The following is a 57,671-nucleotide window of genomic DNA, read 5'->3' on the forward strand; positions in this document are numbered from 1 at the left end:
AAAAGAGCGTCATGCTCAAATTTAACTGAAAAAGGAGACCTTATGAAAGCGGTCAGAATGTCGCAGGCGCTGGGCGTCGTGTTGAGCCTCGCGTTTGTGTCGAGTGTGTACGCCCAGTCCCAATCGAGTACGCCGACGGCGACGGTGGATTCGGCCGCGTCTGCCAAAGCAAGCCAAAACAGCACTAGGAAAGCCGATCGCAAACTCGGATCCGATGTGCGGCATGCTCTGGGGAAGGCCAGAGATATCACTGCGACGAACATCTTCGTGCGCGCACGTGGTGGCGCTGTCACGCTAACGGGAACGGTACGGGACATTGCGCAGATTGATAGAGCCACAGAGGTGGCGAAAAGCGTGCCAGGCGTGACTTCGGTTGTGAATAAGCTGTCTCTGGAAGCGCAGAATTATTAGCTTGTTAGTCGACGCTGCATGAGTGCGCGTGGCGGACTCATGCACGCTTGTTAAAGGCTAAACAGCGCGCGCGCCCTTTCAGCTGACCGAGCGTAATTGCGCGCTGCGTAAGAACGTAGCCTCGAAACTGGGTACACGGCTATCCACGAACGATTCGTTACAGAGGACGCCGCGGACAATTTTGAAATGGAGCAACGTTCTCGGTTCGGTCAAAATCAGCATTCGTCGAACTCGGCACCGAACGTTCGACTTTCGCCACGAGGAATGACTAGAAGTCTACGCAGCAGAACCGAATCCCGATGCGCGACGAGGTTGGCGGGCGTGACTTAGCGACATACCGACCGGCCATCTTCGCTGAACCTTGGAGCAACCGTTGCTGCTGCCGCAGAGGACTTCGTCCAGCTTGGGCACGATGCACGACCCCGGGCGCTGCCATCGCCCCAGCGCAGTGTGTCGGGATCGACGCTCCCTTCAACGTTTGCGTCTCCTCGTGGTCACGAATCCGGCAACGTCGCATAACAGCGCATATCCGTAAATCACTTGTGGAATCGGCGAGTATGCATTGGAGATGCAGCGTGGCAAGGAAGGCTGTAGCGTCCAAGTTGCCGCTGTACCGGCTCGGATTGTCTGGACACGGTTTTGCAACTCAGGCGAGATCTTTGAGGGCGACTTCCGTTAGCCATGTGGAGACGAGAATCAGTATGCGAGCGATTCATTCAATCGCAGAGGCGTTCACATGATAATTTTTGATCGCCAACAGTTGGAGGCCTTTGCTGCCGTAGTGGAGATGCGGCATTTCGGGGAGGCTGCTGCCGTGCTAAATGTCACGCGTGGTGCTGTGTCCCAGCGTCTCAAGGCTCTGGAGGAAGCGCTCGGATCGCCGCTCGTAGTTCGCGAGGGAAATGTTCCGACGCCTGCGGGAGAGGCGCTGTTGCGGCATATCCTTTTGCTTAAGGTACTGGAAGCCGACACCCTGCAGCACATCAGACCGACGCAGACACAGCGGCCGCGCATTGCCATTGCAGTTAATGCCGATTCGTTGGCAACATGGTTTGAGGAAATCGCCTGGGAAATCTCGAAGAGAAATGTTGCTCTGGAACTTATCGTGGACGATCAGGATCACACCCTTCCGTGCTTGTCGCGGGGTGAAGCGATGGGCTGCGTTTCGACCTCAAGCGAACCTCCTACGGGGTTTCTAGCTGAAAGTATCGGTGCTATGGATTACGAATGTGTTGCGAATGTACAGTTCGCCCGGCAGTACTTTCCGCAAGGGCTAGGTTTGCATAATGTTCTTGCTGCGCCGGCTGTCCTCTATAACCGGAAAGATGGGTTGCATGGGCTGTTTCTTGAGCGGCTGCTAGATTTCAAGATAAAAAACTTCGCGGCGCATTACTTCCCCTCCCCGTCAGCGCTGCTGGCCGCAATCGAGAACGGGGTTGGCTACGGTCTGGTGCCTTGTGTTCAGGCACAACCGTCAATTGACCTCGGCAAGCTAGTGAGCTTGGCTCCAGCACACAAAATTTCAGTTGAACTCTATTGGCATCATTGGGAGACCGCGCCATCGAACGCGCAAGCGATCAACGATCTTGTGATTCGCCATGCGCGTCGAGTGCTGATCCAGTCTGCCCAGACCGTCGATCCAGATGCCAAAGAAGATACATAGATCGCGTAGCTATCCTGACGAACTTTGATTCAAGGGCGCTGAGGCACTATCGTCTATACCAGTCGGGGCTTTCGATCGTAACGCTTCGACAAATGCACAGGGCCACGCGAGTATGAGCGGCATCGATTCGGGAAGATGCCCCGCGTGAATCCATAGGACCAGATAGCAGGCCATTGCGATCGTGAATCCAGTCATCATTGACCGCCGTGCCGCGTGCGCCGTCACGTGCCGGCCGAGCAACGTCAAGCCGAGTAGTGGGCCGACTGATGCTAGATAGACGACGTTCAGCATTACCATGGTGTCGATGATGCTTTGTCCACGCGCCGTAACCAAGGTCGCAGCGCAAACGGATAGTACCCGGTTGAGTGCAGATGGATACTGCTGACGGTGCCATAGGGCAACCATCGCATCACTCGTCGCGCGGACAATTGAGCATGCTGAACCGAGAGCAGCCGTGATCAGCGCAGCAATTGCGAAGGCCAAACTGCTGCCGTTGGCATGGCCGAGAACGAGGGTTAGCATGTGTGGAATGATCTGAACCGGATCCGCCACTGCGCGTAGGTGCCATAGCTCTGCGTTGGCGATGACGGCTGAGGCGGGAAGAAACCCCATGGCAAAAACGACTACGGCGGCAAGCAGACATCCAAGACGAGCGCCAATCGGCGTGCTAGAAGCGATCAGAAATTGTTGATAATCGGCGCCACAGATGACGAGCGCGACAACAGATAAGAACGTCATCCCGCTATGATCGAGTGACGGAAGTCTCATTGATTCCAAGAAGTTTGCTGGTGCATGAAGCCATATAGCGAGACCATGTGCCTTGATCAGCGTGTATGCCAAGATCACGTTACATCCCCCGATACAGAGCGCCAGCACGCCGGACAGCCACGACAGTCGAAGAAATGATAGGCCAACAACCAGGCAGTCCACTACAAAGATCGATATGGCATGCGGCACTCCAGACATGGCCAGCACGGATGATGCTCCCCGAATTTGCGCGCTCAAGACGCCCGTCATCCAGATTAGGGATAGAAATGCGACCTGCCGGCTGACCGTTGAACCATATCGCAGATCGAAACGTGTCCAGATGGATTGTCCTGTGGCCCAGAGCTGCGGGGCGATGAGACCCAATGCCAGAAGCCCGATGGCACTCGCGACGGCGTAAAGGCAGGCCGCCATACCCTGTCGCAGTGCGAGCTCGCCCGTTCCCATGAGAAAGCCGATTCCGCAACTGGTAGAAATGAGCAGGCTTGCAACCTGCCAGACAGATAGGTTTCGATTAGCCATGATTCGCTCCCCAACCGGCGACGCTTGACGAAGAGCCCTTCAGATACCCGTGGCACACGAGCGCTCGATCTTTATAGTCACTGAGTTTCATCAGTCGAGCGTGCAATCTTGGCAACTGGTGATAGGGGATCGTGGGGAAGAGATGGTGCGTCAGGTGGTAGCCGTTATGATGGGGATGCAGCAGCACGGACAGCAGTCCGTGGTCCGGGATTTCGCGCGTGAAATTGAAGGTGCCTCCGGGCTTGAGGCCGTAATGGTCGGTCATCTCGCGAAATGTCGTGATGGCATGAAAGACGGTTGCTCTTGCACCGAACCAAAGGACGCAGAACATCAACGCGAAGTGCGGATTGGCTTTGGCGATAGGCAACCCGACCACAATCCACCAGGTAAAAATTGCAAATCGTTGGCAGTGGGTTAGGTTTCCCACGGCGAGATGTCCCATGATGGAACCACGAAATATCGAGAATGTGGCGAGGTGGTACAGATACGCGTGGTACCAATGACCACCTTCAAATACGACCTGCGGTAACAGATCTGGATCACGTTCAGGATGGCCTAGCCAGGCGTGATGATGCGCATGCTGCTCGCGATAGACCGACAGGCTGTTCAGTAGCGGTGGCGCCAGAAGAAAATGCGCAAGTGCGTCATTGGTCTCGCGGTGAGCACTTAGATTTCCGTGACCGGCTTCGTGTAGCAGATTGCCTAGTGCGCGCTGTCGATTCCCTATAACAACAAGTGCGAAGACGCTTGCAGCCCAGCCAATCCGATAGGTCGCCCAAACTGAGAGCGCGATTACCATCCAGTCAACGGTAATGTCAGTAATGACGCGCCAGGTTTGTGGTCTCGGTAGTCGCCACGCTGGATCGCGGTTCAGCATGGCTTGCTTGATTAGGATTCGATCAGCATTGGATGACGATGCATCGTTCAAGTTCATTGTGGCCTCCTTCAGCCGACATGAACTCCCCGCGGTTCGGATTACTAGATGGTTTTATTGATTGAGATGCAATAGTCCGATCATAGGCAACGATTTCCCTTTCGATGGATCGGTTAGGAACGTTGTTGACCGGATAGTTTTTCTAGACACCTGAAAAGGCGAAAGGTAGTGTAAGGTGAAGGCCGTGAATGGCGTCTGATGGAGGAAACGTTGAGCGAGAAAGCCTTGGACAAGCTGTGTGCCGCGATCGCACCGGAGATGGCCGAACCCATCTATGTCTATTGTTCGTTTCCCGATTTCGTTGTGCCCGTGGGGCTGTCGGTACTTTGCACGTTCCGGGAGAGTGAAGGGTTGACTGCGGTGATCGATCTGCAGGATGCCGAGCGCGATGCGATACCGCATACCTTCAAGGCACGCCTCATTACCCTCAAGGTACATTCGAGTCTCGAGGCGGTGGGGTTCCTAGCAGTCGTATCGACGCACTTAGCGTGGGCACGCATCCCATGCAATGCGATCGCCGGCTATCACCACGATCACATTCTGGTCCCTGTCGATCGAGCTGATGCGGCGCTTGCCGTTCTCAGCGGGATACGCAATGTAAACGTGTCCTCGCTCTTTGAATAGGTCCCGGAATTCGCCCTGATTCGATGAGTTTTATTGAAGGGCGGATAGTTAACGTGCCGGAAACGATGCATCCCTTGCCCCGCATGTGCTCATTCCCTAGATTGTCTCTATAGGTCATACATAAGAGCAATCCAGTATCGGGGACATCGCTACCCTCTCTATGCGTTATGCCGGGAGGAAGGGAGGGCATATGTGCCAATCCAGCCACGAGTGTGTTGAGGCAGCCGAGTACGAGACCGGTACCGAACCTGTTGAGCATTGGATAGCGCGCTGTAGCGCCGCCGAGGCTACTGTTACCCGGCTAGCGGCTCGTTTGCGGGGACGCGATCAGCGGATCTTGTTGCTCGAACGCGCACTTGCTCGTACCGTCGCGCTCCACCAGGCGCTCGAAGACAGCCTGGAGCAACGTCTGGAACAGTGCATGGGCTCGCTCGACAGTGCGCACACCTCAGAACCACCTCGTGCAACAACGTCTGGCGAATTGAGCCAGGGTGTCACGGTACATCTTCCTCATTTAACTCGAACGCTTTCGCTGTTGTTTGACGTGATGCGGGAGCACTGGTCACAGTGGGATCCCGAGCGCCCCCCGAAGTCTTCGACTGTGGCTCGCGCCATTGACGCGAAGTTGGGCCTCAAGGGACAGTCGACCGGCGAAGCATCGCGCAGTGCCCAGACGTTTGCGGCCGCGCTACGACCCGATTCTCTCAACGATGCAGATGGCCGCCACCGCTAACCGATGTTTCCGACGGACTGTTCCGACGACATGACGGAATTGCCCGGCAGACCTTCCTGTTGCTTGAATCGGATCTGTGCCGGTCGGATCCATGCAAAGCCAGGAGGGCGAAGGTCATGTCGAATTCAATCAAAATCGCGGGTGCAATCCTGCGCCGCAAACAGGTCGAACAGGTCGTTGGGTTATCGCGTTCGACGATCTACCAGCGCATCAAGGACGGGACGTTTCCCAAGGCGATTTCGTTGGGCGGACGTATGGTCGGCTGGCGTGCGTCTGATATCGAATTGTTCCTGGTCGATCCGGCCGGATATCGGGCACCGCCCGAGCCCGACGGGGAGCGCGGCGATGATTGATGCTTCCCGTACCTCGTTGGAGTCCCGTTTGGATAATTGGGCAAATGCGCCGCGTGGCGCATACGATCCGGTTGATGCGGCGGAAATCGAGGCGGCGTGGATGCGCCTCGATCCACGCCATAAGGACCTGCTGCGCATGGTGTATCTGTGGCACGCCGGTCGTGAGGTAGTCTGTCGTCGCCTCAAGATTCCGCGCCATCCTCGTAGTCGTTATGAGCTGGAATTGGCTTCAGCCAGGCAGGCGCTCGGCCGTGTGCTAGAGAGACCGCAGAAGTAAAATTTTTTTCGGATGCCGCCGGGTAACCTTGGAATCCGGTGGACGGTGGAGCGGAAATTCCGATCATTTTGACGCTTGCACGACCGAAAAATCGCGCCTAAAGTGCAGTCAACAACTTGTTCCGGTCCATGCGCAAACGCAAGACCGAGTACGCGTTAGCGGCCCCGATGTACTGACGTATGTGCGTTGGCGTGGTGGTCGCAATGTGAGCCAAGCCTGCAAACCGAACGGTTGCAGGCTTTTCGTTTTCTGGCGCTGATCCCCCTTGAACCCGCGGCGTGCCTCCCCGGCCCCGCGGGTTTCTTTTTCCGCACATCCGTTTCGGTACCTCGGGGCTTGATGGACTGAATCGATGGAAGGCGGATCATGAAGATGGATCGGATGATTTTCGGGACGCTCGGTTTGCGCAGGATGCGTTGCATCGTGCGGTACTGGTCGATTGCCGTCGCACTGTTCGTCGGCACATCGATCTTTGCACCGGGCCTGGCGCATGCGGACGACTGGGGTTGTCAGGTGATTCTCTGTCTGGCCAACCCCGGCGGCCCCGAACAGTACAGCGAGTGCGTGCCTCCGATCGAGAAGCTGTGGGCCGCGTTGCGTCACGGTGATCCGTTCCCGACCTGCGATTTCGGCGCAGGCAGCTCGCAGGGCACATTTGTAGCCAATACCTTCGCGAGCGGAAGCTATTGCCGGGAGGACCTTCTGTATTGGGGCGGCCCCGAGCAGAGCGAATTGCTCTGTCGTGCCACCGGAGTCATCAACGTCGATATCGACAACCAGTTCTATACCCGCGTCTGGTGGGACGTCAGTGGCCAGGGGCGAATGATTACCGAATTCTATGGTGCGGGCAGCACGCAGGTGCCGTATGACCCGTCACAGTCCGCCGCGCTGTTCCTGCAGCAGACCGGACAGCAAGACAACTTCGGTGGCGGAGGTCGGTGATGCTGCTTGACTACATCGCGCTCGCGCAGCAATGCGCTCCCCAGGTCTCGCCCTCGACGATGGCAGCGATCGTGCGGACTGAGTCAGGCTTTAACCCATATGCGATTGGTGTGGTGCACGGCCGGTTGGTGCGTCAGCCAGCGAACGAAGCCGAGGCCGTGGCGACGGTACGTGCACTGGACGCCGGTGGCTGGAATTTCAGCGTCGGGCTCGCACAGGTGAACCGCGCAAACTGGCCCGCCTATGGATTGAATGAGCAGAGCGCATTCGACCCGTGCCGCAATCTGGCCGCGGGCGCAGCGATCCTGCAGGGTTGTTTCGAGCTGGCGCGGCAGGCGCGAGCGCGTGCTTCGAACGATTCGCAGTCTGCCCTTCGCGCGAGCCTGTCCTGCTATGCCAGCGGTGACTTTTCGACGGGGTATCGGACCGGGTACGTGCAGCGCGTAGTCAGCAACGCCAGTGTCCTGGCGCCTTCATCGGAACCCGTTGTCGTTCCGCCCATTGCCCCGATTCCCGTTGTGCCGGTGGGTTCAGACGTTTCGGACCAGCCGTGGCGATCCCGACCAGAAAGGCAGCCGGTATCGAAGCCGGCAGAACCCTCAACCGAAAATTCCATGGGCAACCCGAACGATAGCGCCGTGGTGTTCTAGCCCGACGATCAGACGATAGCAGATAGATCCAGAGCGGAAAGGAGTTTTTCATGAAATCAGGAGTGCTAAATAGATGGAAGCGTGCCTCAACCGCTTCGAATAGCGTGCGACCGTCACAGCGGGCCGCCCGGTGGGTAACTGCCGGGGCAGCAGCGTTGCTGGTCACGTCACCCGCCTGGGCGCAACTCTCCCAGGTCAATACGTTGCTGACCACGATCCAGACGACGCTGCTCGGTGTCGGCGGCGTGATCTGCTCGATTTCCATTATCTGGGCAGGCTTCCGGATGATGTTCCAGCACGCCCGGTTTGGCGACATCGCGAACGTATTCATCGGTGGGCTGTTCGTCGGCTGCGCGACCGTGATCGCTGGCATGCTGATCCCGACGAGCTGATCCAGGAGCGCCGAACCATGAATTCGCTCAAGGATCCCGTCTTCAAGGGCTGCACGCGTCCCGCGATGCTCTGGGGCGTGCCGCTCGTGCTGTTCCTGATGGTCGGCGGCGGCATGCTGATCCCGGCCATCTGGGCGCTGCTCGCGAGTCCGCCACTGGGTGTCGCGATCCTCTTTCTGATGATCCCCGTATTCGTCGCGATGCGCGTGATCACGCGCCATGACGACCAGCGGCTCGCGCAGTACGTTCTGCGCCTGCGCATGGTGCTGCGCCAGGGCAATCGCCGCTTCTGGGGCGTGCACGCCTATGTGCCCGTCCGCCTGAAGAGGAGGGCGTGACATGCCAGTCGAGCCGCAACTGCTCAGCGTCGCGAACCGGGAAGTGCCGCTTGCCGGCTATATCCCGTACTCGACGCACGTGACCGACCACGTCATCAAGACGCGCGAGGGCGATTACCTGCAGGTCTGGAGGATCGCAGGTATCGCATTCGAAGCGGCCGATCCGGCCCACATCCTTGCCCGACACGAAGGGTTCAACCATTTTGTGCGAGGGCTTGCGGGCGGGCATGTGGCGCTGTGGTCGCATCGACTGCGCCGGCGCGTGTCCGATCACTTTTCGACGCCGTATCGCAATCGGTTCTGTGAGGAGCTGGCGACGCGCTATTACGCGAGCTTCGCGGGCTACCGGATGATGGCCAACGAGCTGTATCTGACGCTCGTCTACCGGCCGAACCGTACCCGCCTCGGTCGCGTGTTCAGCCGCGCTGCGCGCCGTACACGGGACGACATCCGGCGCGATCAGTTCGATGCACTGAAGGTGATGGCCGAGCTTGCCGCCCAGGTCGAATCGAGCCTCAAGCCCTACGACCCGGTCGCGCTCGGTGTCTATACCCACCAAAATCCTCATACACGACGCCCGCGCCGTTTTTCGTCGGCACTGGAACTATTCGGCTATCTGGTCAATGCGGTCTCGGAGCATGAGCCGGTACCGGCCGGTCCGATCCGTGAGGCGCTGCCCACGTCGCGCCTCTTTGTCGGGGCCGAGAAGGTCGAGATCCGGATGCCGGCCGCGACCCGCTTTGCCACGATGCTCGATCTGAAGGATTACCCGGAAGACACCGAGCCGGGGATGCTCAACGGTCTGCTGTACGGCGACTTCGAGTATATCGAGACGCAGAGCTTCACGATCCTCGACAAGCCCAGTGCGAAGGAAGCGCTGGAGCGGCAGCGCAACCAGCTCATCGCGGGCGAGGACGTGGCGGTGTCCCAGGTCGAGGCGATGGATCGGGCGCTCGATGACCTGATCAATGGCGATTTCGTGCTCGGTGAGTATCACTATTCGCTAGCGGTGCTCGGCGACACGCTGGACGAAGTGTCCAGAAGTGTCGCAAAAGCCCGCACGCAACTGGCCGATGCCGGGTTCCAGACGGCGTTGGTCGATCTGGTTGCTGATGCGGCATGGTTTGCGCAGCTACCGGCCAACTGGCGCTACCGGCCACGCGAAGCGAAGCTCACGTCGCGCAATTTCTCCGGTCTGTCGAGCCTGCACAACTTCGCGACCGGCAAGCGCGACGGTAATCCGTGGGGCGAGGCGATCACGATCGTCAAGACGCCCAGCGGCCAGCCGCTCTATCTGAACTTTCACGTCACGCCCGACAAGCAGGACTCGCTCGACGAGAAGGCGCTCGCCAATACCCAGATCATCGGTCGGGCCGGTGCGGGCAAGACGGTGCTTGAACTGTTCCTGCTGGCGATGGCGACGAAGTACGGCATCACGGCTGTGTTGTACGACAAGGACCGAGGCACCGAGATTGCGATCCGGGCAATGGGCGGCACCTATACGGTGTTCCGTCGCGGCGAGCCGACCGGGTTGAACCCGTTCCAGATGGAACCAGGGGAGCCCGTGATCGACTTCTGGGAGCGACTGGTCCGCAAGCTCGTCGATATCGGTGCAGCGCTGTCGGCGAAGGATGAGTTCGATATTTCTCGGGCCGTGCGGGAAGTCGCGCGCATGGACAAGTCCCTGCGGCGGCTCTCGATGGTGCGGCAGCTCCTGCCGAACGTGGGCGAGAACAGCCTGCATGCACGGCTTGCCAAATGGTGCGTGGGCGGGCGGCTCGGCTGGGTGCTCGACAATCCGAGCGATCGCATCGACCTGGCGCATGCGGACCTGTTCGGCTTTGACGATACAGAGCTGCTTGACGACGCAGAGGTTTCGACGCCCGTCACGATGTACCTGCTGCACCGGACCGAGAACCTGATCGACGGCCGGCGTTTCATTTACGTAATGACGGAATTCTGGAAGCGGCTCGGCGATCCAGTCTTCACTGACTTTGCGCTGAACAAGCAGAAGACAATCCGCAAGCAGAATGGGCTCGGGATTTTCGATACGCAGTCGCCGGCCGATGTGCTGCACAGCAAGATCGCGAGTGCACTGGTCGAGCAGAGCGCAACACTTTTCTTTCTGCCCAACCCGCGTGCCGATTATGACGACTACGTGCACGGTTTCAAACTGACCGAGGCCGAATTCAATATCGTGCGCAATCTCGGCGAGAACAGCCGCATGTTCCTCGTCAAGCAGGGGCATCGTTCGGCCATCGGCCGGCTTGATCTCGCGGGCCTCGGCGACGTGCTCGATGTGCTGTCGGGCACGACCGACAACGTGGAACTGCTCGACACGATTCGCGCTCAGGTCGGAGATGCTCCGGAAGACTGGTTGCCCGTGTTCCACGAGCAGCTTGCGAAACGCCGCGCGGCGCAGGCTGGTGAGCGCCACCCGCAACTGCTGGGGCCGGGAGGTGCGCAATGAGCGGCCTATTTACCGCCGTCGGCGGCACCCTCGAAAACGGCATGTCGACCTACGTCACGAGCGTGTCGTCGGCGCTCTCCGGCGCGCTTGTGCCCGTCGTCACCACGGCCCTCACGATCTGGGTCCTTGCCTACGGTCTTGCGGTGGTGCGCGGCGAGGCCCACGAGGCAGTACCGGCTTTTGCCTGGCGAGGACTAAAAGTCGCGATCACGCTCGCATTCGCGCTCAGCGCCGGCCTCTACCAGCAGCAGGTCGTTAGCGCGGTCAACGGGGCCACGTCGGGGCTCGCCCAAACGATCCAGAGCGCGGCGAACACGACGGGCGGCGGCAATCAGGGGTGCGGCTCGGTCAACGGCGGCAGCGTGACGGGGCAGGGAGCAGCGACCAGCATCTACCAGACGCTCGACTGCTACGACCAGCAGATTGATCTCGTGATGGATGCTTATTTCGACAAGGCGACGCATGAAGGATTCAGCACGAGCGGCTTGGCCGCAGCCATTGGCGATTTCCTGTGCGGCCTGGTGGCAGCGCTCGGCGGCTCGATCTTCCTGATCGTTCTCGCGTTCGAAGTGGTGATGGCGCGCGTGCTGCTCGATCTCGTGCTCGGCCTCGGCCCGATCTTCATCGCCTGCGCCGCATTTGCACCGACCGCCCGCTTTTTCGAGGCGTGGACCGCGAAGGTCGCCAATTACGCCTTGCTGCAGATACTCGTTGCCGCTTTCCTCGGCATGGCGCTCACGGCGTTCTCGGCTGATCTCACCGTGCTTCATGCGACGGGCAGCGCGCCCGGCGCCGATGCATCGGCGCTCGTGCAAACCATTTCCGCATCCCTTGATGACGCCGCGGCAGCCGCTGCTGCGATTGGCCTGTTCGCGACCGGCGTGTTCCTTGCGATGGTCGGCTGGCAGTTGCCGTCCGTGGCAGCAGGCCTGTCCGGCGGCGCAACCCTGTCCGGTTTCGGTGCATTCGTGGCGGGCATGGCCTCGCGGCATCTGGTGACCGCGATTGGCCGGGCGATCAGCGGCAACGGGAAGGGACCACGTCCGGGTGGCGAGATTCGGGACCGCACAGGTTCAGGTGGCGGATCAGGTGGTGGATCGGGCAGCGGTGCGATGCCGGCTTATCAGCGCGCCGCGCGCGCGAACCTGGGCCGGCAGGGCGAATGAGGGCGAGGTGATGACCATGAATGGACGATGCAGATGGGTAGGTGCCGCATTGGTATCGGCGGTATCGGCAGCATGGTGCGCTGGCGCTCATGCACAGGGTATCCCGGTCTTTGATGCCCAGAGCGTTGTGCAGGCCATTGCTACGGTGGCTCAGCTTGAGCAGGAAGTGCAGCAGGAAATCCAGATCTATCAGTCGACGGTCGGCACGCGCGGATTCGGTGCGCTCCTGAGCAACCCGGTCGTGTCGAACTCCTTGCCGTCGAACTGGCAGGGCGTCTATACGGCGATCCAGAACGGCGGCTACTCGGGCCTGACGGGCAGCGCCCAGGCTCTGCGCTCGGCCAGCCAGATCTACAACTGCGAAGACCAGACCGGGATCGACCAGCAGGTGTGTCAGCGAGCGCTCAACAAGCCCTTCCAGGACAAGGCGTTTGGCCTGCAGGCGTACCAGACCGAGTTGCAGGAGCTGAACCAGATCCAGAGTCTGGCGCAACAGATCGATGCGACCCAGGACCCGAAGGGCGTTGCCGAGCTGCAGGCGCGCATCCAGGCGGAGACCACGACGGTCGGTAACGAGATGACCAAGCTGCAGCTCTTCCGGATGCTGGCCGAGACGGAAGACAGGCTTGTCGCCGAACAGCAGAGCGAACTGGTGCTGAGCCGGGCGGGCAAGACCAACCGTCTGCAGGACCAGATGGTCCCGGCGTCGTTTGGAAACTGAGGAGGACACCATGTCCACGCTGACTTCCCTGATGCTCTCTGGCTGTCTTGCCTGGAGCCTTGCCGCCTGCAGCAGTGGGCCGCCGAAACCCGTGTTGCCGGACGGCCTGCATCGTGTGCCAGTCAATCGCGTGCCACCCGTACCTGATGTGCCGGCTGCGCCGAACCTGCCCGCTTCCCCGGACGCTGGATACCGGTCATGAGCGCGCCGCACGACTACGGGCGCGTGCTCGACATCGAGGCGTCGCTCACTCACCTGCAGGAACGCTCCGAGCGGCGGGCCTGGCACGTCGCCTATGTAGCGGTCGGCGTGGCCGTGCTCAGTACTGCAGCACTCGTGGTGATGGTGCCGTTCTATCGCGTCGTGCCGCTGCCGATCGAGGTCGATCGCCTGACGGGTGAGTCTCAGGTCATCGACGTGCTCGATGCCCACCATGTGCATACGAAGGAAATCCAGGACAGGCACTGGGTCGAGACCTATGTGCGTGCGCGCGAGCGTTACGACTGGGGCCTGCTGCAGATGGACTACGACAATGTGCTCGCCATGAGCGATGACGTGGTCGCGCGCGATTACCGCGGCACCTACAGCGGTCCCGACGCGCTGGACCGGCAACTGGGGCCCGGCGCTGAGCGGCGCGTTCGCATTCTTTCGATCACGCTGCCGCCAGACGAGCCGGGTCATGCGGTCGTGCATATCGAGCGCACGTCGTTCAGGAACGGCCAAGCCGACGCCGAGCCGACGCAGCGTTTCGTGATCACGCTGGCCTATACCTACCGGCCATCCGTGTTCACGCGCGAGAGCGTGGCCATTGCCAATCCGTTCGGATTCAAGGTCACGGCCTACAGCCGCGATCCCGAATACACGCCGCCGGCTTCTGCGTCGGCGTCTAATGCCGGAGTTACGCCATGAAAACGCTTCTCTCTGGTATCGCACTGGTGAGCCTGTTGTTCTCGGGCGTGGCCCATGCAGTCGACCTCCACGGTTGGGACGACGACTCGCGTGTCCGGCAGGTGATCTATCGCGCGGACGAGGTGGTACGCGTCGAGGCGCAGCGCGGCTTTGCCACGCATATCGCGCTCGATCCGCATGAGCAGATCCAGGTCGTTGCGCCCGGCGACCGCGACGGCTGGCAGGTCGTCGCGAACAAGGGCGATCACGATGTCTACCTGAAGCCGCAGCTCGCCGCGCATGACTCGAACTTGGAGATCCGCACCGACCGGCGCAGCTACAGCTTTGATCTGGTGGTGCTGCCGCTCCAGTCGAAGTTCGGTAACGACCGTGTGATGTACCGCGTGACTTTCGTCTATCCGGACGAATTGGCGACAGAGGCGCACGCGGATTCGGATGCCGCGCTGGTCGAAAAGCGCCTGACGCAACCGCCGGCCGTTCGCAATGCAGGGTACTCGATGCAGATCATGCCGGACTCGGACGACATTGCGCCGACCGCGGCATGGGACGACGGGCGTTTTACGTATCTGCGCATCCCGAACAACCGGCGCATGCCGGCGATCTTCCGGGTGGCAGACGATGGCACGGAGAGCGTGGTCGACAAGCACGTCGACGGCGACACGATTGTCGTCCATGAGGTTGCGAAGCGTTTCGTGCTGCGGCTCGGCAGCGAAGTCGTCGGTATCTGGAACGACGCTTATGACATGGAGGGCTTACCGCCGCGTGATGGTACGACGGTCAGCGGTGTGAAGCGCGTCCTGCGGAGTCACGATGATGAATGACGATACTCCGCGCAATCTGATCGAGCCCGACGATCCATCCGGCGCGCAGCCTGGACGTAACCCGAACGAGGGTGCATCCGCTGCTCGCGGGATGCCGGCGGTAGGCCAATACCGTAGTGCCCGCCCGCGCGCCTGGTGGCTGACCCCGATTGTGATCGTCCTGGTCGTCGGTGCCGGCGCGGTCTGGACCGTGCACGGTTTCCTCGAGCGCCACGATGCCGAGGCGAAGGCGCGGCGTGATTCGGTCGCCGACACGTCGACCCAGGGCCGGGTGTTCAAGGATATTCCTGCGTCCGCGGTCGGTGCGGCATCCGCTCCGGTGCCCGCGAGCGGTGCTGTCCGACCCATTCCGGCTTCGGCAGTGATTGGCGTTACGCACGCCGTGGTGCCCCGCAGCTACTACGACGCGCCCTTGCTGGTCCCAGGCAACGGGCAGGAGACGGCAGCCGGGTTGCCCGGCGTGCTGGAGGCTGGCGGCGTGGCAGGTGTTGCATCGTCGGTGGCCGCAACAGTATCCAGCGGCGCAGGCGCCCCATCTGAGGCAGCGGGGCCGGCCGGTGGCGCGCTTGCCCAGGCGCTGACGCCGACGGCTACGCCCCGTGTGCGTGCCGCGATGCTCGGCAATCGCAGTCTCATTCTCGCGCAGGGCGCCAAGATCGACTGCGTGGGCGACGCGGCGTTCGATTCCACCGAGGCCGGCATTTCGACCTGCACGGTCACGAAGAACGTGTACTCCGATGATGGTCGTGTGGTGCTGATCGAGCGCGGTTCGCAGATCAACAGCCAGTATCGCTCGAACCTGTCGCCAGGCCAGAAGCGCGTATTCGTGCTGTCGGCCCGCATCAAGACCCCGCATGGCGTCACGGTCGAGATCGATTCACCCGCAGCCGACGCGCTCGGCCGGATGGGCATGGACGGTTACGTGGACAACCACTGGGGTCAACGCATTGGCGCGGCGATGCTGCTCGGCATGACCCAGGATGCGATCGGTTATCTGGCGACACGCGGAGGTAACAGCAATGGATCGGTCGTGTACGAGAACACGCAGCAGCAGGGTAACGACATGGCCACGCGCGTACTCGACAGCACGATCAACTTTCCGCCGACGCTGAAGCAGAACCAGGGCGCGGAGTTCACGATAGTCGTCGCGCGCGATCTGGACTTCGGATCGGTCTATGCGTTGCAGCCGGAGAGTGAGCAATGATGCCCCGCACCGATATGCCCGATTCGTCACACGACCCGGTGCTGGCCCGGCTGCCCGACGACGCATCCGTGCGCGAACTGATGCGGCCGTTCGCGCCGCTGCTCGACGATCCCGATGTGACGGAACTGGTGATCAACCGGCCGCAGCGCGTCCTGACCGAGAACCGGCTCGGCTGGCATGGTCACGATTGCCATGATCTCGATTTCGACCGGCTGATGTCCTTTGCGGTGGCCGTGGCCACGCTGACGAACCAGGAGATATCGGCCCAGCATCCGGTCCTGTCCGCGCTGCTGCCGGGGGATGCACGCATCCAGATCGTGGTGCCACCCGTTGTGTCGCCGCGCACGGTCTCGGTCACGATCCGCCGGCCGTCTGCGCGGGAGAAGAGCCTCGACGCCTACCGTGATGAGGGCCTGTTCGACGATACGGTGTGGCATCGGCCGGACGGACTCGATGCGGCGCTGCCGGTATTACGTGCTGAAGACCGCAATCTCGTCCAGTGCCTGGCAGAGCACGATTGGGGCGCCTTCTTCGAGCACGCGGTCACGGGCCAGCTCAATATCGTGGTCGTCGGCAATACAGGTTCGGGCAAGACCAGTTTCATGAAGACACTGTGCCGCTCGATCCCGCCGACCGAGCGGATCGTGACGATCGAGGATGTCCGGGAACTCTTCATCCGGCACATCGAGAATTGCGTTCACCTGCTGTACAGCAAGGGTGGGCACGGCCAGGCGCGCGTGACACCCGCCGACCTGATCGCCAGCACGATGCGGATGCGCCCCGATCGCGTGCTGCTGGCCGAGTTGCGCGGCGCCGAAGCCTACGACTTCCTGAAACTCCTGACGGCGGGGCACGCAGGTTCGATCACGAGCTATCACGCGCCCAATGCTGCGGTCGCGATCGAGCGTTTCGCGCTGATGGCCAAGGAACACCCGGAGGCCGCCGCTTGGGACGATGCTGCGCTCAAGCGCCTGCTGTTCCTTACCATCGATGTCGTCGCGCACATGGAAGCGTGCTCTGTCTTCAATGCAGCAGGCGAGCGGACCGGCAGGCGCTGGGGCGTGACGGAAGTCTGGTTCGATCCTGTGCGCAAGGCGCGCACCGCGTTCGTGTAGGGAGCGGCCATGATCCAGTCGTCTTCTCACCTTCAGCATATGCGGACCGCCGCCGTAACGCTTGCCGTGCTGGCTTGCCTGTTTGGCGGACTGGCGGCATCGCTCTGGCTCGCATCATCGTTCCTGTACGCAAGCCTGCGGATCAATCCGCTGCACGCAGGCCTGTGGAGCTGGCTCGACGCCGTACTTGCCTGGCGGCACGGCCTGATGCCGAACACCGGTCGCAAGCTCGCAGCGGCGGCGCTCTTTGGCGTGCTCCTGTCCTTTGGTGGGCCGGCGTTCGGTCTGCATGCATTGTGGGAGCGCTCGAGCCGACGCCGTCTCTATGGCAGCGCGCGCTTTGCAAGCGAGTCGGAAATCCGCAAGGCGGGGCTGCTATGACGATGCGCGCACACGTTGATACCACACCTGTGATCGTCGTTGGAGTATGGCGCGGGCGCCACCTGCGCTTTACCGGCCAGCAGTTTGTGCTGATGGCTGCGCCCGCCCGTTCGGGTAAGGGCGTCGGCATTGTGATTCCGAATCTACTCAGCTTTCCCGATTCGGTGGTGGTGCTCGACATCAAGCAGGAAAACTACGCCGTCACGGCCGGTTTCCGTCGCGCACACGGGCAGGATGTCTATCTCTTCAACCCGTTTGCCGAAGACGGCCGCACGCATCGCTATAACCCGCTGTCGGCAATCTCGGACGGTCTGTTCCGGGTCGGCGACATTCTCGCAATCGGCTATGCCCTGTATCCACCGGGCGGGCACGACGATTTCTGGAAAGACCAGGCGAGAAATCTGTTCCTCGGCGTCGTGTTGCTGCTGTGCGAATGGCGTGATGCGCGCCGGGCCGGCAAGGGCGAGTCGATTCCCAATTACCCGGTCACGATGGGTGAGGTGCTGCGGCAGTCGTCGGGCAATGGCATGCCGGTGAAGACTTATCTTCAGCGCGCACTGGTTCAGCATCGCGACCTGCTGTCGGGATCGTGCGTCGACGCGATGAACCGTTTCCTGTCGAACGACGACAAGGTGCTGGCCAGTGTGCTGGCGACGTTCAACGCGCCGCTTACGATCTGGGCCAATCCGGTTGTCGATGCGGCGACGAGCGCGAACGATTTCGACCTGCGTGATGTGCGCCGCCGCCGCATGTCGGTCTATATCGGCATCACACCGGACCATCTGTCGGAAGCGGCCCTGCTCGTCAATCTCGTGTTCTCGCAGCTCGTCAACCTGAACACGAAGCAGTTGCCCGAAGCCGATCCCGCACTGAAATTCCAGTGCCTGGTATTGCTCGACGAAATGACCTCGATCGGCAAGATCCAGATCATCGCACGCGCGGTTGCCTACATGGCAGGCTACAACCTGCGCCTGCTTTCGATCGTCCAGTCGATCGCGCAGCTCGAATCGGTGTACGGGCGGGCCGATGCGCGCACCTTCATTACGAACCACGCGATGCAGATCCTCTATGCGCCGCGTGAGCAGAAGGATGCGAACGACTACTCGGAAATGCTCGGCACGTTGACTGACCAGTCGCGCAGCGTAAGCCGGTCGAACGCGATCTTCGGCGGGCGGAGCGGATCGAGCGAGAGTGTGTCCGAGCAGCGCCGGCCGCTCCTGTTGCCGCAGGAACTGAAGGAGCTGGGGCGCGAGAAGGAAATCATTGTGCTCGAGAATACCCGACCGATTCTGGCCGACAAGATCTGCTATTGGCGTGATCCCGAGTTTGCCTCTCGCGTGATGACTGCGCCCGCTGTGCCGGCTATGAACCTGGCTCATTTCAGCGCCGTGGTCGAACGCCGACTGCGCGATCTGCGCCCCGACGAAATCGATCCAGAAGGTGCAGGGCTGATCCATCTACCGCCGGAGTATCTGGAAGTGCTGCAGGCGTGGGATCCCCGTGACCTGCCGCCGAACCTCGTCGATATCAGCGAGGACGAGGCCGTGGCTTATGTGGAGCGGCATTTCGTGCTGCTGGGCATCCCAGCCAGAAAGGTCGAGCGGGTGGGGCGTCGTCTGGGCGCTGACGATCTTGATGTGGCGGAACTCGATTTCGTTGCACCGGCGCAGCGCGCGGCCCGGAACGGCTCGCCCGCCGGCTCGCCAGCGATGGGAGCCATGCAATGACTGCGCCCTATGTAGATGAAGCGAACCGTGCGCGTGCTGCGCTTGCCGTGATTCCAGCCGACGACTACGAGACCTGGGTCGATATGGCGTTCGCGCTCAAACAGGGATTTGGCGACGAAGGTTTCGAGATCTGGGACGCGTGGAGCCGCACAGCAGCCAACTATGACGAGCGCGCGGCCCGGACGACCTGGCGCTCCGTCAGCGAGTCGGGCGGCAAGACGCTCGCCACCCTGTTCTGGCGAGCGCGCGAGCATGGCTTCGATCTCAGGCGCACACATTACCCAGACCGTATGACCGCCGTGCTCGCGCCGTCTCCTGCGGTACTGGCGCAGCGCGAGCATGAGGAAGCGCAGCGCCAGGCACGCCACGCAGCCGTTGCTCGCGAAGCTGTATCGATCTGGCAATGGGCGCGGCCGGTCGGACCAGCGCATCCGTATCTTGCGCGCAAGCACCTCGATCCGATGGAAACGTTGCGCGAACTCGATGCGATGGAACTGCATGCATTGCTCGGTTATGCGCCCGCCAGCGAGGAAAGACCGCTGACTGGGCGCGTGCTGATCGTGCCCGTGTGGAATGGACCGATCTCGACACTGGAGCTGATCGACGAGCAGGGACGGAAGTCGTCACTCGCTGGCGGCGCGAAGAAGGGTGGCTACTGGGTGACGGAGCCAACGCTGGCTCCGGCCAGTGAATCGTCGCTGATCCTGATTGCTGAGGGTATGGCGACGGCATTGTCCGCTGCGCGCGCGACGGACTGGTTTGCGGTGGCGGCGCTCTCAAGCGGGAATCTGGAGGTCGTGGCCCGGAGTATGCGCGAACGGTACCCCGACGCAGATCTGGTCGTCCTGGGAGAACTCGGTAACGGTGAGGCACAGGCCCGGCGGGCAGCAGAAGAAGCACAGGCCCATCTGGTCTGGCCGCAGTTCGCTGCGGACGCGCGCATCGACGGCAAGGTGCCGAACGATTTCAGCGACATGGCGGTGCTGTCGAGCTTCGATGCCGTTGGCGAGCACCTGCGTGCGGTGGTCCGCTCTGTTGTGCGGGCCGATGGCGAGTCGAAGTCGGATGTTCCCACCCCATCCGCCGTGACCGTAGTTGAGGTGGACAAGCGTGAGGAGGACGGAAAAATGGGCAACGTCAAGGAAAAGCTGTTGGGCGACGCAGGAGATAGTCCGCGTCGCCGGTCGTCGAAGCGTGGTGCGCCGAAACAGGGCGGGCCGGATGCGCCGGCAACGGAACCGGCATCCTCCGCTGCGGCGCCGTCGGCCGATTCTTCGGCGGCAGCATCGCCGGCTGCCGATCCTCCGGTGGCTGATGCACCGCGCTTCGCGTCGACGCGCCCGCCGGTCGGCGAGCCCCTGTTTGGCGTTGGTGACGTTCCCAACGAAGTCAGGGCGCTGGCCGAGCATCGGTTCGGCTCACCGCTCAGGATGGGCACGCCGCGCGAGAACGGCGGACCGTATCGCGGCGAGGTGTTCAACACGGAACACTATCTGATCCAGGAGGTCGCGACGCGCAGCGTCGTGTTCCACCGCAAGGACCAGATGACGTTCGTCAATGACCGTCTGACATGGATGAACGAAAACGCCCGGCTGAACGGCTCCGAATTGCAGGTGGGGTATGACGGCAGTCAGGCGAAGGTCTATCCGTGGGACCGTGCGCGCGATCTACTGGATCGCACTGTTGCCTCGTTGAAGAAGTCCGCCCGGGAGCTCAATTTCAGTCCCAACCTGGAGGGCATGCTCGACCAGTTGCAGGCGAGATCCTGGGCACGCGTCCGGGAAGCACGGACTGCGGCGCTGGAGAAATCGAAGGAGCAAGGCGCATCCCGTGAAGCGGGCACAGAACCCGACCGATAACGCACCTCAACGTGGTGCCCACATGAAAAACCATTCCTGAAAGATGCGAGGTGGCGACATGGTGCAGACAACTTCCGCGCAGGAGGCCGATCCGGTCATCAACGTGATCGAGCAGGACGTGCTGGGTAGCAGCGGCGGACCGGCTCCGTCGAACGATCGTCAGGGCACGCTGGATTCGGCCGCGATGGATGCTGTATCCGCCCGGCGTCGGCGCGAGTTTGATACCGCCCGCGCGAGACTGCGCGATCAGGCGATGCGCGACGATCCGGGCACGTCGCGACAGGCCGGTGGCCACGCACCCGCCGACGCGGCGGGCGAGGTGGATCGCGGTCGTGCGCCGATCGACCAGCCGCCGGAACGCGTGCGTAAGCGCTACTTGCGTGCGGGCAACCAGTATTTCCTGAAGGATGCGCCGTATCAACTCGCGTTCGAGGATCTGGGCTCTTACCTCGTTACCGAACACAACCGCCCGGACGTGGTCGAGTCGATGATTGAAATGGCGCATGCCAAATCGTGGCGGCGTATCCGCGTGTCGGGCCACGAGGCATTTCGTAGCGAAGTCTGGTTGCAGGCGACGCTGCTAGGCATCGACGTGAGCGGCTACGAACCGAAGCCTGCCGACTTGGCCCGTCTGGCGGATGCCCGGCAGGCGCGACTGGACAATCGTATCGAGGTCGCGGCGGACGCTGGGGCGACGGCTGTTTCGGGCAAACAAGGCCGCACTGATGTGCGGCCGGCACCTGCGGCAGCTCCGCAGGTTAATGCGGGCACTGCCGTCAACGGAGCCTCGCCTTCCGCACCAGGACAGGATGCTGTATCGCCGCCGCGTTCCCCGGCAGCAGGCCGGAACGCGGCAAACGATGAACCCGATGCTCCGCGACGGTATGTCGGTGAGCTGCGCGATCACGGCAGCGCGCCGTATCTGCACAATCCCGCGCGCAGCGACTCGTATTACGTGGTGTTCCGCGACCCGTCAGGAATCGATCAGGCGGTATGGGGCGTGGATCTTGAGCGCGCCATGCGTGAGTCGGGTGCCGGGATCGGGCAACAGGTGATGCTCGAAAATCTCGGCAAGCGTCTGGTGACCGTGCGGGTGCCGGTCCTTGATGGCGAAGGCAGGGTAATCGGCGAAGAGGATAAGGACGTTTATCGGAATACCTGGCAGGTGGAGGTCACGCAGCGCGACCGGACAGTTTCCCTCTCGCCTGTGCAACCCGCCAGTCCGGCGAATGGCGAGCCGCCGCAACGTGGCACGCCACGCCAGGAAAGCGAACAGACGCTCCATCTAGCCGTACTGATCGCAGCGATGCGCGAGCAGGGCTTTGGCGAACGTTCGATTGCTCGCGTGCAGCAGCGGGCGGCACGCATGCTGGTCGCGTTCGAGACGGAGGGGATTCCTGTCCCGACGCCGAAGGTGTTCGATCCGAAGGCACCATCGGGCCGGGATCGTCGCGGGCGCCCGACACCCGGGCAAGCGCCAGCTCGCGAGATCGACCGGACACCGGTTGAGTCGCCGACGATGTCTCCGTCGCGTTGAGGTGAATCGTGGTTGCGCGCGAGCGGCTGTGTGTCGAACTTGGGGCAGTGAGGTTGCGCTGGGACGACTGGTGCATGCGCCGTGGCTTGACCGCAGGCGAAGGCGTACGACAGTTGATTGCCGCTGCCATCGATGACGACGCTGACGGCCGGCCCGGCGCGTCCGATCCGGGACTGGCGAGGCCAGTCGTTGGAGAGCCGCGCAGTCGCATCGAAATCCGCCTGACCATGACGGAACTGGAGGCTGTCGAGCAGCGTGCATCCGCAATGGGGCTGAGTGGTAACCGCTGGATCGTGTCACTGGTCCGCGCGCAGTTAGCGCGCGAGCCTCAGCTTGGTGAGCATGAGATGCAGGCGCTGTCGGAGTCCAATCGACAACTGGCTGGCATCAGCCGCTTGCTGGGCCAGTTCGCGCGTTCGGGCATGGCCTGGACCGTGCGTGAGAATTGGACGGCCGACTGGCTGGAAATCCGGAGCCGGATTGATGCTCACCTGCGTGCGACTGCGGCCGTCATTCGCACGAGCCTGGACCGATGGAGCCGCTGACATGCCTTACCCGAAAATCTACATCGACGCGATGCTCGTGAACTGGGGTGACCGGCTGTTTCAGGAACCGCTTCGGCATGCCCGTGCCTTGCGCCTCTCGCGCGCAGGCATTCGTGACGAAGCCGCCCGCATGCGCGCCCAGATAGCCCGGACGCTCAGGCGCACTCCGGAAGTGATGGTCAAGATCACCAACAAGGCGGCCAGTGCACAGGGCATGGGCGCTGTGCGTCGGCATTTGCGTTACATCTCCCGTAATGGCAGGGTCGAGCTGGAAGACCAGGACTGTGACCGTATCGCCGGTGTCGATGCGTTACGCGAGCTCACGCAGGCCTGGCAGCTCGGCGGGTGGGGCATCCCGGAGACCAGTACACGTCGCGAAGTGTTCAATATCCTGCTGTCGATGCCACCGGGCACGGATCGTCAGGCCGTGCGTAATGCGGTGCGAGACTTCGCAGCGCTGGAGTTCGGCGATGGGCGTGCGTACGTCTTTGCGGCGCATGACGACGAAGCCCATCCACATGTGCATCTGAGCGTGCAGGTACGTGGCCCGGACGGGCGTCGCCTGAATCCGCGTCACCAGGATCTTCAGCGCTGGCGTGAGCGCTTTGCGGAGCAGCTACGCGAGCATGGTGTCGAGGCGAACGCGACGCCCCGGCGCGCGCGCGGCGCGACGCAGCGCTATCCGAAACCCGCGGTTGTGCACATGATCGCGCGCGGCGAGACGCCGAGCCACTGGGCGCCGTTGCCGACCGATGCACAGCGTGACGCAGGGTGGATAGCGCATGGCGGTGTCTTTGCCGCCTGGCGTGAGATGGCCTATGCGATGGCGAAGTCGCGCACACGTGAGGATCGTGCGATGGCCGTCGAGATGGCGTATTTCGTTGGGGCCATGCCGGTGCAGCGGGACCGGCCTGTTACCGGGCGCACGCGGGACGCAGCGCGTGAGCAGCCGGATCGAACGGCACCGGCGGTGGACGGCCGGTCGGATGGCGCCGAGCCGGATGTCGAACGCTGATATATGGAGGCACTGATGGTCATGCCTATCGTGCCGTGGATCGGTGGCAAGCGTCGTCTGGCCGATGTCCTGATTCCGCGTTTTCCGCCGCATACCTGCTATGTCGAGGTTTTTGCAGGAGCGGCGGCGCTATTCTTCTTGCGGCCGCCGGCAGAGATTGAGGTGCTGAACGACGTCAACGACGATCTCGTCAATCCTTATCGTGTCGTGCAGCACCATCCCGAAGAGTTCACACGCCAGTTCAAATGGGTTTTGAGCAGCCGGCAGGTATTCAAGTGGCTGAACGATACGTTGCCCGAAACGCTCACTGATATTCAGCGTGCCGCGCGTTTCTATTATTTGCAACTGAACTGCTTTGGTGGCCGTGTCGAGGGGCGTACCTTCGGGACAGCTACGACATCGTCGCCTGGTCTCAACTTGATGCGTCTGGAAGAAACGCTGTCGGCGGCGCATCTTCGTCTGTCCGGCGCTTATATCGAAAAGCTCGACTGGCAGGTATGCATCAGCCGATACGATCGACCTCATATATTCTTCTTTCTCGATCCGCCATACTGGCAGACGGAGGGCTATGGGGTGCCGTTTGGTATGGAGCAGTATGAACGGATGGCGAATGTAATGAGAGAAATCAAAGGGCGCGCGATCGTGACCGTGAACGACCATCCGGATATGCGGAAAGTGTTTGCGGAACTGGACTTCGAACGTGTGGAAATCCAGTACACAGTCGGCGGTGCAGGATCTGCGGCGCCGCGTGGAGAGCTGATTATCTATCGCTGGGACAAGGCTAACGATCCGGCCGGCTTGTTCTGATGCCGGGGGAATCAAGCGATAGACCTGTTTCGTTCGCAGCAGGCCGTCAGTTCAAGGTTAGGGCTCACGGATCGGCGAACCATACAGCAGGCCCTGCTTTGAACGTGGCAAAGAGCAGAAAGAGCACGGTGATCAGCAGGATAGGAACACCGTAAATAGCCAGAGGGAAGAACAGCGCGAGCTGGAGAGCCGATCCACCTGCTCCGTGAGGGAGGTCGGTATCCCGGATGTTCTCGTAGATCAGCCACGCGACCGCGACCAACCCCATTCCCATGAGAATGATGCCACCTGATTGCGGGGTGTGGCGCAGGAATGCGGTTCCCCATGCATAGAATCCCCACCACAGGAAATTGATGCCGATGGCTGCAAGCCAGAATCCTCGCTTCGTAAAAAAGCTGTAGCCGAACCGGCGCCGGCAGTGGCGACTAAATAGTTGGATACTTTTGGCAATTCCGACGACAGCGCCGAGGATAAGCGTTAGTTTTAGAGGTTCCACGGAATGTTCTCCCGGGTGTTTGGCCCGATCGGGGCTTTGCTATCGATCAGGAGCAGAGCCTGGCTGCAGGAATCGGTATCGACTGCCTCTTTTAATATAGATGGTCGTGTCACGAATGCAATGCCATGTCATTTTAGTGTTGCGGACATCGTGGTATTGCAGCGAACGACACCTCTACCCGATAAATCGAATGGATGATGAACTTGTTGTGGCTTTGCGAAAGTCACGCGAAAACTTTTTTGCGAGAGTGGCACGAGGTCAATCTCCGCTCGATGGCGTGATGTCCCCATTGACACGCATGCTGATCGAACGGTTTGGCGCCGACGGCGTGGACATGACGTCTGCTTGGAGCTTCACTCCCACGGACTGGATATGCCCATCGTGCGGTCGGACGAAGGCCGATATCGTGCGTCTCAACAGTAAGCAACGGTTGATGTGCCGGTTAGTGGAACATCACGATCACATGAAAGATCTGGTCGAGCGAGAATTCAAGCTCGCGTGCAAAGCTCAGGACGTCGTTGTCGCGGACGAGCGAGCCAAGCGATTCGCTGATCGCGCGTCGCAAATGGTCTCTGCCTATGACAATACTATCGTTTGCGACGACTGCAATGGCGCGGATGCCATGGCGAAGAGCGCTGCGAATACACACAAGAATTTCTCGTACTCGCCACAGGAAATCCGTCAGTTTGTTCGGCCACGACCCAATCAGCCGCATGAGATTGACGGAGACGAAGCTAGGCGAATCTGGAAGAGTCAGACCGAGACGTTCGCGCTGCGCCTTAAGATTGTTAAACGTATAGCGATGATCGCCGCGACCGATGCGCACTGGCACCAGGAAATCCCTCGTATGCAGCGAGCAGAGGAAGTTTATAAGAACGCGGAATCTATCGCGAGTTATAACTATGCGCCGGGGGCTCACTATGAGCTAGCGGGCGATAAATGCCGGCCGCTTTCCGATGTGTTCGATCAATGGCGGCGCGTCGTTCAGCCGAAACCTGGATCGGGTCCCAGCGATAAGGATATTGAATACGTCGCCAAGGTCACTTCTACGAAGTTCTGGAGTCGTGTTCCAGACGATTGGTGCTGCGTGACGTGCAAGAGATCGAAGCGTGAAACTGTTCGGAAGTCGAAAAAGGACTGGACCTTCCTGCTATCTGACCCCGACTTTTATGATCAGCCTTCGGGATACCCGAAGCAGCGTGTAATTGCATGTGGTGAGTGCGGTGCGCTCGCTACTAATCTCGGCAAAGAAGCGAGTCTGACTGCTGGTATATCGTCGGATCAAAATTATGGGCGTTATCTGACGATTTCGGAGCTTGCAAGCATCGTCCGACCACAGGCTTATGGTCGACACAACGTCGATAACGAACGGGTTGATCAGCTTATGGAGAGTCTGGTCACTCGCGTGAGAATGCTAAATGGAGTGCTTGACTGAGTCGTAACCGATCATTGATCGATATCGTTTCGACGTTTTCATCTACTTTGGCCTGAAACGACGCGTTAGTACGTGAGCATTGTTGGTAGGTATGGAAGCCTGACTCGTCACTTCTCCGGGCACTGTTACGCTAACATGTAGCAAGATTCCTAAGGCGCGGTGGTAACCCGAAAGGAGCGGCAAGCCATGTATCTGGCTCAACGCAATATTTCGAATTTCAATAAGCAGCGGACGTGTGCAAAGTTTCAAAGGATGAGCGCGCCGCAGCGTAAAATAATATGTACATTAGCAAGGGGGTTGAACGTGTATTGGCCTGAACCGGCTGAAGGCAGGCAAAAATGCCGCTGACGCTAACGCCGGTGACGCACGGCAAGCTCTGCCACGGCTCCCGTTGGGCGATCGCTGACGAGGACGACCTCGCTCGCAAAGTCGCGTATCTTGCACTCGGTCAGTCGCGCCATGTGGCAGCGATCCTCGCCAAAATCGACAAAAAAGGTCCCGCGACACGTAGCGACACTGCCAAGGCAGCGATCAAGCTCCTCACTGTCCCGGAGGATAAGGACCCGTACCACCGCGACGGCTGGATCTTCCAGGCGATCTCTTGGATCGCCGCCTACCGGAACGACGCTGGGGCCGTCGTGCGGGCGCCACACGCCATCCTTGCCCACAAGGGCTTCGATGGCATGCAGCTCCGACTGGACGTAGCCAACGAAAAGGTTGCCGCCGTCGTCATCTTCGAGGATAAGGCGACAGTGAACCAGCGGTCGACAATCACTGGTGACGTATGGGATGGCATCAGGGCGCTGGAGCGAGGCGAGAGGATGCCCGAGCTTATCCAGGAGACTGGCGCGATCCTGGAGGCGCATCAGCTACGTTTCCCGGAGTTGGACATCGACGCGGCAGTTGAGACCATCTTGTGGAAAGAGGCCCGGCACTATCGCGTCGCCATCACGGCCGACAACTCCCACGATGACGACGGCATGCGCGAGGCGCTCTTCAAGGGCTTCGAAAAGGTAGCGCCCGGCGACCGCAAGCGTCGTCAGGCCGAGACTATGTCCATTCCTGGTTTGCGGAAATGGATGGAACAGTTCGCGGCGAAGGCGATTGGGCAGATCGAAGCGTGGAGGGACGATGTTTGATCCCGTCACAATCAATCTGATCAGCGCCGCGCCGCCGCTGAGCTCGCTTAATCTGGAGGAGTTGCCCCGCCGCTTCACCAACGCGTTCGCGGAGATCGTCGCAGCGCGTGTCCGATTGCGGGGCGCTGCCGATACGGAGGAACGGAGCGAGATCTTGGTTGAACTCCTCGACCAGATGCGCCGACTGGCAGCCACGCAGGAGCTGCTAGTCGCCACGGCGCCAGAGCGTGCTGACCGGGCGGCCGCGGCGTTCGTCGCTGGGACCGCCCACCAGCTCTGTCTGATGGCCGAGATCTCAGAGGGCGACGAGAGGCGTACGCCTTTCATCGACGCCATCCGCGCGGCGCCAGAGATTTGCAGCACCCTGCTGTTCCTAATCGCGGACTCGCAAAGCGATGCAGCCGAGATGGCAAAGCGCTTGGTCCCCGAGGAGGAGGATCGTTCGACTGAAGCACAGCTGATCAAGGCTATCGGCGATCTTGCTGCGGGGCGGCTTGGAGCGATCACCGACAAAGAAGGGGACCAGGACTATGATCGCCCGGCTGATCGAAGCGGGCCGAACCGAGCCGTGGACGCCTTGCTGAGGCGTCTGCACGCAGGCGTGATCCAGCTCGCGCGAGAGTTGCTGACGCGGCCGAAGGACGATCCCGAAGCGGTCGATACTTCCTGGGCGCATGAGATCTTCACCGAGGTCATAGACCTGTGTATCGCACCGATCGAAGGCGTCTTCGATGCCGACGGTCCCAGCGCCGTCAGCGTTTTTCCTGGGCCACTCCACGTCGCGAAGCTGCTGCTCGCCATTTCGGGAGATCTGGCCGCCGCCAGCCTGTGCCGCGTGCCTGCGCCTTCAGGCGTCGACGAGAAGCAATGGTGGAATGTCGTTCGTCGAGCCGCCAGCAAGCGCCCTTATTTGTGGCGTAACCATCGCGCCGCGCTCGATGAGGGGTATCTCACGAAGGGGGTATCCGCAGCGGTCAGCTTCCCGACCGGAGGCGGAAAGTCCACACTTGCCGAACTAAAGATCGCCGCCGCTCTCCTCAGCGGCGGCAAGGCTGTGGTGCTCGCGCCGACTTTAGCGCTCGTCGATCAGACGACGTTCACACTCCAGAATGCGTTCAGGGACTTCAGCGTCTTCGGTGATCTCGATGAGGAGATCACCTTCTCTGACGTAGTCGAGTTGCCGGAGATCATCGTTACTACACCCGAGCGATGTCTGATGCTGCAATCCTTGCAGCCGGAGGCGTTCAAGGATGTAGGGCTGGTGATGTTCGACGAATGTCACCTTCTGCACCCGAGGGAGGCGGATCGGAGCCGTCGCAGCATCGATTCGATGCTTTGCATCCTCAACCTCACGCACTCGGCGCCTGACGCTGACCTCCTGCTGATTTCGGCGATGATGCAGAACGCGGAGGAAATCGCAGGATGGATTGCCGAGTTGACGGGCCGCCCATGCTTGGCGCTCGACCTGGCGTGGAAACCCACTCGGCAGGCGCGCGGATGCGTCGCGTACAGCGCTGACCGGATCGCGGAGCTCGAGAACCTGATTCGCACCGAGCAAGCCGTCGCCAGCACGAAAGGGGTCCCGACTAAGCTGAAGTCGAAGCTCGATGCGCAGCCGCTCGCCTTCTTCTGCCTCCGACAGACCTGGGCGACTCGCAAGCGCAGCGATTATGCGCTGATGGCTTTGCTCGACGAGCCAGTTGCGTTCGCGACGGGCGCGAACAAGCGAACGAAGGACTGGTACCTAACGCCAAACGGCAACAAGGTCGCTGGTGCGATCGCAGCCGCGGCCGCCGAAGATGGCTTGAAAACGCTGACTTTCGTGCAGAGCACCGTTGCCGCCGAGTCCACCGTTCGGCATTTTCGGGAGCTGCTGCCCACGCGCCGCGTTCCGCTCACCGATGAGGAGCGAATGTGGCGCAAGCTCGTAGAGGAGGAACTCGGCGGCCCGCAACATTGCTACCTGAAGCTAGACGCCAAAGGCCGGGTGGAGGGCAGCGCCGCCAGCCACCACGCGCGGCTTATCAAGCATGAGCGTCTCTTGCATGAGTCGCTGTTCAAGCGGCGCGATGGCATCAACGCACTCTTCGCCACGTCGACGCTCGCGCAAGGGATGAACCTTCCAAGCGACATCGTCCTGATTGCGGGAGACAGCCGATGGGACGTCGAAGGCGACAAGATGAAGCAGCTCGACGCCCATGAGCTTCTCAACGCCGCGGGGAGGGCGGGCCGGGCGGGTGAAGGCGGCCAGGGGTTCGTGCTCGTCATACCGAGCAAGATTATCAATATCGACGACGAGAAGAACGACATCACCAGCCACTGGATGACCCTGCAGGGCATTTTCTCTCAATCGGATCAGTGCCTGAAGATCGACGATCCGCTAACAGCTCTGCTCGACCGGATCCATTCCGGGCTGTACGAAGGCAACGAGGAATACCTCCTCGCTCGCCTGCCCGTAGGCGACGGGGAGGCTCCGGACGAGCCGGCCAAGTTAATGATCCGCAGGTCTTTCGCTGCATACCGTAAGCGCCGGGTGGACAAGGTCGCGTGGATCGAAAGTCGCATCACGTCAGCTCTGGCGCGGCGTGCCGAACTCGCCCCGAAGCAGGAGCTTACGTGGCTGGAACGCGTCGCTGCGTCGTCGGGCCTCCCATACAAGATCGTGGCGAGCCTGACATCGCTCGTAGAAACTGGCGCGTTTGCTGGGAACTCTTCGGATTGCATGCAGACGCTATTCGGCTGGATTGAGACGCGTCCCGAATGGCTGCTCCAACTGATCAGACCTAACGACATCGAAGGGCTGTTCGGGACCGACTACCGCGCCGTTGAAGGCGACAGGAAGAAGGCGAAGAAAGCCCTCCCGGTAATCAAAGCACTTCTTGAGGTGTGGATGGCAGGCAAGCCGCTCTGTGATCTCGAGCGAGCTATCGAGACCGCGGAGAAGGATATCAAGACCTGCGAGACGGCACGTCATTTCGCCGTGCGCTTGGCAGCAGATCTTGCTTTTGTGGCTGGCCTTCCTGCCCGGATCTTGGCGGCCAAGGCGCTCGCCGCTAGTGAAGAGCCCATTATCTCGATTACGCTACGCACCTTGAGCGGCGTCGTCCGGAAGGGATGTGCCAGTGCCGAGCTTCTCGCGAACGCGGTTCATCTTAAGGATCGCTCGCGCCCTGCGGCTCGAGCTGCGTTCGCGAAAATTCAGCCTTACATTCAGCCAGGGAGCGAGTACGAAAGCTTCGATGACGTGCTGGCACGAGTGCGTCAGGCGCACACTCTGGCGCTGTTCGACGAGCGTTAGAGCAGCCCTGACCCCGGTGCTGCGACTGCGGTGGAGCCCCTCAATGCATGATGTCGCCCCCAAGAAGCATGTCGAGGTAAGCGACCGTGATCGAGAGCGGGGGCAGCCCTATCGCTGCGCCCGGCGCTCCGCGCGCGGCGGCTCTCTTGCCATAGTCAGATACTGGGCGCAAACATGAATATATTCATGTCGATGATATGCGAAATCTGTGATGCGCGCAGACGATCAACACCGGCGCGGGGGCGGCGAGCGGACGCACGGTCGCGGACGACCACTGGGTTTGAGGGAGGAGCCCTGCAACTGGCACGGCGACTGGGCGTGCCGGCTGCAACAGCAAGCTCGTGGTCGATCGGAGCGCACACGTGCGAACGTACTGGGCGTCGCGGCGCAGCCGGACGAGACTGTCTGACGTCGATGCTAACTTAAGGTAGACCGGCTTTGCGGACGCGCATACGCACATGGTGCCTGAAACCGGCGCAAGCCTATCCTGCCATCCCTTGTTTTCCGTTCGTTTCTGTGACCCAAAGTAAACGCCGTGCGCAGGGGTTTCTGCCTTCGCGTAAACGTCCGATCGATCCCTGGAGAACGGCGTGCGTTGTCGTTGCAAAGACGATGCGGCGTGTCGTTGGCATCCGAGTCAACGCATTGCGTAAGCGACGTCTTGAAGGATGCTCAACCACTGCGCCATGAACTGCTGACCAGTGGCGAACCCGACGTGCCGAATGTGCGTACTCTGGCGCGTTTGGCGTGTGCGAAAAGTGCGAATCGCTCGCAGAGTAAATGCGCTGAGCGATGCGTTTCGCGGGCCGTATAAAGAAACCAAGTCTAGTGCAGGAGCTGTCAACGTATTGCGCAGAGCAGACGAGGACTTGCGTGAGTTGAGGTGCGCGTGACGCACTATCGTGTGAGCGTGGACGTCTCGGTTAAGTGTGGAGCACTGCGAGTAATCTCGGCGTAGAGGGCTGGAATCCGCACGCGCACATGTGATGAGAGAAAAGCCAGAATCCCGCGTCAAGGTGATGGCCTCCAGAGTGAACGGCAGCGCTGCCCCGGGGTTCCTTAACGCGTTGGTGGAGCGTGTCGCGTGCGCACCACATACGCAAAAAAGTGCGTTGTTCTTCTGCTTTCCCGTCACTGCCGGTGTGTTCCTGCATGAGCAAGTCGTGCGCAAAAACCGTGTTGACGCGTGCTCAGGACGTGCGCACGATGGTGTCACAGCGATGCGTAGACGATGTTCAGGAGGGTAACGATGCCTGTTGCGAAGGTCTATACGAAGTCGCAATGGGAGGCGTTTGGTCGCGCGCTCGATGCGCTGCCAGAGAAGCCGGATACAGAACGTGGCGTGACGGTGCGCGATGCGATGAAGGACATGCGCGTGCGCGTGCGGACGGCGCAGGCGAAGGGCTATACGCTGGAGCAGATCGCGGAGCAGGCTCGGCGGCAGGGTCTCGACATCACGGCTGGGACAATTCGCTACGCGCTGCGCTCGACCAGAAAAGACGGTGGAGCCGGTGGTGGTGCGCGGCCTGCGCCGAGTGCACGCGCGACTGGTGCTGAGAAGGTGTTCACGGCGCAATCGCGCGTGCGGGGTGTGACGTCTCCGGCAAAGCATGTTCGCAAGGATGGGGGAGAGACCGAAGCCAGATCGCAATCCAGGCCGGTGCAGGGCGCACTCGGATTTGCGATTCGGCCCGACACCGACGATCTGTAGAGGAGTCGCGATGGATACGACAGTCAATCCCATCTATCTTGTGGGCGGCGGTAAGGGTGGCGTAGGCAAGAGCCTCGTCGCGCTCGCGCTGGTCGATCATCTGCAGCGGCGCGGCGTGAAACCCGTGCTGGTAGAGAACGACACGTCAAACCCCGACGTGATGAAGGCCGTGCAGGGCGAGATTGATTGCGCCGCGTTTGACCTGGACGAAGCGGACGGCTGGATCAATTTCGTGAACTACTGCGACGATCATCGCGACGCAGTGGTGGTGGTCAGCACGGCAGCCCGCAATCAGGATGGCGTCGCCCGCTACGGTGCGACGCTGGCCAGCACGCTGGGCGAGCTTGGCAGGCGGCTGGTCGTGTTCTGGGTGATCAACCGGCAGCGCGACAGTCTGGAACTGCTGCGGCAGTTCGGTGAAACCTTCCCGGACGCGATGACGCACGTCGTGCGCAATGGCCACTACGGCACACCGGACAGGTTCGTGCTGTATCAGGACTCTAAAATCCGCAAGAGTGTCGAGGCGAAGGGCAAGTCGCTCGACTTTCCCGAACTCGCGGATCGCGTGGCGGACGATCTGCGCAGTCAGCGCCTGTCGGTGCACAAGGCGGCGGAGTCGTTGCCCATTGGGCAGCGCGCAGAACTGCTGCGCTGGCGGGCCCTCTATGACGCGATGTTCACCGGGGTGACGGGCAATGCCTGAGCGGCGGGCGCGGCGCGGACGTCCTGTCGATCCGCTCGCCCGGCTCTTTTACGACGTGACCGGCGAGAAGCCGGACGACGCGAGCCTGCTGCGCATGCGCCGGGTGTCGGTGGCCCTGAATTTGCGCGACAACGATGCGCTGTGGTCGGTGCTGGCGGTGCTCGAATACTATGCGCGGCTTTACGAAGCGATGCCGGAGCGCATCCGGCAGGCAGGCAAGGGCAATCTGGACGCAGTGCGCGAGGAGGCGCGTGAGGCAACGGACGCGTTGATGGCGCAGCACCGTGACGCGCTCGCGCGCTGCAAGGCGACAATCGAACTCGCAGAACGCATGGCTGTTGAGCACGAGGCGAGGTATCGCGCGACGCTCGCGGCACTGAATGAACAGGCGTTGGTTGCGCAGGCGGGGCGCGCGGCTGACCGGATTGCGCGCATCGCGGGAAACCGGGTAGTGGGCGCGGTAGCCGTCGCGGCGCGCGAGCACCGGCAGCAACTCGACGCAGCGGTAGCTCTGTTTGAACGGGAGATGAGCGCGGCGGCGGCGCGTGCCGCGGAGGTTGACCAGATAGCCGCGCGACGGATGACGAAGGCGTTCCGCGCACTGGTGGTCGGGGCGCTGATCGTGATCCTGCTCGCGGCGACAGCGGGTGCGCTGGCGGGTCGCTACTCCGGTAGTCACATGGTGCGGGCAGACGGATTGCCGTCTGCCCGCACGGGTCATACTTCCTTGATGTCGCCTTTCATGAACGCGAACGCATCATGAAGCGTGCGCGAGGCCGGCAGTGGTCGGGAAGGGCCACGGCGGCTGCGTGCCGGCTGCGGCGGGAGACACGGTCCCATCACAAGCCGTGTTGTTGATGCCACTGTGATCGCTTCCGGGCTCGGCGGCACCTTCGTCGTCCTCGTGCGTGTCGTCGGAACCATTGCCGGGTTCCGGGCCGTGTCCGTCCTCCCCGGCGTTCCCATCCTCGTCGTCGCGGTCTTCCCAAGACGGCGTGACCGGGATTTCCGTATCGGTGAGGATTTCCGGGAGCCATGCGACCTTCGCCAGACGTAGTTCGGCTGCGGCAGCGGCGTCGGCCTTCTTCATCTTCCCGAGGTCGGCTGCAACCTTGGGCGAAACGGCTGTGGACACGACTTCCCCGATGCGCGCCTTGCTAACATGATCGAAATACGTGACACGGGTCGGTGTCCAGTACCGGGTCATGTCGAGGTTCAGCGCGCCCGCGAGCGCATTGATCGTCTGCGGCTTATCCTCGCTCACGATGCCGTCGAGCAGGGTGCCGGTGCAGAAGGCAAGCAGGTCAAGCAACGTCGTACCGGGATCCTGCTTCGCGAGCCACGGCAACAGGTCGGCGCGTTTCACTGGCAACTCAGCGACCCATCGGGCGCGTTGTGCCTCAATCGTGTTCCATGCGGCGCTGGTGGGCAGGTCGTCCGCCGCGCGCAGCAGGCTGTCATGATTGTTGTCGCCGGATAGCGCCAGATAGTCGCGCGCAGACGTGTAGCCGTAGTGCTCGGGCAGCGCTTGTAGGACGAGATGCCGCAACAGGGCGGCGAGCGCGACGGAGGGCTGCGCGACCATTTCGGCGTGGATGGCGACGGTGCGGTGGGCGGTGAGCCGCTGGCAGAGTTTCGCGCTGTGGACCGGTTTGATCTTCGGTACAGGACCATCTGTTAGGTCCGCAGCCTTCGCCTGTGGTATGCCGGTGACAGTCGCACCCGCCGCGTCCAGCGCCGCACTGTTCTCGCGCCGCACGAGACCGCGCTCGATGAGCAGTTTTCCCTGCGGATCGATGATCACGAACGCACCTGCCTCCGCCATCTGCTGTGTATCCCACGCGAGAGCGCGGCTTTCGAGTGCGACGATCGCGGCGTTGACCCGTTCGATTTCAGCATCGAGGCGGTCGGCTTCCTCATAGGCATTTTCGTCGTCCTCGGACAGTGCCTCCAGCTTCCCGGCCAGTTCATCCTGCTCTGCGGTAAGCGCATCCATTTCGCGCTGCTCGTCGTCGGTCAAGGGGCGCTGGATGGGGCGCAGCTTGCCGTAGCGATTAAGCTCTAGCATGTCACGCTCGACTCGGTTTTCTGTCCAACCCCAACCCTCGGCGCGCACTTCTTCTGCAGCCGCGTCGAGCTTCTGCGCGACGAGACGCTGCAGCAGTTCGGCATCGGCAATGTAGCCCGCATTCCCGTCGTCACTGAAAAGATCACGCCGTACATATCCGCCTGCCGCTTCATAGGTGTCGAGGCCAATGAAACGCACAAGGCGGCTGCGGCTCGCGTCGATTTCGGCCCTCGTGATGGCCTGCCGCAGATAGTTTGGCTGGCGCTGCCATTCATTCGCATCGAACCAGATGTGTTCCTGCGTTTCGTGGTTGTCCGCGAGGGCGAGCGCAGCAAGCTGGTCGAGCGTGATCGCGTCGTCCCGAAGCAGGGACAGCAGCCTTGGGGATACGCTGGCGAGCTTCATGCGCCGTTTGACCGTGAGCGGCGAGGCGGAAAAGAGCGCGGCGATGTAGTCGACGCTTTGCCCTTCCTCGGCCAGCATCCGGTATGCGCGCAGCACGTCGAAGGGATCGAGTCCCTCGCGCTCGGTATTTTCGATCAGTGAAATGGCGAGGGCTTCGCCTTCATTGACGATTCGTACCGGGACCGGGTAGTCGGCGGCGATGTCTTTCTGTTCGAACAGGAGGTCGAGTGCGGCCTCGCGGCGCTGACCGGCGCACACGCCGTATTTGCGCTGCCTGCCGCGCGATCCCTTTATCTCGTGGACGACAAGGTTTTGCAGTAGACCCTTGGCGCGTATATTGGCGGCAAGGCTAGGAATGCCCGACAGGGGTTTCGTGCGCGCATTAAGTGGCGAAGGCCGCAGGGTGGAATACGGGACGGTCACGATGGGCTGCTCGTTACCGAAGTGGGATTCGAGCACGGCCACGGGTTCGGCGGTATCTACCGTCATGGTTTCGGATTGGGCTTGCATGACTGACTCCAGAATGTAAAAAAGAAAGTTCCGGGCCGGACACTATCGGATTTCGTCAGGACTCGACCCGGAGAGGAGTCCTGATGGATGATGAGTAGAAGCGGATTTCTCGACCCTGTCGTTGCTATGCCTTCATCTGGCGCATTGCATCCGCGAGCATCCAGAGGGCGCGGTTGAGCTTCACGTTCTGGTCAATGCCGGTGATGGGACGGGTGGACATCGAGCGCCCCGTGCGCGAACGTCCATGCAGGCCGCCTTTGGTGAGGTTTTCCTGGACGCGGTTAAAGACGGTCCAGAGGTCGTCGCGGCGATCCTCGAAGCGGCGCGGGGCGAGCAACTGGCTGTCGGTAACCGGGGCCGGTGCCTCTGCGTCGGTCGGGTCGTAGCGCAGCGCAAGTGCGGAGCGGGCGAATGCATGCTGTTCGTCGCGGTCGAGCGTGACGGCACACATGCCTTCCTTCTGCTCGCGGATCAGGTCGAAGCCGTCGAGCACGTCGAATGCACCGTTGATCACGTTCTGGACGATGTTGCCCTTGTGCGGGACACGGATATCGGCGACGTTGTCGCCTGCCACCATGCCGTTCTGGCAGACGAAGCGCAGCATGCCAGCGAGCATCTGGTAACTGCTGGTGCCATCGTGCGAGTTCAATAGCACGATTTCGTTGGCTTCCTCGCCGGTAATCTGGTCGGCGTGCCTAAGCCGAAGCATGTGTTTCGTGTACTCGCGACGGTCGTCCTGTCGCACGCGCGTCTGGCAGACCATGAAAGGTTGGAAACCCTCGTTGCGTAGTCCGCGCAGGACGTCGATTGTCGGAATGTAGGTGTAGCGTTCGGAGCGGCTTTCGTGCTTGCCGTCCGCAAAGATGGATGGGGCAACGCGGCGAATCTGGTCATCCGACAAGGGGGAGTCGGCGCGAAGCATCGGGGAGCCGTAACGGAAAGAGGAAGCGAGTTGCATGGCAATCTCCACAGTCAAGGTTGAGGACCTGAACCGGGCGACGGGATGTGACTTGCCGTTGCGGCTGGACACCTCCCGGTGGAACTCGGGGTTGGCTTTGCTGCCGCTAGGCTCCCGGGTTCCCGCCCGTGCGACTGGAGGAGCCGATAGCGGGCAGGCGTCAAGGAAAAAGGCGAGGGAGGGGTGCGGGCAACACGGTCCCTCGCCCCTTGATGCCTGCCCGCTATCGGCTACGGTCGCGGGTCAAGGGCGGGAACCTGGGAGTCGGGTGCATGCCATGCTGCGAGTTGACCGGGCAGTGACTACGCGATGGCCGCGGGTTTGACTGCGGCGCTAGGTATTGAATGCACGGTGGTGGCGAAGCGGGAAGCATCTCGACGTGCCGCCCGCAAGCCAGTTACGGCCACTAATATGCTCTGTTCATCGCGACCTTCGCTGATGCGGGGCGTTGCTCTATCAAGACCGGGGGCGAAACTATGGAATCGCGTCGGTCAGAGCGTGATTTGAGTTAGGGCATTTTCCCAAGTTCGCTTTTTCTTCGCACGGCCCTTCGGGCGCGGACCCATCGGTCGGGTTTATGTGCTATGCATAGATCGGTGGCAGAGCAGGTACTTCTTTCCTTTTTCGCAGCAGATCATCTATCATTTTTGCCACTTACCTCGACTGCGGCACAAGACGAACGAATGCGAATCGAATGGTTTTTCGTAGGGGGCTGCTGCCGTCGGGCCACAAAAGACGAGTCAGCGTCGGTATAACAATATTTCCTCACGGATCGAGGCCGCGGCGAAGGCCGCGGGTTACTGAGCTTATGAGCCTGTACGAACTGGCCATCCTGGGCAGCCCCACGGCTTCCGACCGGCATCGGCTGAGCGCAACTATCGAAGGCATGATCGGTGATTTCGGCATGACGCTCGGTGCCGACGTAGTAATCCACGACGGGGCGTCCATCCCGACCCGTGATGTCCGTGCTGCGTTTGCAGCAGCCTATTTTGGCGGCGCGCCGCTGGGGGATGTCGAACGGGCGCGGGAGATCGTCGCCGCAAGCGCGCCTGTGATTCCGACCGTTTCGCCCGGTCAGCCGTTTGGTGCAGTGATTCCGGACTTCCTCCAGTCGGCGAATGGCCTGACGCGTCGCGACGACGATGCCGAAATGACCGCGCTTGCCTCGGCGTTGCTGGAATGCGTTGGGCTGCTGCGTCGCCAGCGACGGGTATTTGTCAGCTATCGCCGGACCGAGTCGCGGGCGGCGGCCCTGCAACTGCATGACCTGCTGTCATCGCGGGGCTTCGATGTGTTTCTCGACACGCACGACATCCGGCCCGGTGATCCGTTCCAGGATGTGCTCTGGCATCGACTCGTTGACTCGGACGTCATGGTCATGCTCGATACACCCGAGTATTTCGACAGCCGCTGGACCCGTCAGGAAATCGGGCGGGCGAGGGCCAAGGAAATTCAGGTTCTGCGCGTCATCTGGCCTGAGCACGTCCCGACGAAACTCACTGACCTGTCAGAGACCGTGTACCTTGACGTCGGCGATCTCGAAGGGGCTGATGGCCCGATCGCGCATGCAACGGCTGATTCCATCGTATTGCGGATCGAGCGACTGCGCAGTCGCAGCATTGCTTCGCGGTACATGTCGATCACCGGAAAGTTGCGCGCGGATGTCGAAAAGATCGGTGGCTCGATAGAAGCGATCGGCGCGCACCGCGCCATCGCGCTACGCCTGCTTGACGACAGGAAGATCTGGGCCTACCCGATCGTTGGGATTCCCACTGCGGAGACGCTTCATGATGTCGCAGACAAGGCGCAGCGTGCAGCGCAGCGCGAAGCCCCTGTGCTCGTCTATGACCACATCGGGATCCGCGATGCCTGGACTTCGCATCTGCGCTGGCTTGACGAGCATATCCGCGCGGTTCGCGCGATCAAGGTCTCCGAGGCGGGGTGGACACTTGCTGCGTGGGGAGACTGATCATGAACGACGCCATCTTCCTTTCGGCCGGGGTCCCAGATCCGCGCAGGGGACCCGACTATGCGGCGACTGCCGACAGCGTGGCGATCGCTGCTGCCGTCTCGGCGCTCGTGCATGTGGTCCTCGGTCGCCGGGCGCTGGTCTGGGGCGGTCACCCCGCCATCACGCCGATGATCTGGGTCGTCGCGCAGGATATTGGCGTCCAGTACGAGAAGTGGGTCCGGCTTTATCAGTCGAGCTTCTTCAGGGATGAGTTTCCCGAAGAGAACGCGCGATTCCAGAACGTCACGTTCACCGACGCCGTGGAGGCGGACCGTGACAAAAGCCTGCTCCTGATGCGTGAGCGCATGTTTTCCGAGAACCAGTTCAAGGCAGCCGTGTTTATCGGCGGTATGGGCGGGATCGTGGAAGAGTATGAACTGTTCCGGCAACATCAGCCGCACGCCAGCGTGATCCCGGTGCTCTCAACGGGCGGCGCGGCACTGCTGCTGGCTGAACGCATCGGGCACCTGCCGGCGGACTTGTCGAATGATCACGACTATGTCGCGCTGTTCCATCGGCATCTTGACATATCGGTAAAAGAGGAGCGATATCCCACGCCTGACATGCAGCCCGATACGGTGGAGGATCGTTTCTGGACACCTCCCAGGAAGCAGGACTCCTAATGGATGGCATCGACCGTGCGGGAAGTGGCGGCTGATGACAGTCGTCGCGCTGGTCCGGATCAAGTTGACTGTGTTTCGGGGAGCGGCCGATCGCGGCCATTTTATGATCAGATTGAGAACAGTTTTCCAAAATGCAGTCGATCGTGCAAAGCGGTGACGATCGTCGATGTTTGTCATAAGTCTACGGGGGCGGGAAGTGGCAGAACAAAGAAACGTATTTATCAGTCACGTCCATGAGGACGATGCGGGGCTCCAGAAGTTCAAGGATCTGCTGGCCCCAAAAGGTGTTGGCGTCCGGGATTCCTCGATTCACACGGGAAAATTCAACAACGCGACCGACGAGCACTACATCAAGACGCAGATCCTCGCGCCTGCGATCAACTGGGCCGGCGTGTTCGTCTGCTACGTCTCCCCGCTCACGAAGGACAGTGAATGGGTGAACTGGGAGATCGAATATGCGGCCAAGCAGGGGAAGCGTATCGTCGGTGTCTGGGAGCATGGCGAGAAGGAATGCGATCTTCCCGAGGCGTTGAAGCAGTATGCCGATGCGATGGTGGGCTGGAATGGCGATGCCATCATCGATGCGATCAACGGCAAGGACACGTGGGAAAAGCCGGATGGCGGCCCCTGCGATCCGGTCCCCCTCAAGCGGCATCCCTGCTGATGGCCCGCGTTCACTCTTACGTGGTGCGCTACGACAGCGGTTTCGCACCCAATCCCTTCTACGGCTACTGCACCCTCGCCACCTGCAAGCCCTCGATCCGGCGCAGCGCGTCCGTTGGCGACTGGGTGGTTGGCAGCGGCAGCAACGATCGAAGCGTGCGTCGTGGCGGGCATCTGGTGTACGCGATGCGGGTCACGGACACGCTCACATTCGATGAATATGGCGCAGATCCGCGTTTCGGCTCGAAGAAGCCGTTTCGTCACGGGAGCCGCAAGCAAAGTTGTGGCGACAACATCTACTTCAGGGACGGGCCGCAGGCACCTTGGGAACAGCGCGATTCGTTCCACTCGCTGCCCGACGGTTCGCTCAATCCGGATCACGTGTGTAGGGACACAGGTGTAAACCGGGTGCTGGTCAGTGACGACTTTATCTATTTTGGTGGCGAGGGTCCGGCGTTTCCCGAAGACCTGAAAGACCAGCAAGGTCGCCTGCTGTGCAAGTCGGGGATTGGCCTGACGACGTTCGACGATCCATTGCTGGTCGCCGGCCTTGAACAGTGGATTCGCAGTCTGGGGGCGACGGGGTATCAGGGAGCGCCGTTCGAATGGTTAACGCTTCGCAGGTGATCGATGAAGAAGGAAGGTACCCTATTGCTGTCCGACTACGCGGCGCAGATTGCACCCACGGACGTTCTTGGCCGGAGCGATTTCAGCCCTGTGCTCCAAGGGCTGTATGGCGAGGTCGGCGGGATCATGACGACGGCCAAGAAGCACGTGCGCGAGCAATCCGCCTTCCCGGGTTTCCGCAAGGCGGCGGAAGAAGAATTCGGCGATACCCTGTGGTATCTGGCTGCCATCTGCCGACGTCTCGACGTCCCGCTTGAAGAAGTGTTCGCCGAGGCGGCGAATCACGGCAACTTCAGGAATGTGGGAGCGGCGAGCGACGTCATGGAAGGCGCGATGGCCTACATCGCGGTGCCCGTCGCCGTTCCCGTTCCGCTTGACACGACGTTGGTGCGACTGGGGCAGTCGGCCGCAGCCCTGCTCGGATCGGTTGCTCCGGATCGAGCCGGTCTGGTCGCATTTGCCCGGGCCTATCTGGATGCGATGCATGCGGCAAAACTCGCTTTCTCGGACGTGGCGCGTGGCAATATCCGGAAAGCGCGCGGGGCGTTTCTGGAGCCCGGGACGGCCGATCTGGCCAGCCTTGATTTCGACAGGGCGTTCGGACGCGAAGAGCAGCTGCCCAGGGAATTCCGGATCAGGGTCAATCAGCGCGGCAGCGGCAAGAGCTACCTTCAGTGGAACGACGTTTTCATTGGGGATCCTCTGACCGACAACATCGCGGACCACGATGGTTACCGGTTTCACGACGTCTTTCATTTCGCGTATGCGGCGATATTGCACTGGTCGCCGGTGATACGCGCGTTGATCAAGCACAAGCGAAAGAGCAATTCGAGGTACGATGAAGAGCAGGATGGCGGGCGGGCGATCGTTGTTGAAGAAGGGCTCACGGCTTGGATTTTCTCGAAGGCCAAGGAACTCAATTTCTTCGAGAACCAGAAGAAGGTTTCTCTTGGGATCCTGAAGACCATCGCTGAATTCGTGAGCGGCTACGAAGTCGAAAAATGCCCGCTTAAGCTTTGGGAGCGGGCGATCCTGGACGGCTATGCGGTATTTCGTCAAATGAAAGAAAATGAAGGTGGCTGGATCGTTGGTAACCGGGAACAACGTACCATTGCCTATCTGCCACTTGAGCCAAAGGAATGAAGAACCATCCGTTTGTTGAGGCAGTGGCCTCGCTGCAGTTTGAAGACTGTTTCAATCCCTATTCGGATCGTTGTGAAGTGCATGACCGGCGTGACGCGCCGCGTCGCCGCGCGGCCGCGCTTTCCGCCATGGTGCGGTGCGCGGTGCAGGAGCCAGTGGACGCAATCTGGATCGGGCGGGACCTCGGATACCGGGGAGGGCGTCGTACAGGGCTGGCGCTGACTGACGACGTTCATATCAGTCAGCATGCCAGACGATGGAATCTTGAGCTTTCCGAAGAGCGCCCGACGAAAGGCAGCGCGGTGTCGGAACGGACTGCGGCAGTGATATGGAACATGCTGGAGCACATCGATGCTCGCATTTTTCTGTGGAATGTCTTCCCGCTTCATCCGCATGATGCGGGCGATCCCTTCTCCAACCGGCAACATAATGCCCGCGAACGACGCGCCGGGGAAGAACTGCTGCAGCAACTCATCGTCCTGCTACGGCCGGCCCGGATTGTTGCCATCGGCAACGACGCCGCAGCTGCGGCGAATCGCATTACCGGTTCTGTGCCTGTGATCTGCGTGAGACACCCCAGCTATGGAGGACAGACGCAGTTTCAGCAGCAGATCGCCGATCTGTATGGACATTCGGCGAGGGCGGACTCACTGTTTTGACCCGTTACTTCCCTTGACGATACGGGGTCGCTCGACAGACGCAACTAGCGTCCATGTTGCAGCTTTCCCTGCGATCGATGACGACCTGGCCACGACGTCGCCCCAATGAGGCTGCGTGGATGTTGTCCGCAGTGCGGTGGCGACCGATTCGTCGAATTCAACCGCTCATCAACAGGATATCTCAATGCCTTCCAGACAACCTCTTGCAGGCGTACGTGTTCATCTGTCGGGATCCGTCCCGGACGCGCACAACCAGGAAATATGTCTATTCGTCAAACGGCTTTGTACAGCGATATTCAATGAAGGAGGCGCCGTCATTCACGGCAGTCATCCGAGCTTTACCGAACCATTGGAAGAAGCCGCGCGGGCGTTTATTGCCGCCGGCGGAGAAGTCGGCGCCTTGACGCTCGTGCGCGCGCAGAAGTATGCCCAGACCCCTGAGCAGATCGAGGAGATAGAAAGGCAGCGGCAATTTGCTGTGGTCCAGGTGGTGCCTGCCGAGGCGGAGGGCGAGCATGCCGGCGAGCTGACTCCGATGCGCGACTGGATGGCGCAGCGATCCGACGTTGTGATCTGCGTGGGTGGAAGATGGTGGGATACGAACAAGGCCAAGGCCGGCGTTCCGACCGAACTCGATGTGATGCTTGATCTCGGCAAACCCGCCTTTGTCGTCGCTGGCTTTGGCGGCGCCATTTCGGGCTACCTAAACGACAATCCGGGATTGCTGTCGAGCCTGCAAAACGGGCTGCCCGACGAAGAAAACAGGAAGATTGCGCATGAAACTTCCGTTGAGAGCATCGTCGGTTCGATTATCAACCAGTTAAAGCGCTTGCCCCTTGTGCGACGTAGCGTCGATCGCGGACGCAATTTCAGAATCCTTGCGCTTGACGGTGGTGGATTGCGCGGAACCTTTACCGCAGCCGTTCTGGCAAAGTGGGATGACATGCTCGGCAGTGGTGGTGGGAACAGCCTCGTTTCTCACTTTGACCTGGTGGCCGGAACGTCAACCGGCGCCATTCTCGCGATTGGTCTCGGGCTGGGAATCAAGCCAGGTGAGATACTGAATTTTTATCGGGACAAGGGGCCGCAAATTTTCCCGAAAGACAGGACCCTGAGGCACTGGTTGCGCTCGAAGCACGAGTCCTCGACACTGCGTGGTTTGTTGGAGCAGGTCTACGGTGACCGAAAGATGTCGGACTCGTCGTGCAGGCTGGTCATTCCAACGGTGAGAGCCAAACATGGGCAGGCTGAAGCGCTGGTTACGCCGCACAGTCCCGACCGGACTGCATTCAGAGATATACCGGCAGTTGATGCCGCGCTGGCTTCGTCAGCCGCGCCGACCTATTTTGACGAATCGCTATGGAGTGGGCCGATTGTGCCGGAAGTTTTCCTGGACGGCGGTGTCTGGGCAAACAATCCGATCCTGCCAGCGCTGGCAGAGTCTGTGCGGCATCTCAAGATCCCATTGGACCGGATTGACGTCCTGAGCATCGGGACATTGAGTAGCGAGTCCGATTTTACGGACTCGCTGGGAAGGGGTAAGGCCGGGTGGGCCTTGCACAGCGTGGATCTCTTCTTCGCGGCCCAGCAACATGGCGCGTTGCTTCTCGCCGAGAGCTTTCTGGGGCCAACCCGTCATCTCAGGGTGAATCAGCAAACCCCGATCGAGATCAAGCTCGATGATGCCGAGGCGATCGACGAGATGGCGGCCAGGGGAAATGAAGCGGGCAAGGACTCGTTCGCTGCGGTTCGATCCCGATTTTTGGATGGTATGCGTGTGCCCGACTGGAAAAGATACTGATCACCCGGGCTCGATGAATTATGGTGGCTGACGACACCGCTCATCTATTGGGCAGTTGCGTTCCCGCGACGTACGGCCTGAGATGGGAACGTTGCGATGGAGTGCCGCCGAAGCCGACCGACCTTCTGGTCGACGTTGGTGGATATGTACGTTATCCAATTTACGGGGAAACTCATGGTAAAGAGAGTATTTTTCAGCTTTCACTATCAGGATGTAATCGACTTTCGCGCGAACGTCGTCCGCAATCATTGGGTGGCAAAGGATGACCGGGAAGACGCAGGATTCTTCGATGCATCTATCTGGGAGGAGAGCAAGAAGAAGGGGACAACTGCGCTTAAAAAGTTGATTCACGACGGCCTCGAAAACACGACGAACACCTGTGTGCTGATCGGGTCGCAGACGTACGCTCGTCCGTGGGTTCGCTATGAAATCTTCTATAGCATCTGGCGTGGAAATCACGTGTTTGGTGTACACATCAACCAAATTAAGGGAAAGGACGGGAAGATCAAAGCAAACGGGCCGAACCCGTTTGATTATCTTGCATTGAAATATAGTGCAGACGGAAAGTCCGTCGAGCCGATGGAGGCGAAAGATGGCAAGTGGATCCCGTTTGCGGAGTTCGGAGCTTATGAGCTCAGACAGGTAGCGCCGGAGGGACGTTGGGGCAAGACCGTATCGCTGTCTTCTCTGGGCTTCAAGACCTACTGCTGGTCAGCTGACGACGGCTACAACTCTTTTGCGAATTGGGTGAAATAGTTGTCTCATAGACCGGGGCGGCATTCGTGCCGCTAAAGTTGAGCGCTAGGCTCGCATCAGAACTTTGCTGGGTCGTTACGTGGCATTTGTCGGCAGTGATGCAGTGAGAGCCGAGCAATTTTGAAGTGTTTGCTTGATTGGAAATTCTGATAGAAGCGACATGGACGACAAGAAAGCAGTCTTTATTTCGTATGCTTGGGGCGGAGTGCTTGATAGGAAAGAGGAGTTGCGAACGGATATCGTGACCTCCCTTTCAACTGAATTCTCAGTTTTCTGGGATCGTCGCAGCATTTCGTTTGGCGAAGTGCCCGAAGAAGTAGTATCGAACGCTTTGCAAAGGCGGCCACTTGTCGTCTTTTGTCTGTGCGACGAGGAATACATCGCGGCTGCGTCCACGGTCGACTCGGGTGTATACCGCGAGCTCGCAATGTTGGCGCAGATTTCGGCTTCAAAAGAGGTGCGTGTAGTTCCAGTCCTGCTTGATGGCGAATGTCTTCCCAGGTTACCTGCGCCACTTTCCGGTCGAGTGCCTCTCGACATCTCTGAGGTATACGCGCGGGGTCTCAAGCTAGGTCAAACGATGTGGGCCGTTGCGTCGGGCGCGTCTCAGGAAGATGTAACCAGGTCGCTGTCCGAGCAACTTCGTCGTGCAAATGTGCGGGATAAGGCAACGGCTTATTTTCGCGACTCGCCAACCAGCCTATATGGTTGCGGCCGTACTCACGTAGTTGAGGACGGCTTGGGGAGAATTTTGCGGCCGCCGCAGTGGATGATGGATCGCATAGAGTGGAAGCGAAGGCTATTGGAGGAGGACGATGCTTTCTGGCCGACAAAGGGAATTTGGCAATGGCATCGCGGTACGGCCTCCTCGGGACTGTGTGCGTTGGGAATGGCGGCGTGTGCCGCGTTCTTCCCAAAGGAACCAGACGCCGACTATGTAAAAGCGATCGCGCGGGCGGGTATTCTTCTCGCGGAAGGTTTTTTCTCGTTCCATAATACAAACGAACCCTTCACGCTCGAATCGGAAGAACTTGTTAACACGTTGATCTCCAGGGATGGCATTGACACGTTGGAGCGCCTCCTCCCATCGGTCTAAAATGCCGCCGAGTAATTTGGAATCTCCGGCGTCTGCGCTTGTTGCGTTCAACATCAGGACGACGTTCGGCCACCAGTGCCGGCCATGGTGGGCGGCAACAGCAGCGTAAGCTGGATCGCCGAGTGACCTCTTCTCAGGAGGATGTCCGCCAAGGCGAATACCTAACGGGCGCTCAGGTTCCGGTTCACTGCACTGAAATAACCCAGGATATTCCATGACGAAAAACGTGGCGCCTCCGAAGAGCACGAGTGGCGGTGGGTTTCTGTTCGAAGATAAGGTTTGCGCCTGGTTCGTCGTTCAGATGCTTTGCGGTGAAGCCCCGCTTGAACCGATTCTGGGAGCGGCGACCAGAATTGACTTTCAGACGCGGCCAGACGGATGGTTTCTGGATGACGTGCTTCTGACGACGCACGGACAGAACGGTCCGCATCGCTTCGCGTGGTCCATCAAAAGCAATACCCAATTCGGCACGGTCAGCGCGCCTTCCGATTTTGTTGAAACAGTCTGGGCCCAGTATCTGCACGAAGGCTCCAGTATCTTCGATCGGCTACGTGACTACATGGGTCTTGTGACGACGCCTCTCGACGTTGAATTTCGCGCATCGTTGGAGTTCGTGTTGACCACGGCCAATGCGACGTCCAGTGACCTGCTTCCCGGAAGGTACGCGCAAGAGGGCTGGGCTAGCGATGCCAGGCGGTCGTTGTTCGGCAGTTTTCACTGTCCGGTTGACCTGGCAAATCGCAAGGGGGCCACAGGCACCGACACCGGGAGGTTGTTGAACCGTCTGCGCTTCCTTCAGTTCGACTTTGATGCGCAGGTGTCGGAATCCGAAAAGCGTGCCGTTGAAGCATGCCGACGGATATTGCGGAGTGGACGATACGAGGACGCGCAGGCCATGTGGCATAGCATTCTCGGAATAACGGCCGACTACCGGACCACAGCTAAAGGGATCGACAGGCAGACCCTGTTACAGCGGCTTCCCGCCCGGTTCGGGATTCTCGAGCTTCCCGATTACCGCGATGACTGGAACCGTCTGCGTTCGCTCACGAATGCGAATATGGCACTCGTTAGGGATACCATCGGTAAAGAAATTCGGCTCCAAGATACCGACCTTCGGTCCGCGCTGCGGGAAGCACTGGACGATTATAATGGAGCTGTTTTGACCGGGGATTCGGGTGTCGGCAAGTCTGCTGCAGTGAAGGCCTTTGCTGAGACACTTGAGAGCAGCGGCGAAGCGGTCCTGTGGTTCAATCCGTCATCATTCGACAAACCTGACTTCGCAGCGTTTCAGTCAGACTTGGGGTTGGCCCATACGCTTGAAGAGTTGTTTCGGTCGGTATCAAGCCACACACGCCTGATTGTCCTCGATGGGTTCGATCGTTTGTATGTGCCAGGCGCGATGCGGCTGGTTGCGACATTGATGCGGTTTGTGCAAGTTGATGAGGCGGCGACTCCGTGGAAGACGATTGTCACGTGCCAGACACATGACTGGCCGCGATTGAGGAACAGCCTGACGGACGCCGGGCTCCCGGTGAGTGATTGGCCGTGCATCAACGTAGAAACCTGGTCGGCAGATGCTCTTCGTCCGGTCTGGGATGCCATTCCTGGAACCGCGCGCCTGAAGTCAAGGAAGAAGCTTCAATCGCTATGGGGCAATCTGAAAATACTGGATCTGCTTGCAACACGGATATCGGCGGGCAATAACGTCGAAACGTCCGGATGGGTTGGGGAAGCGGACGTTGCCGCCTGGTACTGGGACAGTTATGTGCGCAGTGGCGATACCCCGCACGCACGTGAGCGGTTCGCGATGATGCTTGCGGAGAAGGAAGCGAATGAGCTCCGTTCGGCTCTCCCGCTTGATGCATTTGAAGTAGCTGAATTGACGCCCTATGAGGCCCTAAGACTGGATGGTGTGTGCCAGACGACTCCCGAGGGGAGAATCAGGTTCGCGCACGATCTGTTCGGCGATTGGGGAAGGTTACGGATACTTGTTTCGCATGCCGATGACTTTCCCCGTTTTATTGGGACAAGAATCAACTCGCCGCTCTGGCACCGCGCGATCCGTCTGTATGGCACATATCTTCTCGAAAATGGCAACGACGTGGATCGTTGGCGCTCGGTCAGACGGGTCCTGAACGCGGAAGACAATACGATCGCGAACGATCTGCTGCTGGAAGCCGCCATATTTTCAGCTGACCCCTCTGAAATACTCGACAGGCTGAAGGCGGACCTGCTCGCGGAAAACGGTGCTGACCTGCGAAGACTTCTGGGCAGATTTTTAGCATCCGCCACCGTCCCTGACGTTCGATACGAAACTGATGGGCAGCCGTTGAATCCTCGCCTTGCGTCGCGCCTGCGTTCGCCCACGTGGGGGGATTGGCCACCGATGCTTGGATTCCTGTTCAGGAACAGGAACGACGTCGTGGCATGCGCAGCCGAGGAAGTCGCGAAAATTGCAGACCTCTGGTTCAGGCATACGCCTGAGGACTTCCCATTTCGCAAGGAAATGGCAACGATCGGTCTGCTTCTCGGCGAGGTCGCGCATCGTGGATGGCGCGACCGGACCGTGCATGTTGCCAGAAGGAAGCTGCTGTATCGCACAGCGCTTGCGGGCGCTGCTCATTACCCTGATGAAGTCGCCAGGTTCGCATTGAAAGCTGCGATGCGCGATGGCAGCGAAGAGGACAACGATGATGTGGGGGACGAAATGCTTCCCTTCGGCATTACGTTCGATCCCCGGTACGATTCCACGGCAGCTCCCGAAGAGCCATGGCCGGACGGTCCCCATGGACGCGTCGATGACGATTTCCGGGACGCAATACTTGATGAGGGAGCGCTCATCCCGCTAATGCGGATTCGACCTGCCGTCGCGCGTGAAATCATTCTGGCTGTGATGCTGAAGAAACGCCGACGTTTCGACTGGCACAACCATGTCCATCATAGTCATGATCTCGACCTGCATCATGGAGATGACTGGAGCATCCCGCTTTTCACGCAGGGTCCATTTTTGTCACTTCTGCAATGTGATTTTAGCGAGGGGTTAGAGACGATTGCACGCCTGGTCGATTTCGCCAGTGAGCGCTGGATGTACTACACACAGCTTGCCGCTGAGGAATACCGCTCTCAGCCCGCGGAGGCTGATCTTGGGGCCATGTCGGCGTTCCTGGAAGACGCCACGCGGCCACCGGGAAAGACGGCACTGACATTGGCTAGCGAGACCAGACTTCTCCTTGGCGATGATCGCGTCTACGGGTGGTCAGGGAAAAATCCACCGTCGGCGATTGGTCCAGCCTTGATGGCCTTGGAAAAATATTTTTATAACGAACTGGACGCGGAACGTCCGGTCGCGGAGAAACTGGATGCGGTGTTGCAGCGAACGCGCAGTGTTGCGGTTCTCAAAGTGCTCTGCGATGTCGGAAAGCGTGAGCGGTCTCTATTTGGTTCGGTGCTGCGCCCTCTGCTATCCGTACCTGAACTTTATCTGTGGGACCGAAGGCATGGCTTCTATGGTCGGCAGCATCTGCTGATGTTTGCGTTCCGGCAGCCGCGCTGGTTCATTGAGGCCGCGCGGGAGTTTCACAACCTGCCTCATCGAGAGATGGACATGGTAGCGCTGGCGGTAAGACTGTTTTTCTTCGACGAAGCATGCCGGACCTTTCTTACGGAAGCGCGGTTGAAGTGGCAATTAATGTTTCCTGACATATTGGATCAAAATATGCAGGAGCATCTCCGGGAGATGATCGAAGCGTTCGATATCAATAACTATCAGATTTCACGCGATGACGATGGGCAATTGCAGGTAGTTAACCTGAGAGCGTATGAACGGCACGTTGCCCAGCGGCCGGAGCGCGAGGCGCAACAGCGAAAGATGCGGATGACGATGCTTCCGGTGCAGGCGCGCCGTTACTTCGATGAAGAGAAACGCCTGAGTCGCGAAGAGCTGACAGATGTGTGGAGTCTTCTTGACCCCTTGTATCAGGACTCGGCCGCACTATCAGTGGACCAGAGCCCTCCGTCCGAGGGGGAACCGGAGAAGGAAGATGTCGTTGTTCCTTCACTGGCGCGGCGGTTATTTGGCATCATCATCGATTGGTTCAAGTTCATGTGTCGTTCTGTTGTGAACAGGGTTACGGGTGGACGAAATTCTACTTCACAAGAGCTCGAAGAACCGGAGCAACAAAGACCACTGAAGTCGGCTGCGCAACTCGAGCACGAAAACGAGGAGGCTGACATGCAGATGGCCGCTATCGCTCTTCTTTTTCGACAGCAGGGAGATTGGCTCGACGAATACCCTGAGCGCAAGCAGTGGTGTGTGGAAAGGCTTGCGTACGCCATCGATAATCCGATTCAGATTCGGCAGTTTGATGTTCGCGATAGCGTGGCAAGCTGGACTTGGGATTGTTTCGCGGCGGAGCTGATTGCGCAGCTTTGGCTCGCGGAGCCAGATAACCGGCAGTATCGCTACATGCTGGCGAGGCTTTTTATTCTCGCGCCACACTATGCTGCTTTGAATATCATCGTTTCACGATGCGCGAAACAACGTAGATCTGCCCGAAAGGACTTTGCCCAGTTGAGGACTTTCATCTTCCACGTCGCGAACATGCGCGCACGAATTCAGTTCGTGCAACAGTACAGCGCGTACGAGAAGGTACTATCGAAAGAACAGGTGAGCAGCTTTCAGCGCAGTCTGGATCCGTGGGCTAACCATCTTGTAGGGAGATTCATTGAAGGTTCGCTGGAAGCGGGGAGCCATGCGTGGAGCGACATGGATAGCACGGCAGATTATCTTGAAGTAGATGCCATCCGCCGGCACTACCTACCACACTATATGTTGGACTTGGAGCTGGTCCGTGTAACTCATATGTGGTTGCCCGGTCTCGACGACGCGATTGACGATCAGGAACGGAAGGAATGGGTGAGTTTCTGGCAGTCTGCGCTGGGTTTTATCCTGAGCCGGGTACATACGGGCCGGGATGATCAGAAGTATCCATACGAGTATGAGCGATGGATACTCGATGGCGTGGGCTCCGTGCTCGCGCAAATGCGCGAGGCTGAATCGCCGAGGTCGGTCTGGGAGCCGGTGCTCAGGCTACCGGCTGACTGGCACCACTGGAGCGAAATGGTGCTCCAGTCATTCCATGAAGCAGGGTTATCCCGTGATCCAGCGGGCGCGCATTTTGAAGCAACGCGAACCGCGATGGTTGAGTACGTGCTCGAAAAATCAGTTCGTTCGTCCGCCGAAAGCTGGTCCCATGAATATGATGCGTGGCAGGCATTGATCGGCATCGACCACGCCAACCGGAGAGCGTGGCTCGTCCGGCACCAGCCGTTGGTGATACGCAGCATTCCACAACTTCGCCGATGGACCCGAGAAATCGCTGGCTCGTCCTTTTCGCAGATGGCGGCGCTTTCGGACTGGTTGCAACAGGATTGTGCGGACCCGGTCCGGATTGATCTGATAGCGGAAGCGTATATGGCAATGGAGAGAGAGAGGATGCTTCGAATTGCTCCTCGACGTGATTCCGGGAGTGCCATTGCCTCGCTGCTGCATACGGTATGGGAAAGAGATGGGGTAGCTCTACGTGCCAACGAATTGGCGTTCACATCCTTTAAAGAGTTTCTGAAGTGGTTAGTTGCCGATCAGAATGCTGTTGCGCTCGAACTTGCGCGCAAGGTTGGAAGCCTGTAAGCAGATGTGATAGGAGCCAATGTTCGCACCGAAGCGAATGGTCGTGTCGTCGATACGAAGTGGCTGTATGCGGAGAGCGACCACGAAGAAAGCAGCTTGCGTTGTGCCTTTCAGCATGAGGCATTCGGCGAGCGGAACCGTCGTTGGCTAAGGGGCTGATGTGTCTGCAGTGGAACTAAATGCAGCCCAATCTAAATCGCCCCGGCTTTCGAGGAGCCGATGGCGGGCGTCCATTTGCCCGAGATGGCACTTGAAAACGGATGCGCGCTTACTCGTGAATTCGTGCTTTCGGAGATAACATTAGGTCGTAGGCAAGACGAAAATGTGGTGTGCGATTAACCCGGGGGTAGGATGCACCTAAAAAAGCTAGCCTTGTGCAATTTTCGACGCCTGCGCAACGTCGTAATTGATCTCGCTTCGGATATCTCGATTTTCGTCGGCGCGAATAACAGCGGAAAAACATCTGTCGGCCATGCGCTGCAGCTCTTCACTGAGCGGGGAAAGTTCAGCGTCCATGATTTCAGCGCCGATCAGTGGCCGCAGATCGTGGCGTACGGCGAAGGCGATGCCGATGCGCTCCTGCCCACGATCGAGGCCGATATCTGGCTGGAGATCAATGCTGACGACATCCACCGGGTGGTTGATCTGCTGCCCAGCCTGGCATGGGAAGGTTCGCTGGTGGGGATGAGGGTGGTGTTCGCACCCATCGATTCCGAGGCGACCCGCGCGCGGTACGCCGAGGCGCGGCGACGCGCACTCGAGGCCGTTGCCGGCGGAGAGGGCCTTGAATTTGATCCCTCGCCGCACAATTTGCAGGACTATCTGCGCGACCGGTTGAACGACGAATATGAGCTTCGCCACTACGTGCTCGATCCCACCCGGTTCGACGCGAACATGGTCGCACAGCAGGATTATGCCCCCGTGCCCCTGACCGGGCGTGATCGCAGCGGGCGCGACATTCTCAATGGTCTGCTGCGCATCGACTTCCTGCATGCGCAGCGGCATCTTGCTGACGCGCCGGGCAGCGCGCGGGCCGAGACCCTCTCGCGCGTGCTGAGCCGCTTCTACGAACGCAACCTCGAGCAGAAGGGCGAGGATCTTGTGGCGCTGCGGGCGCTTGCCGAGTCTGAGGTTTCGCTGAACGAGCATCTTGAGCGGGTGTTCGAGCCGACCCTGCAGCGTCTGGCGCAACTCGGTTATCCCGGTCTCAGCAATCCGCGGCTCGTGATTCGCTCGGCGCTCGATCCCGCATCCATCATGAGCAGCCCGCACGGCGCGCGGGTGCATTATGCGCTCGGCCCGGACGACGGCGCACCGGAGCCGCCGACACTGCCCGACAGCTACAACGGTCTTGGCTTCAAGAACCTGATCTTCATGGTGGTCGAACTCCTTGACCTTCATGCTCAATGGCTTGCAATCGAGGGTAACAGGCCGCCTGTGCACCTCATCTTCATCGAGGAGCCTGAAGCCCATCTGCACGCCCAGCTTCAACAGGCCTTCATCCGCAAGGTGATGTCCATTCTCGCCTTGGGCGCGGAGGATCGAACACACTATACAAGCCAGGTCGTCGTCACGACCCATTCAACTCACATTCTGTACGAGCGCGGTTTCCGGCCAATTCGCTACTTCCGCCGCAGCCGCGCCGAGCATGTCTCGACCTCGGCCGTGCTGAACATGTCGGTGTTCTACGACGCAACCGACCACGATGTCCGGACTTTCCTCGAACGCTATCTCAAGCTCACCCACTGCGACCTGTTCTTCGCAGATGGGGCGGTGCTTGTGGAAGGCAATGTTGAACGGCTGCTGCTGCCGCAGATGATCGCCAATGCGGCGCCACGCCTGCAGTCGACATACCTGACTGTTCTCGAGATAGGCGGCGCCTTCGGCCATCGCTTTAAGGCACTGATCGAGTTCCTCGGTCTCACGACCCTCATCATCACGGACCTGGACAGCGTCTTCGGGGCCCCGGTGCCCGTTGCTGGCGCTTTAGAGAACCGCGCGGACGCCGCGGCACCGGCGCAGGCTGGCGACGAGGGGGCTGAGCCCGAGGAGGAAGATGAGGACGACGAAGCCGCTGAAGCCGGTGCCGCAGCAGAAGGCAGGCCCGGCAAGGTATGCATCGCGGGTCATCCCGGCGCTGTGACCTCGAACCAGACCCTGCTGCAATGGCTGCCGAAATGCGACACCGTGGCCATGCTTTGGGATGCTACAGACGACCAGAAGACGCAGGCACGGAGCGTGAACAGCGAGGCAATCGTGCGCGTCGGCTATCAGTGCCGCACCAATGTGACATGGGCAGGTGAGACACAAGCTTTGGCCGGTCGCACGCTCGAAGAGGCATTCGTACTCGAGAACCTCGCCTGGTGCCAGGATATCGCGCGCAAGCCTCTGCAGCTTCGCATCGCCCGACCCGACAACAAGAATCTGACTGAGCTAACCCGGCGCATCCATCGGCGGGTCCAGGCGAAGAGCTTCAGCAAGACCGATTTCGCCTTGGCTCTGTTGGCCGAGGATCCGACGCAATGGTCGGTACCGGCCTATATCGCCGAAGGGCTGCGCTGGCTCGAGGGCGAGATTGCCCCTCCGGTCGAGCCTGATGATGGCGATCAGGAGGGGCAGCCGGCTGGTGATCCGGTCATCGCCGCGGTGGTAGCATGACGAGCCGCATCGGCAGCCCGGACACTCAGGCCGACATCGATGTCCGCAATTGTCTCGCTCAGGTGCCTCCGCGCTCGTTCGTGATGGTGGCAGGCGCAGGATCGGGAAAGACCACATCGCTGATCAAAGCGCTCGCGCATCTTGGCGAGGCGCGCGGAAAGGCGTTGCGGCGCGCGGGTCAGTAGATCGCCTGCATCACTTACACGGAAGTTGCGGTCGGCGAGATTTCCGCCGACGTTGGCATAAGCCCGCTATTTCATATTTCGACCATCCACAGCTTCCTGTGGTCGGTCGTTCGCGCGTTCCAGTCAGACATCGCTGTCTGGGTCATCGGCCGTATTGAGGAGAAGATCGCCGAGAAGCGCGTCCATTACGACAGACCTGGTACACGGGCCGCGACCAGGGCGAAGCTCGAGCAGGAGATAGCCGGTCTCGAAGCCGAGCTCGAGGCGGTCGGTCGGGTCGAGAAGTTCATCTACGGAACGGGCAGCCGTTACGCGGAAGGCATTCTCGGCCACGACGACATCCTCAAGTTGACCCCGGCGTGCATTGAGAACCATCCCTTGCTACGCGAGATTGTGGCGCGGCGGTTTCCCTATATTTTTGTCGACGAGAGTCAGGACACTCAGCCTGTTGTTATCGAAGCGCTTCGGCAGATCGCTGGCGAGCAGCCCCTCTGCGTCGGCTTTTTCGGCGATCCGATGCAGAAGATCTACGGACACGGAGCTGGTGCGATCGAGCCGCTACCCGGCTGGGCCGAGATAACCAAGCCGGAGAACTTTCGCTGCCCGACCTCGGTCCTGAGCGTGGTCAACGCGGTGCGTGCGGCGGGCGACGGTCTAGTCCAGACCCGTGGACGCACTGTGACCGTTGATGGGCAGGAGCAGCCCGTGGTCGGCACTGTCAACGTATTCATCCTGCCAAGCGATGATCATAGGACTGCACGGCTCGGTGCCGTACGGGCATGGCTGGCCGCGCAGACCGGCGACGATCTGTGGACCAGCGACATGCGTGACGGCGATGTTCGGTTGCTGGTGCTGGTGCATCGCATGGCCGCCAGGCGGCTCGGTTTTGCTGCGCTTTATTCGGCGCTAAACGATCGCGCGCCGCAGAGCCTGAGTGAAGGCATTGCCGACGGGTCGGCCTGGCCGCTTCGGCCATTTGTTCAGCAACTGCTGCCGCTGATCGTCGCATCGCGTGCAAATGACCAGTTCACGATCATCTCGATCCTCCGCGCAAACAGTCCCTGCCTAGAACCAGAGCGGTTGCGTGGGCAGGCAGTGGCTCCTGTCCTCGCCGCCCTTCAGCAAGCAATCGAGCAACTGGCCGCGCTGCTGGCCGACGGATCAGTGGCTACGGTCCGCGACGTCCTTCGGCACGTCCAGAGCACCGAGCTGGTGGCGCTCGACGACCGCTTCGCCGCACACCTCATGGATGACCCGGTCGACGACGGGTCGGCAGGATTTGGCAACGTTGCTGCGTTTCTGGAATGCAATGTCGGCGAACTCTGGGCGCATCGTAGATATATCCTAGAAGAGTCGCCATTCGCGACCCATCATGGAGTCAAGGGCGCGCAGTTCGAGCGCGTGCTCGTGGTACTTGACGACGAAGAGGCCTCTTACAACCAATACTCTTACGGCAAATATCTTGGCTATACACCCCTTTCCGACACTGACGAAGCGAATGTCGCAGAGGGGAGGGAATCGGTGCTCGACCGCACGAGGCGGTTATTTTATGTCTGCTGCTCGCGTGCGGAGAAGGATCTGGCAGTGGTGCTGTTCGCCGCTGATGTTGCCGCGGCACGCACTGCCGTGGTCGAGGCCAGACTGTTTCCAAACGCTTCGTTTCATGGAGTTGAGCAGCTCGGCTAAATCGTAAAAAATTACGCGATTTGCTCGGCATTCGGCGGACAGTCGTGTTGGATAATCGCTCACTCGATTATCCAACGGCGCAACCGCTGATCGTGGCAAGAGCGGACTTTGCGCTGCAGCCATCGAATGACCGACACGGGGCGGCTATCCTAGCCGCAACCCAGTCGATGGAACGGATTCTTGCTTTACATTGGAGTATTCGTGCCAGCGAGGTCTGGGATAGCAATATCGGAATTCGGCGGGAGGATGAACGCTGCGATATCGACGATGATCCGTCCCACGGCCTCGACGGTTTTTGGACACCCGACAAAGACGGATTCTTGCTGTTGGCTTTTCCAACCTTTGTCGTTGATGGAGGTGAGGCTTTGTAGGTGCCTGAAATCAGCTACGCAGATTGATTTTGTACTTGGGGCGGCCCGAGGCTAGGTGAAATGGTCGAGTACCTCGGAACGGCGGCCCACGATTTCTCG

The 57,671-nt window shown here is 60.4% G+C and carries 51 protein-coding genes; 45 read left to right on the plus strand and 6 right to left on the minus strand.

Annotated features, from left to right (window positions below; genetic code table 11):
* The first annotated feature begins 42 nt into the window (after positions 1 to 42).
* A complete protein-coding gene (locus LPA36_RS11760; protein WP_228876649.1) occupies positions 43 to 411 on the plus strand; it encodes a BON domain-containing protein in 369 nt (122 codons plus the stop codon).
* A 739-nt stretch (positions 412 to 1,150) separates the two neighbouring features.
* Positions 1,151 to 2,074: an HTH-type transcriptional regulator ArgP gene (locus LPA36_RS11765; protein WP_228877476.1), complete on the plus strand. Its 924-nt coding sequence runs from the start codon at positions 1,151 to 1,153 to the stop codon at positions 2,072 to 2,074.
* A 9-nt stretch (positions 2,075 to 2,083) separates the two neighbouring features.
* On the opposite strand, the gene LPA36_RS11770 is transcribed toward LPA36_RS11765, so the two are convergent.
* Both LPA36_RS11770 and LPA36_RS11775 read right to left on the minus strand, forming a co-directional pair.
* Complete coding sequence (locus LPA36_RS11770; protein ID WP_228876651.1) at positions 2,084 to 3,361, minus strand: SLC5/6 family protein; 1,278 nt, start codon at positions 3,359 to 3,361, stop codon at positions 2,084 to 2,086.
* Positions 3,354 to 4,295, minus strand: a complete 942-nt coding sequence (locus LPA36_RS11775) for a fatty acid desaturase family protein (protein ID WP_228876653.1) — start codon at positions 4,293 to 4,295, stop codon at positions 3,354 to 3,356. The genes LPA36_RS11770 and LPA36_RS11775 overlap by 8 nt, the downstream gene beginning before the upstream one ends.
* Positions 4,296 to 4,505: 210 nt before the next feature.
* Between LPA36_RS11775 and LPA36_RS11780 the strand changes: the two genes are divergently transcribed.
* The 23 genes from LPA36_RS11780 to LPA36_RS11890 all read left to right on the plus strand — a co-directional run bounded on the left by LPA36_RS11780 (position 4,506) and on the right by LPA36_RS11890 (position 24,881).
* Positions 4,506 to 4,919 (plus strand): ACT domain-containing protein, encoded by a 414-nt coding sequence (locus LPA36_RS11780; RefSeq protein WP_324250929.1) that lies wholly within the window; start codon positions 4,506 to 4,508, stop codon positions 4,917 to 4,919.
* 337 nt (positions 4,920 to 5,256) lie between these two features.
* Positions 5,257 to 5,652 (plus strand): hypothetical protein, encoded by a 396-nt coding sequence (locus LPA36_RS11785; RefSeq protein ID WP_228876655.1) that lies wholly within the window; start codon positions 5,257 to 5,259, stop codon positions 5,650 to 5,652.
* 116 nt (positions 5,653 to 5,768) lie between these two features.
* Positions 5,769 to 6,005 carry a helix-turn-helix transcriptional regulator gene (locus LPA36_RS11790; RefSeq protein WP_228876657.1) on the plus strand — a complete coding sequence of 79 codons (237 nt, stop codon included), beginning with the start codon at positions 5,769 to 5,771 and terminating at the stop codon, positions 6,003 to 6,005.
* Positions 5,998 to 6,282 carry a hypothetical protein gene (locus tag LPA36_RS11795; protein WP_228876665.1) on the plus strand — a complete coding sequence of 95 codons (285 nt, stop codon included), beginning with the start codon at positions 5,998 to 6,000 and terminating at the stop codon, positions 6,280 to 6,282. Before LPA36_RS11790 ends, LPA36_RS11795 begins: the two co-directional genes overlap by 8 nt.
* Positions 6,283 to 6,648: 366 nt before the next feature.
* Positions 6,649 to 7,224: a hypothetical protein gene (locus tag LPA36_RS11800; RefSeq protein WP_228876667.1), complete on the plus strand. Its 576-nt coding sequence runs from the start codon at positions 6,649 to 6,651 to the stop codon at positions 7,222 to 7,224.
* Positions 7,224 to 7,874 (plus strand): lytic transglycosylase domain-containing protein, encoded by a 651-nt coding sequence (locus LPA36_RS11805; RefSeq protein ID WP_228876669.1) that lies wholly within the window; start codon positions 7,224 to 7,226, stop codon positions 7,872 to 7,874. The genes LPA36_RS11800 and LPA36_RS11805 overlap by 1 nt, the downstream gene beginning before the upstream one ends.
* A gap of 50 nt (positions 7,875 to 7,924) precedes the next feature.
* Complete coding sequence (locus tag LPA36_RS11810) at positions 7,925 to 8,266, plus strand: TrbC/VirB2 family protein (protein ID WP_228876670.1); 342 nt, start codon at positions 7,925 to 7,927, stop codon at positions 8,264 to 8,266.
* A gap of 17 nt (positions 8,267 to 8,283) precedes the next feature.
* Positions 8,284 to 8,604 carry a type IV secretion system protein VirB3 gene (locus LPA36_RS11815; protein WP_228876672.1) on the plus strand — a complete coding sequence of 107 codons (321 nt, stop codon included), beginning with the start codon at positions 8,284 to 8,286 and terminating at the stop codon, positions 8,602 to 8,604.
* Between the two features lies 1 nt (position 8,605).
* Positions 8,606 to 11,074: a VirB4 family type IV secretion/conjugal transfer ATPase gene (locus tag LPA36_RS11820; RefSeq protein WP_228876674.1), complete on the plus strand. Its 2,469-nt coding sequence runs from the start codon at positions 8,606 to 8,608 to the stop codon at positions 11,072 to 11,074.
* Positions 11,071 to 12,240: a type IV secretion system protein gene (locus LPA36_RS11825; RefSeq protein ID WP_228876676.1), complete on the plus strand. Its 1,170-nt coding sequence runs from the start codon at positions 11,071 to 11,073 to the stop codon at positions 12,238 to 12,240. The genes LPA36_RS11820 and LPA36_RS11825 overlap by 4 nt, the downstream gene beginning before the upstream one ends.
* Positions 12,241 to 12,256: 16 nt before the next feature.
* Complete coding sequence (virB5, locus tag LPA36_RS11830; protein ID WP_228876678.1) at positions 12,257 to 12,961, plus strand: P-type DNA transfer protein VirB5; 705 nt, start codon at positions 12,257 to 12,259, stop codon at positions 12,959 to 12,961.
* 10 nt (positions 12,962 to 12,971) lie between these two features.
* Positions 12,972 to 13,163 (plus strand): hypothetical protein, encoded by a 192-nt coding sequence (locus LPA36_RS11835; RefSeq protein WP_228876679.1) that lies wholly within the window; start codon positions 12,972 to 12,974, stop codon positions 13,161 to 13,163.
* On the plus strand, positions 13,160 to 13,870 hold the full coding sequence (locus LPA36_RS11840; protein WP_228876680.1) for a virB8 family protein: 711 nt from the start codon (positions 13,160 to 13,162) through the stop codon (positions 13,868 to 13,870). Before LPA36_RS11835 ends, LPA36_RS11840 begins: the two co-directional genes overlap by 4 nt.
* Complete coding sequence (locus tag LPA36_RS11845; RefSeq protein WP_228876681.1) at positions 13,867 to 14,691, plus strand: TrbG/VirB9 family P-type conjugative transfer protein; 825 nt, start codon at positions 13,867 to 13,869, stop codon at positions 14,689 to 14,691. Before LPA36_RS11840 ends, LPA36_RS11845 begins: the two co-directional genes overlap by 4 nt.
* A complete protein-coding gene (gene virB10 / locus LPA36_RS11850; RefSeq protein ID WP_228877477.1) occupies positions 14,684 to 15,895 on the plus strand; it encodes a type IV secretion system protein VirB10 in 1,212 nt (403 codons plus the stop codon). Before LPA36_RS11845 ends, virB10 begins: the two co-directional genes overlap by 8 nt.
* On the plus strand, positions 15,892 to 17,010 hold the full coding sequence (gene virB11, locus LPA36_RS11855) for a P-type DNA transfer ATPase VirB11 (RefSeq protein WP_228876682.1): 1,119 nt from the start codon (positions 15,892 to 15,894) through the stop codon (positions 17,008 to 17,010). Before virB10 ends, virB11 begins: the two co-directional genes overlap by 4 nt.
* A 9-nt stretch (positions 17,011 to 17,019) precedes the next feature.
* Positions 17,020 to 17,391: a hypothetical protein gene (locus tag LPA36_RS11860; RefSeq protein ID WP_228876683.1), complete on the plus strand. Its 372-nt coding sequence runs from the start codon at positions 17,020 to 17,022 to the stop codon at positions 17,389 to 17,391.
* The gene (locus LPA36_RS11865; RefSeq protein WP_228876684.1) at positions 17,388 to 19,118 is read left to right on the plus strand and encodes a type IV secretory system conjugative DNA transfer family protein; all 1,731 of its coding nucleotides are present in this window, start codon (positions 17,388 to 17,390) and stop codon (positions 19,116 to 19,118) included. The genes LPA36_RS11860 and LPA36_RS11865 overlap by 4 nt, the downstream gene beginning before the upstream one ends.
* Positions 19,115 to 20,977, plus strand: a complete 1,863-nt coding sequence (locus LPA36_RS11870; RefSeq protein ID WP_228876685.1) for a PriCT-2 domain-containing protein — start codon at positions 19,115 to 19,117, stop codon at positions 20,975 to 20,977. Before LPA36_RS11865 ends, LPA36_RS11870 begins: the two co-directional genes overlap by 4 nt.
* 58 nt (positions 20,978 to 21,035) lie before the next feature.
* On the plus strand, positions 21,036 to 22,514 hold the full coding sequence (locus tag LPA36_RS11875) for an LPD7 domain-containing protein (RefSeq protein WP_228876686.1): 1,479 nt from the start codon (positions 21,036 to 21,038) through the stop codon (positions 22,512 to 22,514).
* Between the two features lie 86 nt (positions 22,515 to 22,600).
* Positions 22,601 to 23,059: a plasmid stabilization protein gene (locus LPA36_RS11880; RefSeq protein ID WP_324250930.1), complete on the plus strand. Its 459-nt coding sequence runs from the start codon at positions 22,601 to 22,603 to the stop codon at positions 23,057 to 23,059.
* A gap of 1 nt (position 23,060) precedes the next feature.
* Positions 23,061 to 24,074, plus strand: a complete 1,014-nt coding sequence (locus LPA36_RS11885) for a relaxase/mobilization nuclease domain-containing protein (RefSeq protein ID WP_228876688.1) — start codon at positions 23,061 to 23,063, stop codon at positions 24,072 to 24,074.
* A 15-nt stretch (positions 24,075 to 24,089) separates the two neighbouring features.
* Positions 24,090 to 24,881 carry a DNA adenine methylase gene (locus tag LPA36_RS11890; protein WP_228876689.1) on the plus strand — a complete coding sequence of 264 codons (792 nt, stop codon included), beginning with the start codon at positions 24,090 to 24,092 and terminating at the stop codon, positions 24,879 to 24,881.
* Between the two features lie 64 nt (positions 24,882 to 24,945).
* On the opposite strand, the gene LPA36_RS11895 is transcribed toward LPA36_RS11890, so the two are convergent.
* A complete protein-coding gene (locus tag LPA36_RS11895; RefSeq protein ID WP_228876691.1) occupies positions 24,946 to 25,377 on the minus strand; it encodes a hypothetical protein in 432 nt (143 codons plus the stop codon).
* Positions 25,378 to 25,567: 190 nt separating this feature from the next.
* Here LPA36_RS11895 and LPA36_RS11900 point away from each other — a divergent pair, with 190 nt between their 5' ends.
* From LPA36_RS11900 to LPA36_RS11925, 6 genes are all read left to right on the plus strand, one after another.
* On the plus strand, positions 25,568 to 26,812 hold the full coding sequence (locus tag LPA36_RS11900; protein WP_228876693.1) for a hypothetical protein: 1,245 nt from the start codon (positions 25,568 to 25,570) through the stop codon (positions 26,810 to 26,812).
* 338 nt (positions 26,813 to 27,150) lie between these two features.
* Positions 27,151 to 27,951, plus strand: coding sequence for a hypothetical protein (locus tag LPA36_RS11905; RefSeq protein ID WP_228876694.1), 801 nt, complete (start codon positions 27,151 to 27,153; stop codon positions 27,949 to 27,951).
* Positions 27,944 to 31,249: a DEAD/DEAH box helicase gene (locus LPA36_RS11910; protein ID WP_228876695.1), complete on the plus strand. Its 3,306-nt coding sequence runs from the start codon at positions 27,944 to 27,946 to the stop codon at positions 31,247 to 31,249. Before LPA36_RS11905 ends, LPA36_RS11910 begins: the two co-directional genes overlap by 8 nt.
* A 1,249-nt stretch (positions 31,250 to 32,498) precedes the next feature.
* The gene (locus LPA36_RS11915; protein ID WP_228876696.1) at positions 32,499 to 32,960 is read left to right on the plus strand and encodes a hypothetical protein; all 462 of its coding nucleotides are present in this window, start codon (positions 32,499 to 32,501) and stop codon (positions 32,958 to 32,960) included.
* Between the two features lie 10 nt (positions 32,961 to 32,970).
* The gene (locus LPA36_RS11920; protein WP_228876697.1) at positions 32,971 to 33,663 is read left to right on the plus strand and encodes a nucleotide-binding protein; all 693 of its coding nucleotides are present in this window, start codon (positions 32,971 to 32,973) and stop codon (positions 33,661 to 33,663) included.
* Positions 33,656 to 34,426 carry a hypothetical protein gene (locus LPA36_RS11925; RefSeq protein ID WP_228876698.1) on the plus strand — a complete coding sequence of 257 codons (771 nt, stop codon included), beginning with the start codon at positions 33,656 to 33,658 and terminating at the stop codon, positions 34,424 to 34,426. Before LPA36_RS11920 ends, LPA36_RS11925 begins: the two co-directional genes overlap by 8 nt.
* Here the strand turns inward: LPA36_RS11925 and LPA36_RS11930 are convergent.
* Together LPA36_RS11930 and LPA36_RS11935 are read right to left on the minus strand one after the other, a co-directional pair.
* Positions 34,421 to 36,646, minus strand: coding sequence for a ParB/RepB/Spo0J family partition protein (locus LPA36_RS11930; protein WP_228876703.1), 2,226 nt, complete (start codon positions 36,644 to 36,646; stop codon positions 34,421 to 34,423). The two genes, LPA36_RS11925 and LPA36_RS11930, sit on opposite strands and share 6 nt — an antisense overlap.
* A gap of 124 nt (positions 36,647 to 36,770) precedes the next feature.
* Entirely contained in the window at positions 36,771 to 37,604 is an 834-nt protein-coding gene (locus LPA36_RS11935) for a DUF932 domain-containing protein (RefSeq protein ID WP_228876705.1), read from the minus strand.
* Between the two features lie 808 nt (positions 37,605 to 38,412).
* Here LPA36_RS11935 and LPA36_RS11940 point away from each other — a divergent pair.
* The 12 genes from LPA36_RS11940 (at position 38,413) to LPA36_RS11995 (ending at position 55,515) form a co-directional block, all read left to right on the plus strand.
* Positions 38,413 to 39,573: a toll/interleukin-1 receptor domain-containing protein gene (locus LPA36_RS11940; protein ID WP_228876706.1), complete on the plus strand. Its 1,161-nt coding sequence runs from the start codon at positions 38,413 to 38,415 to the stop codon at positions 39,571 to 39,573.
* A 2-nt stretch (positions 39,574 to 39,575) separates the two neighbouring features.
* The gene (locus LPA36_RS11945; protein WP_228876708.1) at positions 39,576 to 40,238 is read left to right on the plus strand and encodes an SLOG domain-containing protein; all 663 of its coding nucleotides are present in this window, start codon (positions 39,576 to 39,578) and stop codon (positions 40,236 to 40,238) included.
* A gap of 196 nt (positions 40,239 to 40,434) precedes the next feature.
* A complete protein-coding gene (locus tag LPA36_RS11950; RefSeq protein WP_228877479.1) occupies positions 40,435 to 40,902 on the plus strand; it encodes a TIR domain-containing protein in 468 nt (155 codons plus the stop codon).
* Positions 40,902 to 41,528, plus strand: a complete 627-nt coding sequence (locus LPA36_RS11955) for an Nmad2 family putative nucleotide modification protein (protein WP_228876710.1) — start codon at positions 40,902 to 40,904, stop codon at positions 41,526 to 41,528. The genes LPA36_RS11950 and LPA36_RS11955 overlap by 1 nt, the downstream gene beginning before the upstream one ends.
* 3 nt (positions 41,529 to 41,531) lie before the next feature.
* Positions 41,532 to 42,671, plus strand: a complete 1,140-nt coding sequence (locus tag LPA36_RS11960) for a nucleoside triphosphate pyrophosphohydrolase family protein (protein ID WP_228876712.1) — start codon at positions 41,532 to 41,534, stop codon at positions 42,669 to 42,671.
* Entirely contained in the window at positions 42,668 to 43,330 is a 663-nt protein-coding gene (locus LPA36_RS11965) for a uracil-DNA glycosylase (protein ID WP_228876714.1), read from the plus strand. Before LPA36_RS11960 ends, LPA36_RS11965 begins: the two co-directional genes overlap by 4 nt.
* A 184-nt stretch (positions 43,331 to 43,514) precedes the next feature.
* Positions 43,515 to 45,131 carry a CBASS cGAMP-activated phospholipase gene (locus tag LPA36_RS11970; protein WP_228876716.1) on the plus strand — a complete coding sequence of 539 codons (1,617 nt, stop codon included), beginning with the start codon at positions 43,515 to 43,517 and terminating at the stop codon, positions 45,129 to 45,131.
* Positions 45,132 to 45,305: 174 nt separating this feature from the next.
* Positions 45,306 to 45,887, plus strand: a complete 582-nt coding sequence (locus tag LPA36_RS11975) for a TIR domain-containing protein (RefSeq protein WP_228876718.1) — start codon at positions 45,306 to 45,308, stop codon at positions 45,885 to 45,887.
* A 160-nt stretch (positions 45,888 to 46,047) separates the two neighbouring features.
* Positions 46,048 to 46,983 carry a toll/interleukin-1 receptor domain-containing protein gene (locus LPA36_RS11980; RefSeq protein ID WP_228876719.1) on the plus strand — a complete coding sequence of 312 codons (936 nt, stop codon included), beginning with the start codon at positions 46,048 to 46,050 and terminating at the stop codon, positions 46,981 to 46,983.
* Between the two features lie 214 nt (positions 46,984 to 47,197).
* Positions 47,198 to 52,672 carry an ATP-binding protein gene (locus LPA36_RS11985; protein WP_228876726.1) on the plus strand — a complete coding sequence of 1,825 codons (5,475 nt, stop codon included), beginning with the start codon at positions 47,198 to 47,200 and terminating at the stop codon, positions 52,670 to 52,672.
* Positions 52,673 to 53,023: 351 nt separating this feature from the next.
* Entirely contained in the window at positions 53,024 to 55,330 is a 2,307-nt protein-coding gene (locus tag LPA36_RS11990; RefSeq protein ID WP_228876727.1) for an ATP-dependent nuclease, read from the plus strand.
* The gene (locus LPA36_RS11995; RefSeq protein WP_228876729.1) at positions 55,327 to 55,515 is read left to right on the plus strand and encodes a hypothetical protein; all 189 of its coding nucleotides are present in this window, start codon (positions 55,327 to 55,329) and stop codon (positions 55,513 to 55,515) included. Before LPA36_RS11990 ends, LPA36_RS11995 begins: the two co-directional genes overlap by 4 nt.
* Before the next feature lie 123 nt (positions 55,516 to 55,638).
* On the opposite strand, the gene LPA36_RS29515 is transcribed toward LPA36_RS11995, so the two are convergent.
* On the minus strand, positions 55,639 to 55,848 hold the full coding sequence (locus LPA36_RS29515; protein ID WP_324250931.1) for a hypothetical protein: 210 nt from the start codon (positions 55,846 to 55,848) through the stop codon (positions 55,639 to 55,641).
* Positions 55,849 to 55,863: 15 nt separating this feature from the next.
* Between LPA36_RS29515 and LPA36_RS12000 the strand changes: the two genes are divergently transcribed.
* Together LPA36_RS12000 and LPA36_RS12005 are read left to right on the plus strand one after the other, a co-directional pair.
* The gene (locus LPA36_RS12000) at positions 55,864 to 57,201 is read left to right on the plus strand and encodes a UvrD-helicase domain-containing protein (RefSeq protein ID WP_324250932.1); all 1,338 of its coding nucleotides are present in this window, start codon (positions 55,864 to 55,866) and stop codon (positions 57,199 to 57,201) included.
* Positions 57,202 to 57,248: 47 nt separating this feature from the next.
* Positions 57,249 to 57,572, plus strand: coding sequence for a hypothetical protein (locus LPA36_RS12005; protein ID WP_228876732.1), 324 nt, complete (start codon positions 57,249 to 57,251; stop codon positions 57,570 to 57,572).
* Positions 57,573 to 57,671 lie beyond the last annotated feature (99 nt).

It is taken from the genome of Paraburkholderia saeva (genome assembly GCF_907164555.1).
Taxonomy (GTDB): Bacteria; Pseudomonadota; Gammaproteobacteria; order Burkholderiales; family Burkholderiaceae; genus Paraburkholderia; species Paraburkholderia saeva.

Bases quoted from the DNA above. Each gene is read 5' to 3' on its own strand.
- LPA36_RS11920 (WP_228876697.1), top strand. From the start codon at position 32,971: ATGGATACGACAGTCAATCCCATCTATCTTGTGGGCGGCGGTAAGGGT.
- LPA36_RS11905 (WP_228876694.1), top strand. From the start codon at position 27,151: ATGCCGCTGACGCTAACGCCGGTGACGCACGGCAAGCTCTGCCACGGC.
- LPA36_RS11980 (WP_228876719.1), top strand. From the start codon at position 46,048: ATGGACGACAAGAAAGCAGTCTTTATTTCGTATGCTTGGGGCGGAGTG.
- LPA36_RS11930 (WP_228876703.1), bottom strand. From the start codon at position 36,646: ATGCAAGCCCAATCCGAAACCATGACGGTAGATACCGCCGAACCCGTG.
- LPA36_RS11915 (WP_228876696.1), top strand. From the start codon at position 32,499: ATGCCTGTTGCGAAGGTCTATACGAAGTCGCAATGGGAGGCGTTTGGT.
- LPA36_RS11910 (WP_228876695.1), top strand. From the start codon at position 27,944: ATGTTTGATCCCGTCACAATCAATCTGATCAGCGCCGCGCCGCCGCTG.
- LPA36_RS11990 (WP_228876727.1), top strand. From the start codon at position 53,024: ATGCACCTAAAAAAGCTAGCCTTGTGCAATTTTCGACGCCTGCGCAAC.
- LPA36_RS11820 (WP_228876674.1), top strand. From the start codon at position 8,606: ATGCCAGTCGAGCCGCAACTGCTCAGCGTCGCGAACCGGGAAGTGCCG.
- LPA36_RS11975 (WP_228876718.1), top strand. From the start codon at position 45,306: ATGGTAAAGAGAGTATTTTTCAGCTTTCACTATCAGGATGTAATCGAC.
- LPA36_RS11875 (WP_228876686.1), top strand. From the start codon at position 21,036: ATGGTGCAGACAACTTCCGCGCAGGAGGCCGATCCGGTCATCAACGTG.
- LPA36_RS11970 (WP_228876716.1), top strand. From the start codon at position 43,515: ATGCCTTCCAGACAACCTCTTGCAGGCGTACGTGTTCATCTGTCGGGA.
- LPA36_RS11810 (WP_228876670.1), top strand. From the start codon at position 7,925: ATGAAATCAGGAGTGCTAAATAGATGGAAGCGTGCCTCAACCGCTTCG.
- LPA36_RS11925 (WP_228876698.1), top strand. From the start codon at position 33,656: ATGCCTGAGCGGCGGGCGCGGCGCGGACGTCCTGTCGATCCGCTCGCC.
- LPA36_RS11790 (WP_228876657.1), top strand. From the start codon at position 5,769: ATGTCGAATTCAATCAAAATCGCGGGTGCAATCCTGCGCCGCAAACAG.
- LPA36_RS11800 (WP_228876667.1), top strand. From the start codon at position 6,649: ATGAAGATGGATCGGATGATTTTCGGGACGCTCGGTTTGCGCAGGATG.
- LPA36_RS11795 (WP_228876665.1), top strand. From the start codon at position 5,998: ATGATTGATGCTTCCCGTACCTCGTTGGAGTCCCGTTTGGATAATTGG.
- LPA36_RS11835 (WP_228876679.1), top strand. From the start codon at position 12,972: ATGTCCACGCTGACTTCCCTGATGCTCTCTGGCTGTCTTGCCTGGAGC.
- LPA36_RS11845 (WP_228876681.1), top strand. From the start codon at position 13,867: ATGAAAACGCTTCTCTCTGGTATCGCACTGGTGAGCCTGTTGTTCTCG.
- LPA36_RS11825 (WP_228876676.1), top strand. From the start codon at position 11,071: ATGAGCGGCCTATTTACCGCCGTCGGCGGCACCCTCGAAAACGGCATG.
- LPA36_RS11770 (WP_228876651.1), bottom strand. From the start codon at position 3,361: ATGGCTAATCGAAACCTATCTGTCTGGCAGGTTGCAAGCCTGCTCATT.
- LPA36_RS11935 (WP_228876705.1), bottom strand. From the start codon at position 37,604: ATGCAACTCGCTTCCTCTTTCCGTTACGGCTCCCCGATGCTTCGCGCC.
- LPA36_RS11900 (WP_228876693.1), top strand. From the start codon at position 25,568: ATGGATGATGAACTTGTTGTGGCTTTGCGAAAGTCACGCGAAAACTTT.
- LPA36_RS11775 (WP_228876653.1), bottom strand. From the start codon at position 4,295: ATGAACTTGAACGATGCATCGTCATCCAATGCTGATCGAATCCTAATC.
- virB5 (WP_228876678.1), top strand. From the start codon at position 12,257: ATGAATGGACGATGCAGATGGGTAGGTGCCGCATTGGTATCGGCGGTA.
- LPA36_RS11840 (WP_228876680.1), top strand. From the start codon at position 13,160: ATGAGCGCGCCGCACGACTACGGGCGCGTGCTCGACATCGAGGCGTCG.
- LPA36_RS11805 (WP_228876669.1), top strand. From the start codon at position 7,224: ATGCTGCTTGACTACATCGCGCTCGCGCAGCAATGCGCTCCCCAGGTC.
- LPA36_RS11760 (WP_228876649.1), top strand. From the start codon at position 43: ATGAAAGCGGTCAGAATGTCGCAGGCGCTGGGCGTCGTGTTGAGCCTC.
- LPA36_RS11870 (WP_228876685.1), top strand. From the start codon at position 19,115: ATGACTGCGCCCTATGTAGATGAAGCGAACCGTGCGCGTGCTGCGCTT.
- LPA36_RS11815 (WP_228876672.1), top strand. From the start codon at position 8,284: ATGAATTCGCTCAAGGATCCCGTCTTCAAGGGCTGCACGCGTCCCGCG.
- LPA36_RS11965 (WP_228876714.1), top strand. From the start codon at position 42,668: ATGAAGAACCATCCGTTTGTTGAGGCAGTGGCCTCGCTGCAGTTTGAA.
- LPA36_RS11940 (WP_228876706.1), top strand. From the start codon at position 38,413: ATGAGCCTGTACGAACTGGCCATCCTGGGCAGCCCCACGGCTTCCGAC.
- LPA36_RS11860 (WP_228876683.1), top strand. From the start codon at position 17,020: ATGATCCAGTCGTCTTCTCACCTTCAGCATATGCGGACCGCCGCCGTA.
- LPA36_RS11955 (WP_228876710.1), top strand. From the start codon at position 40,902: ATGGCCCGCGTTCACTCTTACGTGGTGCGCTACGACAGCGGTTTCGCA.
- LPA36_RS11945 (WP_228876708.1), top strand. From the start codon at position 39,576: ATGAACGACGCCATCTTCCTTTCGGCCGGGGTCCCAGATCCGCGCAGG.
- virB10 (WP_228877477.1), top strand. From the start codon at position 14,684: ATGAATGACGATACTCCGCGCAATCTGATCGAGCCCGACGATCCATCC.
- LPA36_RS11890 (WP_228876689.1), top strand. From the start codon at position 24,090: ATGGTCATGCCTATCGTGCCGTGGATCGGTGGCAAGCGTCGTCTGGCC.
- LPA36_RS11865 (WP_228876684.1), top strand. From the start codon at position 17,388: ATGACGATGCGCGCACACGTTGATACCACACCTGTGATCGTCGTTGGA.
- LPA36_RS11985 (WP_228876726.1), top strand. From the start codon at position 47,198: ATGACGAAAAACGTGGCGCCTCCGAAGAGCACGAGTGGCGGTGGGTTT.
- LPA36_RS11995 (WP_228876729.1), top strand. From the start codon at position 55,327: ATGACGAGCCGCATCGGCAGCCCGGACACTCAGGCCGACATCGATGTC.
- virB11 (WP_228876682.1), top strand. From the start codon at position 15,892: ATGATGCCCCGCACCGATATGCCCGATTCGTCACACGACCCGGTGCTG.
- LPA36_RS11960 (WP_228876712.1), top strand. From the start codon at position 41,532: ATGAAGAAGGAAGGTACCCTATTGCTGTCCGACTACGCGGCGCAGATT.
- LPA36_RS11885 (WP_228876688.1), top strand. From the start codon at position 23,061: ATGCCTTACCCGAAAATCTACATCGACGCGATGCTCGTGAACTGGGGT.